We start from the raw sequence: 42,111 nt of genomic DNA, 5'->3' as shown, positions 1-42,111 counted from the left end.
AGCAGGGCGTCCAGGTCATTCGTCACAGATCGATCTTGGACGCCCTGTCTGCGTTCCCAAACGCACCGTCAGCATTCGGAATGACTCGTCTAGGGCTTCCGTCGGCGCAGCAGCGCCACGTCGTGCCAGCTCCAGGTGAACCCGGGTTTCCGCAGGAGCTTGCGGAACACGACGTCCGCCGCCTCCGGGTGAGCGACGGCCGGACGGCGGATCGGCAGTGGTCCGATCGACTCCTCGCGCAGGTACCTGCGCAGCCCGCAAGCCCGCGTCTCGTGGGGGGCATGCGTCTGAGCACCGTGATCCTCCTCATCCACCGGTGGAGCGAGGGACAGAAGACCTGGCGACGGGCCGAAGACCTCGGGTGAAGACCTCGGGTTCCACGCCGCGTACACCTACGACCACCTGTCCTGGCGGTCGTTCCGGGACGGGCCGTGGTTCGGGGCCCTGCCCACTCTCACCGCCGCGGCGACCATCACCGAGCGGATGCGCCGTGGCACCCTCGTCACCTCGGTCGAGCCTCGTTCGCCCATCGCGGCCTGAACTGGGAAGACGTGCGTCGGGGGCGTGTGGTCTCGACCGAAGCGGATCAGATCGCGATGAGTCGCACGCGGTTAGCGCACAGCTTGGCCATGTCGTCGACGTCCGACGTGAGCATGGCCACCGGGCCTGGCTGGCGGAGCGCGAGCTCGGCGACGGTGGCATCGATCGGGTACCTGTGGCCGTGCAGGCCGGCCTCTTTCAGCAGCCCGGCGGCGTCCCTGGCCGCCTGCTCTGTCACCGCTTCCACCTTGACCTGGGAAAGCACCCAGTTCAGTCGGGGTGTGTTCACCCGGGCGTGCATGACCTCCACGATGGTGTTGGCGCAGACGACGAGATCGGCAGCCATCGAATGGAAGGAGCGGATCATCGCGAGCACGGCCCGATCCTGCGAGATCCAGGCGGACAACCCGTGGGAATCCAGTACGACGGTCTCAAGGCGATTGTTCACGCGGCGCTCGCCGACTCCTCGTGCTCGCCCGTGCCGAAGATTCTGGTCTGGGCCGCAGCCAGCTCCTCGTCAGTGAACGCGCCGTGTTCCTCCTCATAGCGGCGCAGTTCCTCACCGAGCAGCTGGTGTCTGATCTGGCGGGCAACCGCCTCCGCGACGTAGCCGGAGACGTTGTCCGTGAGCCTTTTCAGCTCCGCCACCTGCTCGGTGGGCAGAGTGACCGTGATGCGGGTCGTATCAGCCATGGAGTCAGCATACTGCGGTATGCGCGCTGCCTGCCGGGCTTCTCCGCGTACGAGCTCAGCGCCGTCCCGCGCCCAGCAGCTCACTCAGACGGTCGCCGATGACGGACACCCCGGGGCGCGGATCGCTTTCGTAGTACCAGAGCTTGCGCCGGCGCAGCAGCGCCTCGCCATGCTCGCTCCAGGTGAATCCGGGCTTCCGCAGGAGCTTGCGGAACACGCCGTCCGCTGTCTCCGGATGAGCGGCGGCCAGACGGCGGATCGGCAGCGGTGTGATCGACTCCTCGCGCAGGTACGTGCGCAACAGGTCCTGGTGCTGTCTGCGGCCCGCGAGGGCCGGATCGGCGAAGAGGTCCCTCAGCATCCCGTAGTCGGCGTAGAAGTTGAGCCCGTCGACCTGGTCGTAGATGACTCCGACAGTGTCCGAACCCGCCAGTTCTGACGGCAGCTCGAAGGAGGGCACGTCCGGGCCGGGGCGCCGCCGGTTTCGGGCGGAGCCGGACCGTCCCGCGACGGTGATCTCCCGGCGGCGGCGGTAGTAGGCGTTGAGGAGGTCCTCGGCCTCGGCAGGAGGAAGGACCAGTTCGTCGCCACCGCAGAACTCGATGAACGCAGCCCGGTCCTCCCGCATCCGCTGCCAGCCCTGCTCGGTCTTCTCGGCATTGCGGAAGACCAGCTCGGGGTGGTGCGTGGCCAGTTGCAGAGCTGCCTGGGCGATCTCGGTGGCGCTGGACCTGGGGTAGCTCGTCATCGCCCCGGACACCAACCACGCCCCGCCTGCCGAGCGGACGGGTACCAGGCAGGTGTGGAGGAATCCTCCCGTGGACACTCCGCGAAATGCCGCCCGCCCGACGTTCGAGTAGGTGCGGTACTCCAGGTCGTCGACCAGGTTGAGCAGGACGACGGCATCCCCTTCCTTACGCCGGATCTCGAAGATGCCCTCGACCGGGTCACGCCAGCCGAGCAGCATCTCCCGGTCGGTCGCGGTCAAGTCCTTCCGACCGGCGACGAACCGGTCCACCAGGGTCGAACCATCCGGCAAGCGGTACCGCAGGATGAAGTGATCGGTGATCCGGATCGCCTCACCTTCGTCCAGCTGCCCTGCGGGCCCTGCGGCCTCCAGCAGGAGGGGCGTCAGCCACCGGTCGAAGCGGGCACTCTGAGCGAAGGCGACGAGGTCACCCTTCAACTCGGCGCTGTGATCGATGAGATCGTCCAGTGATGGTTCACCGGCACCCTGATGCGCGCCCTGTGCGGCCTCAGCCAACGTTCAGCCCTTTCGTAGAAGACGGTTTCGGCGTGGACGGGAGACATCCCGCCTCAGCCGACCCAATGGCGGTACGCCTCGATCCACTCCGACCCCTCGGGCGGCGGGCTGGGCAACGGCAGATCCAGGATCCCGATCGGCTGCCGGACGCGACCGCGAGAGCACAAGGCGACGATCCTGCCGTCGGGCGTGAGGTCGAAGCCGCACACCGTCACCTCGACACCGAGAACCGTGGTGGTGAAGGGCAGAGCGAGGTGTTCCTCAAGCATGGTGAACAGACCGGTCCGTTGCTCGTCCTCGCCGTAGGCGTCCACCGTGGCCTCGTCGATCATGGCCTCAAGCTCGGCCCTGTCCAGCATGCCCATGACGCCACGGTAGCGGCCCGCATCGCGACGTCAGCGTGGCTGCCCGAAGCTGCTCCACCGGCATTCCCATGGCGGTGGCAAGCCCGCGTATCGTCGGGGTCATGCGTCTGAGCACCGTGATCCTCCCCATCCACCGGTGGAGCGAGGGACAGAAGACCTGGCGACGGGCCGAAGACCTCGGGTTCCACGCCGCGTACACCTACGACCACCTGTCCTGGCGGTCGTTCCGGGACGGGCCGTGGTTCGGGGCCCTGCCCACTCTCACCGCCGCGGCGACCGTCACCGAGCGGATGCGCCTTGGCACCCTCGTGACCTCACCGAACTTCCGGCATCCGGTGACGCTCGCCAAGGAGCTGATCTCCTTGGACGACGTCTCCGGGGGGCGGGTCACCTTGGGGATCGGCGCCGGCGGCAATGGGTTCGACGCCACGGTGCTGGGCCAGGAAGCCTGGACACCGCGCGAGCGTGCCGACCGCTTCGGAGAGTTCCTCCCCCTCCTCGACCGCCTGCTCACCGAGGACGCGGTGACGTACACGGGCGCGCACTACCGCGCCGACGAGGCACGCAACATCCCCGGCTGTGTCCAGCGTCCCCGACTGCCCTTCGCAGTTGCCGCTACCGGTCCGCGCGGGTTCAAGCTGGCTGCGCGGTACGGGCAGGCCTGGGTGACCACCGGAGACCCGAAGCTCTTCGAGGAGGGCACCGCCGAGCAGTCGGTGGAGGCGCTCCGGGGCCAGGTGGCGAAGCTCGGCAAGGCATGTGCGGAAGCCGGCAGGGACGTGGCCTCGATCGACAAGGTTCTGCTCACCGGATTCACCCCGGAGCGCAGCGAACTGCTGGGTTCGGTGGATGCCTTCGTGGACTTCGCCGGCAGGCACGTTGAGCTCGGTTTCACGGAGCTCGTCCTCCACTGGCCCATCCCCGAATCCGATTTCGCGGCGGACCAGAGCGTGTTCGAGAAGATCGCCACGGAGGCGCTTTCGCAGCTGCGGTGATCGGTGGGGCATCGGGCGTGGTCGTGTTTCTGTGCTGCCCGATGCCCCTTGCCCGGGCTGGCTCTTCACGCTCTGGCGTCCCCGATCGTCTGTACGGCTGTGGCCCTGGTGGCTGGATGTTGCCCCTGGGTTCTCTCTGACCAGCGACTCCTGTTCGCCGCGCCGCTGGATCCGGCACCCAGTTGTCCGGAATCCCGGCGGTTGGGGGCGATGGCTCCCTAGGCTGGGGGGATGGAGCAGGTGGTGGCGGCCCTGCGGGCCGAGGCTGGGCGCTTGTACGAGCGGGTGAGCGGGTTGCCGGAGGGAGAGTGGGAGCGGCCCACCCTGTGTGCTCCTTGGACGGTGCGCGAGGTCCTCGCGCATGTGACCTTGGCCGTGGAGCAGCTGGACAGGATGCTCCAGGAGCCCGAACCCCGAGGTCCGGCTCTACCCTCGCCCTTTGGGTGCCACGGCGCCGGGGGCCACTGTTCCCCGGCGGTCAGCGCGGCCCGTGAGGACGCTGTCGAACGGGCCGCGGGCGCGTTCAGCAGTGGTCAGGAGCTGGCGGATCACTTCGATGCTGCCTGGCGTGCGGCCATCACCCGGTGTGACGGACAGTCGACCGGCCGACTGGTGTCCACCCGGCTTGGTGAGGCCGTCCGGAGGGAGGACTGCCTCACTGCCACGGTCGTGGAGGTGTGCGTACACGGACTGGACGTGGCCCACGGCCTGGATCACGAGCCGTGGTCGACGGATGAGGCCGCCGAACTGGTAGCGGGCCTGCTGTTGGGCAATACCGGTGCTCCGTATGTTCCGGTGCTCGGCTGGGACCGCATGACCTTCCTGCGCAAGGGTACGGGTCGCCTCCCCTTGAGCCCCTCGGAGCGTTCAGCGCTGGGACGCCGTGGAGTGCCCGTGCTAGTTCTGAGCTGAGCCGACCCGTTCGCCGCTTGTCATACCACCAGCGACCGGACCGTGAACAGGGCGCGTACGGGCGGTGGTTGAGCGGAGATCAGCGCGCGAACTTCGGCCCATGGTCCTTCTGGGCGTGAGCGTGAACTCCTAGCGTCGTTTCACGTGAAACGGTCCGCCCCCAGGAGAACGAAATGACCGAAGTCCCTTTGCGCGTACGACCTGCTCGTCGCCTTCTCCAGCCCGTTCTTGAGCGGATCGACCGTCGCATCGATCGGCGGGTTCGTACCGCCGATCGTGAGATCGAGCAACTGCGTCAGGAGTTGCGGGCAACTCAGGACCAACTGGCTTCCCATCAGCAGCAGCCCTTCGCTCTTGAGCTCCTCTACGGGAAGGACGGCCGCCTCAACGACCGGATGCCCAGTCGACAGGCGTTCAAGAAGCTTGCCGACGAGATCGCCGCCGTCGCCGGGCGCCCGGGCGCTTGGAACGAGACCGCGCAGGCATTTCGCACCTTGGTGGAGGTGGAGTCTCGCGGGGTGGGCCGGATCGCCGGTTCCACGGCGAACATCCTCGGGAAGCTCGCCACTACCCCGCTACTCGGCCCGCCGCAGGGCGAGATCCTTGAAATCGGCACGCTGTACGGGCTCTTCGCGGGCGGACTGGTCCGCCAGCTGCTGCGCCGGGGGCTGGACTACCAGCTCACGATCGTGGACCCTCTCGCTCCGGTACAGCTCCAGCCGGGTATGGAGATCACTCGGGACCCTTCGGGTACCCCGATCACCGAAGCGGTGGTACGGGCCAATCTGCGCTATGCCGGTGTGGAGTCGCAGCGGATCCGTCTGCACCGCGGCTTCTCGGAGGATCCGACCGTGCGGGAGGCCCTTTCCGACCGCCTGTACGGAGTGATCGTCATTGATGGTGATCACACGCGGGACGGCGTGGCCCGGGACCTGGAGTGGGCCGAGCAGATCGCGGCGACCGGGGCGATCGTGGTCCTCGACGACTACGGCGACGCCCGCTGGCCGGGGGTCCGGGAAGCCGCCGACGCCCATCTGGCGGACAAGACCCGGATGAAGTGGGTCGGACGGGTTTCCACCAGCGCTTTTCTGCGGGCGGGGTGAGCACCCCCGTGGCTTCCGGGGTGAGGCAGCCGGGTGTCGGCTCGCGCTCGGGTTCGTGGTGGCGTCGGCTCTCTACGGGCGCGGCCATCCGCGAGCGGTGGCGCGCCCGGTGCCGGTTGAGGTCGCCGAGGGAGCCAAGGGGGTTTACCGCAAGGCGAGTTGACTGATCCACAGATCCGGCAGCTTGCCCACAGCCCATTCGAAGGTAAATGCCGGAATTGCTCGGCGTGGCTGTGGGTAACTCCGGGCAGTCTCCAGGGTCTACGCAGGACCGGCCGATGATCCTACTCCGTGCTTCTGCGCGCCAGCTCGTTCATGGTGCGGGCCTGCAACTCGCGTTCCGTGGCGGCGGTCACGAAGGCGGCGACCTGCTCGACCCCCACCAGAGAGCGTACGGCGCGGACCGTCTCCGCCGGCAGCGCCACCGGAGTGGGCGGTTGCCGCGCTGGCAACGGAGCCGAAGACAGATGTTGTTGGAGGTGGCGGGTGGCGAACTGCTGCATCGCGCGGGCCAGTTCCGCGTCCACAGTCTGCTGCGCCAGCGGCCTCAGCCGCCGCACCAGCGCAGCCGCCTCACCTGCGTCCGCGTCCGTCGGGGGTCGCTGGCCGAGGTAGCGCGCGAAGACGTACTCGGTGGTGAATTCCAAGAACCGCGTCGCGATGTGCTCCACCTGCGTCCGCAACTCCCGCAGGTGCCCGGTGATCGCGGGTAGCGGAACCCCGGCGGCGTACAGCTCGGCCGCAACTGCCAGTTGCTGCGGGCTCGGGACGAGGAACTCGTCCTCAAACCCGGGAACCGGCTCCAGCACACCCAGCGCGCAGGCCTCCTCGACTGCCGCGTCGTCCGGATCCCCACCGAAGCGTTCATCCAGCTCGGACCGGCTGACCCGGACCGCTTCCTCGTCCGACCACGGCCCGTGCACTTCGGCTACCAGGCCCAGCACGCCGCCCAACCCGCGTCCCGCGTCCCAGGCCTCCAGGAGCTCCTTTATGGAGGCCAGGGTGTAGCCGCGGTCGAGGAGGTCGGCGATCTGGCGAAGCCGGGCCAGGTGGGTGTCGCGGTACACGTTGGACCGCCCGCGCCGCTCCGGTCGTGGCAGCAGCCCACGGTCCTGGTAGGCGCGGATGGTCCGCACGGTGGCCCCACTGTGGTGCGCCAGATCCTCGATTCGGTACTCCGCCACTGCTGACTGCCCGGACAAGACCGAACCCCCTCACGTGTGCTACGAAAGACCCGAGGCGGTGTGCGCCGAGCCCTCCTGCGAGGGATGGTACGTCCGGTGAGTACAACCGGAAACGGCCGTGGCGGGCTCCTTCCGGGCCCGCTCGCCCCTCATAGCTTCGGTTCCTTCCGGGCGATCAGCCGCAGGGCCCGGGGGGTGAAGCGCGACATCCAGTGCACGCCACGGGCCTCGGGTGTCACCGGCACCACGGCCTCGTTGCGGACCACCGCCCGCAAGATCGCCTCGGCCACCTTCTCGGGAGGGAAGTTGCGCAGGCCGTAGAGCCGGGAGGACTTCTGCTGCCTCCGCTGCTGCTCCGCCTCGTCTACTCCGGCGAAGCGGGTGGTGGCGGTGATGTTGGTGTTGACGATGCCGGGGCAGATCGCGGAGACTCCGATGCCCTGGCCGGCGAGCTCGGCGCGCAGGCACTCGCTGAGCATCAGCACGGCCGCCTTGGAAGTGCTGTACGCCGGTAGCGCTCTAGACGGCAGGAAGGCCGCGGCGGAAGCGGTGTTGACGATGTGCCCGCCCTGCCCGCGGTCTGCCATCTGCTTGCCGAAGGCCCGGCAGCCGTGGATGACCCCCCACAGGTTCACATCCAGGACCTTCTTCCAGTCCTCGGTCGAGGTGTCGAAGAAGGATCCCGACAGCCCGATCCCGGCGTTGTTGACCAGGACGTCCACGACCCCGTACTCCGCGGCCACCTTCGCAGCGAGCTTCTCCATCGCCGCCTCGTCGCTGACGTCGACTGCCTCGCCCCAGGCCTGCGGCGCCCCGATCAAGTGGGCGAGCTCAGCGGTCCGGGTAGCGCCCTGTCCGTCCCGGTCCACCGCGACCACCCGGGCACCCGCTTCGGCGAAGGCGAATGCGGTGGCCCGGCCGATGCCGCTGGCCGCGCCGGTGACCAGTACCAGCTGACCGCCGAACCGGTCGGCGTACCGGCCCGCCGGAGCCGGGGCGCCGGCCGGGCCGGGACGTTCCTGGGCCGTGACGAACTCGGTGATCCAGGCGGCCAACTGGTCGGGCCGGGTCCGGGGCATCCAGTGTCGGGCGGGCAGAGTGCGTCGCAGGAGGGAAGGTGCCCACAGTTCCAGGTCGTCGTAGAGCCGCTCGGAGAGGAAGGCGTCCCCGGTAGGGGTGATCAGTTGCACCGGTGCATGGGCGTATGCGTCGGCCCGGGGCTGGCGGAGCCGGGCCCGGACGTTGTCGCGGTACAGCCAGGCTCCGTGGGCGGCGTCCGAGGGCAGGGACGCGGTGGGGTACCCGGTGTCGCTGATCCGCTCCGCTCGGCGCAGCAGCCCGGGCCACCGTTTGCCGAGCGGTCCTCGCCAGGCCATTTCGGGCAGGGCGGGGGTGTGCAGCAGGTACACGTACCAGGACTTCGCGCCCTGGCCGAGCAGTTGGGCGGTCCGGCGCGGGGTAGGCCGGGCCAGTCGCTTCTTTATCCAGTGACCGAAGTGGTCGAGGGACGGCCCGCACATCGAGGTGAAGGACGCGATCCGCCCCTCGGCCTGTCGCACCGTGGTGAACTCCCAGCCCTGGACCGATCCCCAGTCATGTCCGACGAGGTGAACCGAACGGTCCGGGCTGACGGCGTCGACGACGGCCAGGAAGTCCTCGGTGAGCTTGGCCAGGGTGAACCCGCCCCGCAGCGGCGCGGGGGCGGTGGACCGGCCGTGTCCGCGGACGTCGTACAGCACCACGTGGAAGCGGGTCGCCAGTTGCGGCGCGATCTCGGACCACACCTCCTTGGTGTCCGGGTAGCCGTGCAGGAGCAGCACCACGGGTCGTCCCGCCTCGCCGAGCTCGGCGACGCAGAGCTCCACCTCGCCGGAGCGCACCCGGCGCTCACGCGCCCCTTCGATGCCCTGAAGCCGTGCCATCACAGACCCTCCGCCCAGCGCCGCACGTGCGGCAGATCGTCGTCCAGCCAGAACGCGCTCTCCTCGGGGTCCGCGGAGTCGGTGACCACGAGGATCTCCTCGAACTTCGCTCCGGTCCCGCGGAATCCCAGGTGCGGTTCCACCGCCCACAGCCCCGGCCGGGGTGGGTGGTCGGAGAAACGGTACGGGCTCCACAACGGCGACCAGCCCTCGCGGTGCCCGTGCAGAGCATCGCTGAGCAGGCCCTTCAGGGCTTGGGTGCCGAAGCCGAAGGCGGTCGGGGACCAACGTCGTTCACGGACCCGTCCGATCTTGTGCGCGATGACTCCGAAGGGGTAGGCGCGGTGCCGGTTCGTGTGGCCCTGCTCGACCATCAGCCGCTCGACGTTCTCGTAGATCTCGCGCAGCGAACGTCGTTCGCGGACCTCGGCGAGGATCAGCTCCCGGTGGGCCCTTAGGTCGGCGAGCAGCCGGTCGTGCACGGGGTTGAGGCCGAGGCAGCCCGAGTACCCGATGTCGGCGGTGTAGCCCCGGTAGACCGGTGCCATGTCGAGGATGAAGGGCATCCCCGCCTCCAACTTGCGGTCGGTGGGGAAGAACTGCAGCGGTATTCGGAAGCCCGCGAAGGCCGTCCGGTCCCCGAACCAGGCGAACGGAAGGTGGAACCAGTCCCGTACGCCCCGTTCGCGCAGCCAGTCGCGCTGCATCCGGGCCGCCTCCCGTTCGGTCACTCCCGGACGCAGTTGCGCGGCGACCGCCTCGGCGCACTCGTAGGCGAGCCGTTGGACCTCTCTGAAACCTCTGAGCTCCGCGGAGAGCTCCCGTACGGGGGCCTCCCGCACGTCCTGCGAGGTGCTTGCGGCCATGCCAACCGTCCGTCCATGTCGCCCTACGCGCCCGTAACTTGACACCGATGAATGTGACAATGCTTGGAGATCACGTCAAGGGGGCGTGCACGGACCGTTCCGAGGATCCGCCGCGACCTCAGGGCGGATGCCCGTAGGGGCTCCGTACGCCTGAAGTCGGAGGCAGGTACAGGCACCAGGTCTGATGCCGAGCAGGGGCCCGCGGCACTACGTTCGGAACGTGACAGTCATCGCGACCGAAGGTCTGAGCAAGCGGTACCCCCGAGTGACCGCCCTGGACCGGCTCTCCCTCGACATCGGCCCGGGAGTGACCGGCCTGGTGGGCGCCAACGGAGCCGGCAAATCAACCCTGATCAAGATCCTGCTCGGGCTGTCCCCGGCCACCGAGGGACACGCCACCGTCCTCGGACTCGACGTCGCCACGCACGGCAGCGCCATCCGCGAGAGGGTCGGCTACATGCCCGAGCACGACTGCCTCCCGCCAGACGTCTCGGCCACCGAGTTCGTGGTGCACATGGCACGGATGTCGGGGCTCCCTCCGACCGCCGCCCGGGAACGCACGGCGGACACCCTGCGCCACGTCGGTCTGTACGAGGAGCGCTACCGTCCCATCGGCGGCTACTCCACCGGCATGAAGCAGCGCGTCAAGCTCGCCCAGGCTCTGGTCCACGATCCGAAACTGGTACTCCTCGACGAGCCCACCAACGGTCTGGACCCGGTCGGCCGGGGCGAGATGCTCGGCCTGATCCGCCGCATCCACACCGACTTCGGCATCTCGGTCCTGGTCACCTCGCACCTGCTCGGCGAGCTCGAACGCACCTGTGACCACGTGGTGGTCGTCGACGGCGGCAAGCTGCTGCGCTCCAGCTCCACCAGCGACTTCACCGCCACGACCACCACCCTGGCCGTCGAGGTCACCGACTCCGACACCCACCCCGACGGCACCGCGGCGCTCCGTGAAGCACTGACCGCCGCCGGAGCCAGCCTCCACGCGGGCGAGGAGCAGGGCCTGCCCGGCGCCGGGCACATCCTGCTGATCGAAGCCACCGGCGAAGAGACCTACGACCTGGTCCGCGACACCGTCGCCGGACTCGGTCTGGGGCTGGTGCGGATGGAGCAACGCCGCCACCACATCGCGGAGGTCTTCCAGGGCGCCCCGAGCACGGCCGACACGAACCCCGCCCCGCAGTTCGCCCACCAGGGCACGCACGAGAAGGGAGCCGGCCGCGATGGCGCCTGAGACCTCCACCCAGATCCACAACATCGGCTACCGCTCCTACGACGGGGCCCGTCTGGGCCGGGCCTACGCCCGTCGCTCCCTCTTCTCGCAGTCGCTGCGCTCCGCATACGGGCTGGGCCGCTCGGCCAAGTCCAAGGTGCTGCCGATGCTGCTCTTCGGAGTGATGGTGCTGCCCGCAGCGATCGTCGTCGCCGTCGCGGTGGCGAACCCGCTCGCCACGGACCTGCCGATGAAGTACACCGCGTACGCCCTCTTCCTCCAGATGGTCATCGCCCTGTACCTGGCCGCACAGGCCCCCCAGGCGGTCTCCTTGGACCTGCGCTTCAAGACGGTGCCGCTGTACTTCTCCCGGCCCATCGAGCGGGTCGACTACGTCCTCGCCAAGTTCGCGGCGATGACCACGGCGCTGTTCCTCCTCACCGCCACGCCGCTGGTGGTCCTGTACATCGGCGCGCTGCTCGCCAAGTTCGATTTCGCGGACCAGACCAAGGGGTTCGCTCAGGGACTGGTCTCCGTGCTCCTCCTCTCCGTCCTCCTCGCGGGGATCGGCCTGGTGATGGCCGCGTTGACGCCGCGCCGCGGCTTCGGTGTCGCCGCCGTGATCGCCCTCATGGTGATCCCGTACGGCGCCGTCTCCACCGTCCGGGCCATCGCCCATCAGACGGGCTCCACCGACGTGGTCCCCTGGCTTGGACTCTTCTCGCCCATCACCCTCATCGACGGCGTGCAGACCGCCTTCCTGGGCGCGGACTCCGCGTTCCCGGGCGGCACCGGACCGGGTGCCGGCATGGGCATGGTCTACCTGCTGGCCGTCATCGCCGTCATCGCCGGCTGCTACGGCGTCCTGATGGCTCGCTACCGGAAGGCCGGACTGTGACCACCATCGACATCGACCACGTCTCGCGGTGGTTCGGGAACGTCGTCGCCGTCAACGACGTGAGCATGCGGATCGCCCCCGGGGTCACCGGGCTCCTCGGCCCCAACGGCGCCGGCAAGTCCACCCTGATCAACATGATGGGCGGCTTCCTCGCCCCGTCCACCGGCTCCGTCACCCTGGACGGGCAGCCGATCTGGCGCAACGAGGGCATTTACCAGCACATCGGCGTGGTGCCCGAGCGGGAGTCGATGTACGACTTCCTGACGGGTCGGGAGTTCGTCGTCGCCAACGCCGAACTGCACGGGCTCGACGAACGGGCGGCGCAGCGGGCGCTGGCCACGGTCGAGATGGAGTACGCGCAGGACCGAAAGATCGCCACGTACTCCAAGGGCATGCGCCAGCGCGTGAAGATGGCCTCCGCCCTCGTCCACGATCCTTCGGTGCTGCTCCTCGACGAGCCCTTCAACGGGATGGACCCCCGCCAGCGCATGCAGCTGATGGACCTGCTGCGGCGGATGGGCGACAGCGGCCGGACCGTATTGTTCTCCTCGCACATCCTGGAGGAGGTCGAGCAGCTCGCCTCCCACATCGAGGTGGTCGTCGCGGGCCGGCACGCCGCTTCGGGCGACTTCCGCCGGATTCGTCGACTGATGACCGACCGTCCGCACCGCTATCTCGTCCGTTCCTCCGACGACCGGGCGCTGGCCGCGGCCCTGATCGCCGACCCGTCCACCGCGGGCATCGAGGTCGACCACGCCGAGGGCGCACTGCGCGTGCAGGCCGTCGACTTCGGTCGGTTCACCGAACTGCTTCCGCAGGTCGCGCGGGAACACGACATCCGGCTGCTGACGGTCTCGCCCTCGGACGAGTCCCTAGAGTCGGTCTTCTCCTACCTCGTCACGGCCTGAAGGAGCTGGCAACGATGTACAACCCCACGGTTGCCCGGCTCACCTACAAGGCCCTCCTCGGCCGCCGCCGGGCCCTGATCCTGTTCGCCCTGCCCGCCCTGCTGCTGCTCATCGCCGTGGCGGTACGGACCCTCGCCGGCGTCGACGACGAGGTGGCGGCGAACCTGTTGGGCGGGTTCGCGCTGGCCACCATGGTTCCGCTGATCGGCGTCATCGCCGGCACCGGCGCCATCGGCCCGGAGATCGACGACGGCTCGATCGTCTACCTGCTGGCCAAGCCGGTGAAGCGGCCCACGATCATCTTGACCAAGCTGACCGTCGCCGTCGCCGTCACCATGGTCTTCTCCGCCGTCCCCACCCTGATCGCCGGCTTCATCCTCAACGACAACGGCCAGCAGATCGCCGTCGCCTACACCATCGCCGCGCTCGTCGCCTCCATCGCGTACAGCTCCATCTTCCTGCTCCTCGGCACGGTCAGCAGGCATGCCGTGGTCTTCGGCCTGGTCTACGCACTGGTGTGGGAGACGCTGTTCGGCTCGCTGGTCGACGGGGCGAAGACGCTGAGCGTCCAGCAGTGGTCTCTGGCCCTGGCCGAGAAGGTGAGCGGGCAGGGCTACATCGACTCCTCGGTGGGCCTGCCGACCGCCGTGGTGCTGCTCGCCGCGGTGACCGCCGGAGCCACCTGGTACGCCGGCCAGAAGCTGCGCACCCTCACCCTGGCGGGCGAGGAGTAGCCCCGGCCGCCCCGTGCCGGGCGAGGGCCCCCGACCCTGTGCGCGGTCGGGGGCCCTCGCGCGCCTGGCGGCGGGCTGGGTCATCATCGGGGGATGACCCAGCAGCCGCCCGTGGAACCGGAGCCGTCAAGGCCGGTGCGTTCCTGGGTGTGCTCAAGCCCGGGCACCCACATCTGGTTCCTGATCATCGCCCTGACGAGCCTGGTCGTGCTCCTCGCACCCAGCCACCTCGACCATCTGCTGCTGCACCGCAACAGCAGCAACCTCCACCAGTTGCTCCAGCATCCGGTGCAGTCGCTGGTCAGCAGTGCCTTCTGGATCGAGGACCCGATGTCCTTGCCGCTCTACCTGGTCCTGTTCGAGGTGTTCCTGGCGCCGGTGGAGAGGTGGTTGGGCACCTTGCGCTGGTTGGTGATCGTGGTGATGGCGCACGTCACCGCCACTTTGATCAGCCAGCGGCTGGTGCTGGAATCCATCGAGACCCACCGGGCCCCGGCGGCCATGGCCCACGTTCTGGACATCGGGGTCAGCTACGGGATCGCGGGGGCCGTCGGAGTGCTCGCCTACCGACTCCTCGGCCCGTGGCGCTGGCTCTACCTCGTGAGCGTGCTCGCCGTCTTCGGCGTTCCGCTGGCCAACGACGGTAGCTTCACCGACCTCGGGCATGTCATCGCTCTCGGGGTGGGCCTCACCGCCCTGCCGCTGACCCGCGGCCTTCCGGGAGAGCGTCCGGGTGCCGGCGGTCCGGACCGGACCAGAACGGGCGCGGCGGGCGAAAATCGCTGGTAACCGCCCTTGGCGCGCGGCACAGTGGACAGCGGGGAGACCCAGGGGCTGGGGTAGCCGCTTCGAGCGCGCCGGACGGCGCGGGCTGTCCCGGCCCCGCCCCAGCGCCCCACGGGGTGGAGCCGGCGGGGGTGGAGCCGGCCCGCTTCAGGCAGCGCCGAGCAGGCGCTCCAGGACGACCGCGATGCCGTCGGTGTCGTTGGAGGTCGTGACCTCGTTCGCCACGTTCTTGAGTTCCAGGTGCGCATTGGCCATCGCCACGCCATGAGCCGCCCAAGCGAACATGGGGATGTCGTTGGGCATGTCGCCGAAGGCGATGGTCTGTGCGGCCCGCACCCGCAGCCGACGGGCAGCCAGCGACAGGCCGGTGGCCTTACTCAGCCCCAACGGGAGGATCTCCACCACGCCGGGGCCGGCCATCACCACGTCCACGAGTGAGCCGACGAGCTGACGGGCGGTCTGCGCCAGTGCGTCGTCGTCCAGGCCGGGGTGCTGGATGTACAGCTTGTTCAGCGGGGCGGTCCACAGCTCGGCGGTGTCCTTGACGGAGACCGAGGGCAAGGGGCCGTCCTGTACCCGGTAGCCCGGCCCCACCAGGACCTCACCGTCGAGCCCGTCCCGGCTCGCCGCCAGCGCCAGTGGACCCACCTCGGCCTCGATCTTGGAGAGCGCCAGACCGGCCAGCTGCCGGTCCAGCGTCACCGAGGTGAGCAGTTTGTGCGCGCCGGCGTCGTACAGCTGGGCACCCTGCCCGCAGACCGCTATTCCCCGGTACCCCAGGTCTTCGAGGATGTGCCGGGTCCAGGCCACGCCGCGGCCGGTGACCACGATGTGGGCCGCTCCGGCCGCGGTGGCGGCGGTGAGGGCTTCACGGGTGCGCTCCGAGACCGTGTCGTCGGAGCGCAGCAGCGTGCCGTCGAGGTCGGTCGCGACCATGCTGTAGGGGAAGGTCACTTGGCTACCGGCTCCAGGACCTCGCGGCCACCGAGGTACGGGCGCAGGACCTGCGGGACCCGCACGGAACCGTCCGCCTGCTGGTGGTTCTCCAGCAGCGCCACGATGGTGCGCGGCACCGCGCACAGGGTGCCGTTGAGCGTCGCCAGCGGCTGGACGCTGCTCTTGCCCTCGTGGGTCTCGCGCATGCGCACCGACAGGCGGCGGGCCTGGAAGCCGTCGCAGTTCGAGGCGGAGGTCAGCTCGCGGTACTTGCCCTGGGTGGGGATCCAGGCCTCGCAGTCGAACTTGCGTGAGGCGGAGGACCCGAGGTCGCCGGTGGCGACGTCGATGACCTGGAAGGGAAGTTCGAGGGCGGTGAGCCACTGCTTCTCCCAGTCCAGGAGACGCTGGTGCTCGGCTGCGGCCTCCTGCGGTGCCACGTAGGAGAACATCTCCACCTTGTCGAACTGGTGGACCCGGAAGATGCCTCGGGTGTCCTTGCCGTACGTCCCGGCCTCGCGGCGGAAGCAGGGCGAGAAACCGGCGTAGCGCAGCGGCAGCTTGTCGGCCTCGATGATCTCGTCCATGTGGTAGGCGGCGAGCGGGACCTCGGAGGTGCCGACCAGGTAGTAGTCGTCCTTCTCCAGGTGGTACACGTTCTCGGCGGCCTGCCCGAGGAAGCCGGTGCCCTCCATGGCGCGCGGGCGGACCAGCGCGGGCGTGAGCATCGGGATGAAGCCGGCCTCGGTGGCCTGCGCGATCGCCGCGTTCACCAGGGCGAGTTCCAGCAGGGCGCCGACGCCGGTGAGGTAGTAGAAGCGCGAGCCGGAGACCTTGGCGCCGCGTTCGACGTCGATGGCGCCGAGGGACTCGCCGAGCTCCAGGTGGTCCTTGGGCTCGAAGCCTTCTGCTGCGAAGTCCCGGATGGTGCCGTGCGTTTCGAGGACGAGGAAGTCCTCTTCGCCGCCGACCGGTACGTCCGGGTGCACGATGTTGCCCAGGCGCAGGGCCAGCGTCTTGGCGGTCTCGGCGGCCTCGGCCTGCTCGGCGTCGGCGGCCTTGACGGCTGCGGAGAGTTCGCCCGCCTTCTTCAGCAGCGCGGCCTTCTCCTCGCCGCTGGCCTTGGGGATGAGCTTGCCCAGGTTCTTCTGCTCGTTGCGCAGTTCGTCGAAGCGGACGCCGGAGGACCTGCGCCGCTCATCGGCGGAGAGCACGGAGTCGACAAGCTCGACGTCCTCTCCACGGGCGCGCTGCGAGGCGCGGACACGGTCGGGGTCTTCACGGAGCAGGCGGAGGTCAATCACCCCTCCAGGCTACCGGGCTGGGGTTCGGTCGATCGCATCGATATCACGCTGCGTGTCACTATGTACCAATTGTGGGTAATGGGAAACTGGCTGGAAGATGCCGGTTCGGACCGTAGCCCCTGGGAAATCGGTATTGCCCGAGCATTCCTCGAAAAGGGGCACCCGGGACATCGGTGTCGGCTCGGATCCCTTGTTTTGGGCGGGCGGATGAGTTCCGAAGGCGAGTTCGTCCACAGGCTGTGCGAGGCCTGCATTAATTATCCACAGGCTGTGCGCGAGGGCTGTGGATGTAGAAAAGATGGCCCTTCCAGGGCCCCAGGACGGCTGAAGTAGGGGGTCAAACCCCCCTCACACACTCATTCGGGTGGGAATATCTCGCCCCAAAGGGTTGATCGATGCCGGAAGAGTGACATGGCCCGCAGGGGGTGTTGATGATCAAGAGTGCGCCATAGGGCCGATATGTCGACTTGAGGGGTTCTTGAAGTCGACTTGTTCACAGGTCGCCCCGCCAGCCTGTGGATAACTCGGGTCAAGGGTCAGCTCCGGCCGTCGAGGCAACGAGTCAGCCAGTCCGCAGCCTCCACGAAGTCACTGTCCGAGGTCCCCGGCCGGGCTGCCCCGACCTCTCCGGGAGCCACCCCCGCCCGCGGATAGGACCCCAGGAACCGCACCTTCGGGCAGATCCGCTTCAGGCCCATCAGCGCCTCACCCACCCGGCGGTCCGAGATGTGGCCTTCCGCGTCGACCGCGAAACAGTAGTTCCCGATGCCCGCCCCGGTCGGCCGGGACTGGATGAGCATCAGGTTGACGCCCCGCACCGCGAACTCCTGGAGCAGTTCCAGCAACGCTCCGGGGTGGTCGTCACCCAACCACGCCACCAGCGAGGTCTTGTCGGCCCCGGTGCGGGCGGCCGGCCGGGCCGGCCGCCCGACCAGGACGAACCGGGTCTCCGCGTTGTCGGCGTCATGAATCTCGGTGACCAGTGGCACCAGTCCGTAGGTGGCCGCCGCGAACTCGCCCGCGAATGCCGCGTCATAGCGCCCCTCCTGCACCAGGCGGGCACCGTCGGCGTTGGAAGCCGCCGACTCCCAGGCCGCTTCCGGCAGATGGGCCCGCAGCCAGTTGCGGACCTGGGGCTGGGCCACCGGATGCCCGGTGACGGTCTTGACGTCGCTCAGGGCGGTTCCGGGTCGCACCAGCAGAGCGAAACTGATCGGCAGCAGCACCTCGCGGTAGATCATCAGCGGCTCGCCCGAAGCCAGCTCGTCCAGGGTGGCGGTGACACCACCCTCCACCGAGTTCTCGATGGGGACGAGCGCCGCCGCCGCCTCCGCGTTGCGCACCGCGTCCAACGCGGCCGGCACGGAGACCATCGGGACGAGCTCGCGGGTCGCGGCTTCCGGGAGGGTGCGCAGGGCGGCTTCCGTGAAGGTGCCCTCGGGACCGAGATAGGTGAAGCGAGTGGCCGACATGCGGTCAGCCTAAGGGCTCGTGCGCGGCGGAGGACGGCCGTGGGCTCACCCGGTCGGCTCACCCCGGTGGGTGGGCGGTGCAACGCGCACCGGGACCGTTCACGATTCGAGCAGCCGCTGTCCCACGTACTCGCCGTGCCGTGGTCCTCGGGGCACCGCGTACAGGCCGCTGCTCTCGTGCCGGATGAACGCCGAGAGGGCGTCGCCGCGGTCGAGCTTGCGCTGTACCGGTACGAAACCGTGCTGGGGGTCCGCCTGCCAGCAGACGAACAGCAGTCCCGCGTCCGGGGTGCCGTCGACGTCGATACCGTCGTGGTAGGAGAAGGGGCGCCGCAGCATGGCGGCACCGCCGTTCTGCTCGGGAGCGGAGATGCGGGCGTGCGCGTTGGCGGGAATGACGGGCCTCCCGTCTGGTCCGAGGGTGGTGAGGTTCGGTTCGGTGGTCTCGGTGCCGCCGGTGAGCGGGGCGCCGTCCGACTTGCGGCGTCCGATGACTCGCTCCTGATGGTCGAGCCCCAGCTTCTCCCAGTCGTCCAACATCATTCGGATGCGCCGGACCACGGCGTACGAGCCGCCGCCCATCCATGCGTGCGCGGCAGGGCCCGGGCCGGCGTCCGGGACGAAGATCCGCTGGTCGAAGTCCGCATCGGAGGGCTTGGGATTCTTGGTGCCGTCGACCTGGCCCATCAGGTTGCGGGCGGTCATGGGGCGGGCGGTGGCTCCAGGCGAACGGTTGAAACCGTTCATCTGCCAACGCACCCGGGCTGCCTCCGCGGCGTCCTGCTGGAGGGCGCGCAGGGCGTGGAAGGCCACGAGGGCGTCGTCGGCGCCGATCTGCACCCACAGGTCACCGTTGCTGCGGGCCTTGTCGATGCGGTCGGCTGAGAACTCGGGCAGCGCCTTGAGCTGGGCTGGCCGGCGGTCCGCGAGGCCGGTGCGGTCGAAGAAGGAGTGGCCGAAGCCGAAGGTGACGGTCAGCGAGCTCGGCCCGGCGTCCAGTGCGATCCCCGTGTCGTGGCCGCCCGCGGTATCACTGGGCTCGCCCGCCATCAGCCGACCGGCGGTGGCGGACCAGCGGCGCAGCAGCGCCGCGGCCTCGCGTCGACCGGCGCCCGGCACGAGATCGAAGGCGAGCAGGTGCCCCTTGGCCTGCACCGGGGTCAGGATGCCGGCCTGCCGGTCCCCGTGGAAGGCGACGCCGGTAGCGCCCAGCGCGCCGGGCGCACTGTCGGAGACGGCCGGTTCGCCGCCCCCGGTGACGAGGGCGCCACCTACCGCGCCCAGCGCGATACCGGTCGCACCGGCCGCGCCGACGGTGCCCAGCAGGCTGCGGCGGGAGATCTCCACGTGAGGCACGGGGTTGGGGGCGGAAGGGTTCTCGGTCACGCGGGTCAGCCGATCTTGACGGTCTTGTTGACGGTGGTCTGGTCGATGTCGGAGGTGCGCACGGTCAGGTCGATGCGCCATTCCCCCGCCAGTGGGAGCTGGATGCCGCCGGCCAGCCAGTGGCCGGTGCCGGCGTGGTCGGGCTCCGCCGACAGCGGGCCGATGTCCTTGGCGGGGAGGGTGAAGGAGACCTTGACCTCCGGGGCGTCCAACGGTTTGCCGTTGGTCCGCTCCAGCCACAGGTGCAGGGTGTTCCCTCCGGTGCGACCGGGGTCGAGCTCGATGCGGGCGGTGCCCCGGCCGTCCTCGCCGCCGGTGTCGAAGGGCAGGGTGAACTTCACCGGCCGATCGGGTACCGCGGGGGCGGCGCTCCCGGCGCGGGAGGCTTCCTGCTCGGCTGCACGTCCCGGCTCGGTACCGGTGAGCAAGGTGGCGACGCCGAGGAGGACGGAGGCGATGGCGACCTCGGTGAGTACCGAGCGCCGCAGTGCGCTGCGGCCGGGGTCGGCGTCGCGGCGTTGCCTTTCGCGGGCGTTCTCGCGGGCCGCCTGCTGTCGGGCGAGCTGGGCGGCTCGCGCCGGGTCCACCTCACGCCCGGCTTCCGGCTCCGCGCCGGGTTCCGTGGGCGATCCCGGGGCGAGGTCCACACCGGGGCCGGTGTGACCGCCCGCCGAAGAGGAACCGGCGGGCACCGGCTCCCGGTCGGTGGCGTCGACGGCGACCACCTGGAGGTCGAGCTCCGCGAGCCGTCCGGTCCAGCGTCGGGACCCCGACGCCACCGCGACCAGGACCACGACCAGGCCCGCCTTGACGAGGAAGAGCTGCCCGTAGCCGGTGCCGGTGAGCGCCGACCAACTGCCCACCTGGCGCCAGGCCTGGTACAGGCCGGTGGCGACCAGTACGCAGACGCAGCCGAATGCGATGCGGGAGAAGGCCCGCACCGCGGACCGCTCCAGATCGGGCACCTGGCGCAGTGCGACCAGCAGCGTGACGAGCCCACCGAACCAGGTGGCGACGGCCAGCAGGTGCGCGATGTCCAGCGGCATGGCCAGTTGGGGCTGGACGCCGGTGGACGCGTGCTCGGACAGCGCCCAGGTGGCAGCGATGCCGCCCGCCACGATGGCACCGCCCACGCCCAGTCCGAGGCGCAGTTCACGCAGTTCGGAGCGGGCCGTGGGGTCTTCCTCCGCCGAGCCGTCCGCCTCCTGCTGCCCCGGGGTCCCCAGGGCGGCGACCCGTCGTGCATAGGCACCGAAGAGTACGGCGATGAAGAGTGCCGCAGCGCCCAGCAGGAGCAGACGGGAGGAGAGCGCGGCGCCGCTCTTGGTGTCCAGCACCGCTTTGAGCCCCGACAGGTCGAAAGCGTCGGAGAAGTTCCCCGAGGTGGTGTAGGGGTGGCGCAGCGCCAGCATGCCGAGGGTGGCCGCGGTCAGGGTGACCCAGCCGACCACCACGAGCTTTTGCACCGCGCGCAGGCCCGCGCCGCGCTGCCAGCACAGCAGGACGAAGGCGGCGGCGCCGGTGAGCAGGATGAACCCGGCGTAGGCGGCGTAGCGCGCGATGTCGTAGGCCACCCCCACCGGGCCGCCACCCGCCGTCTGTTCGGGAAGGTCGACGGAGGTGGCGGAGGGTGCTCCGACGGAGAAGATGAAGGCGCCTGAGACCGGGTGGCTGTCAGCGGAGACCGCCTGCCAGGCGACGGTGTAGGTGCCGTTCGCCAACCCGTCGCGCAGCGGGGTCCCGTAGCGGATGACGTTTCCGTCGCACAGGTTGACCAGTTCACCGGTGTCCACCCGGCTGCCGCCCGGGTCCATGACACGGATGGAGTCCGCGTCCAGGGCCACCCCTTCCGAGAAGGTCAGGGTGACCTGGGTGGGCGCGGTGGCGACCACCGCCCCGTCGCCCGGGTCGCTGGCGGTGATGACCGCGTGCGCGGAAGCCGGTGCGGCTCCGACGAACAGCGCCAGCACGGTGCCGAGCAGGACCAGGACCGCGTGGCGGAGTGCCAACGGCACGGTGCTCGGCGGTCGGAGGGGCGAGGGGGCGGGGGCGGTGGCCGTCATGGAGTGTCAGTCCCTCTTCGGATCGTCAGTCGTCAGTGGTGCTGGCTCTGCTGGTTCTGCGGGTTGTGCGTGCGGTCGGTGACGGGGAGTTCGACCTTGATCGGGTCGCCCTTGGCGAAGTGGAGTTCCACGGACACCTTGTCGCCGATCTTCGGCTTCTCCTTCAGTCCCATGAACATCAGGTGGTCGCCCCCGCGCTGGAGCTTCAGCTCACCGTTCGCCGGCACGTCCAGGCTCTGGACGTGCCGCATCTTCTGGTTCTTGGTCTCGTGGATCTGCACGTCGTCGGAGAGCGGGCTGGTCACCGAGGTGAGGGAATCGGCGGTGCCGGTGCTGTTCTTGATCACGAGGAAGCCGCCGGCCATCTTGTCGTCGATCGGCTCGGGCATGAAGGCGCCCTCGGCGGTGAGCTGAGGCGTGCCGTCGTCGGCGGGGTCCGAGGACCCGCATCCCGATATGACGAGCGTTGCGGTCAGCGCGAGTGCGGCGGTGAGGGTGGTGCGGCGGTTCACGGGTTCTCCCCCTTGATGATCTTCGGAAGGTCTTCGGTGTAGTCCTCGGGAGTGGCTTGTTCGCCGTAGACGACGTACCCCTCGTCGGACTTGGGGGAGAACGCGATGACTTGGGCGCCGTGCATGGACACGATGCTGCCGTCCTTCTCCTTCTTCGGCGGCTCGATCGCGATACCGAGGGCCCGGGCGCCGGCCTGGATGGTCTTGAAGTCGCCGGTGAGACCGATGAAGGCCGGATCCTGGACCTTGAGCCAGGAACCGAGGGACTGCGGCGTGTCCCGCTCGGGGTCGGTGGTGATGAAGACGACCTGGAGTTCGTTGCGCTCGGCCTCGGACAGTGCGGCCCTGGCCACGGCGATGTTCCCCATGGTCAGTGGGCACACGTCTGGGCAGTGGGTGTATCCGAAGTAGATGAGCGTGGGTTTGCCGGCCGTCCGCTCACGCAGGTCGAAGGCTTTGCCGGTGGTGTCGGTGAGCACCAGATCGGGCTTGGGGAAGGGACGGTCGAGGACCGTCGAGGCCCGCCTCTGGGTCGGGGCGGTCATTTCCAGGCCGGTCTTCTCCGGCGCCGAACTGCTCCCGCAGGCGGTCAGGGTGAGGGCGGCCGTCGCCGCGAGGGCAACGGCCGTCACACGGGTAGTGCGCATGAAGGATGTCCAAAAAGTCTGGTGTGTGGGAGTGCGCTGCGGCGGTCAGGAACTGCGGCGGCGCGCGAGCAGCCCGAAGGCGACGCCAGCGGCCCCGGCCAGGATGCCGAGGATGCCCAGGGTGCGGGCCGTGGTGTCACTGGCGTCGGCGGCGTGGGTGTCGTGTTCGCCCTCCGCCTCGGCCTTGGTGTCCTTCTCGTCGGCGGGACCACCGTGGTGCCCCCCACCGGTCGCCGCTGTCAGGGTCAGCACAGGTGCCGGGTGCTGCGGCTCCTCGGCGCCTTCCTCGGCCTCCTCGATCCAACGTACGACCTCGTTGTTGTCGTAGGTCTGGAGGGCCTTGAAGACCATCTGGTCCGCGTCCTCGGGGAGCTGGCCCACGGAGACCGGGAACTGCTGGAAGAAGCCGGGCTTGATGGTGCCGCCGGTCCAGGTGACCTTGCTGACGGCCTCGGTGATCTGCTTGCCGTGCAGGGTCAGCGGCTTGGCCAGCTTGGTCTTGGTGACTGTGGCCGTCCAGCCGGGGACCTCCTGGGGCATGACCGAGGCCAACGGGTGGTCGGTGGGGAAATTGACTTCCAGCTTGTTGGTGGAGGCCTGGTCCCGCTCGTTGGGGACCTTGAAGCTGATGGTCGCGTAGCCGCCCTTCTCGGCCTGGCCGGGCTGCACGGACACGTGCGCGAAGGCGGTGCCGGAGAACAACAGCACCGAGCCGGCGGTGAGGGCGGTGAGGGTCGACAGACGCAAGGTCTTCATGGTGGGAACACTCCACGGGGCAGGTGATCGTTTCGGTCCGCGCGCGGGTGCGCGCGGACGTCGCGGCACCAGACCCCGGGAGGGGCGGGCCGCGTCAGGCAGCGAGGGCGAGTCCGCCGGGCGGACCGCGCCTGATCACGATGTGCTGGAGTTCGGCTGTCCCGGTGGGGAGCGTCGCGGCCGGTGCGGAGCCGGTGCGGACCGGGCCCGGCCGGGAGCCGGTCGGAAGTCCGGTGTGCAGCGCCCGCAGCAGGGCGAAGGCGGTGCGCAGTTCTCCCACTGCGGCGGTGTGCGCGAGCTCACCGGCACCGTGCGCGGACAGGTGCAGGAGGCGGAAGAGTGCGGATTCGCCCCGGCTGAGGAGCAGACCGACGAGGAGTGCGGTCAACAGGTGGGCGAGCAGCATGGGCAGCGAGAGCAGGCCCGTGACTTCCACCATCGAGGTTGGCGGGCCGCTGGCCAGGTGGCCGCTGCCGGTGGCGACGGCCGGATTGATCCCGGCATCGTCGATGAGCCGCCAAGCCGCCGTCGGTGAGAGCGTGGCAGGGCCACCGCAGACCAGGCTGGCCGCGAACGCGGAGAGCGAGGCATTGGCGGAGCGGACTTCGGCGGCGTGTTGACCGAAGCCGAACAGGCCGTGCAGCGCGAGCTGTCCGCCGGCCAGGGTGGCGGCGATGGCGGGCAGGGAGCGCCGGCGGCCGGCGAGGGCGGCGGCCCAACCGAAGACGGCGAGGAACCCCGCCCCGAGGATCCACCAGGGCACGGTGGAGCGGGAGGCCAGTACATGTCCCGACGCGGACAGCACGACACAGACCGCGGCGAACACCGCGGCCCTCAGCAGCCGCAGGGCGGCTCCGGCGCGTGCGACGGGTGTCGCGGGGGGCTTGGGCATGGCGGGCTCATCATCGCATTGGGCTTAGCTCCTCCCTACAGCAGGTCCAAAACGTCCGTTCCGTACCGCAGGTGGTGCGGAACGGACGGTCGCTTCCGGGGCGAGTGGACGGTGGCGGGGTGCGGCGCGGAGGTCGGTTCCGGGTGGGGTGCCGAGGCGGGGGCACGGTGCGCGGTCGCCTTGCCGGGGGCTTCTTGCAGGGCTGTGAACAGCCCTCCGTTGTGCCCGTGGGCCGCTTCAAGTCGACATTCGAGAGAGATTGCAAACCAGGCAGTCGGTTTAATATTCTCTCTTCCTGAGCCTGAGGAGGAGTGATGCAGAGGCAGCAGAGGGGCGAGCGAACCCGTCGCGCGATCATCGAAGCGGCGGCGCTCGCCTTCGAGCGTGACGGTTTCCACGGCGCGAACCTCGCCGAGATCAGCACTCGGGCAGCAGTCACCAAAGGCGCGCTCTACTTCCACTTCTCCTCCAAGGAGGACTTGGCCCAGGCGGTTCAGCAAGAGGCCCTAGCCGCCTTCTCCGAGGTGCTCAGGGGGCTGCTCCGGTGTGATCCGGGAGGGCTGAACGCATTGGTCGGGGCTACCTGCGAGCTGGCCGGCACGCTGACCAACAGCCAGGTGGCGCGGGCTGGTTTGGCCGTGGCCGATGGTCCGGGGGCGCCCGATTCGGTCCTCGACCCCTGGCCGCTGTGGTCCTCCACGCTGCGCCGGCTGCTCACCCGTGCGCATCGGGCCGGCGAGCTTGGCGGGCATCTCGACCCCGAGGTGGTGGCGGGGTTCCTGACGGCTGTGTCGATGGGGATAGAGACGCTCTCCCGGCGGGAACGTCTCTGGCTGGACCGCGGGATGCTGGCCGATTTCTGGGCGCTCCTGTTGCCTCAGCTGGAGTCAGGCGGTGGTGAGGTCTCGACCGATTCAACCCATCATGATAACAAACCGACGAGTTCGTTTGTTTCTCTTCCCGGTGTTGCCGGACAGCGCGTACTGAAGGCGCAGAGTGAGCCACCCACGGGTGGGTGAGGGCGGGGTGGTCGCCCCGCGTCAGCCACGCCCCGCTCGTATCGCGGACTCCCCCTCGGGGGGTGGGGGTGGTGCTCGTGACTGGCGGCCCTGAGGATTCCCGCGGGCGCCTGATGGCAAGGATGCGCTGGTCAGTTTCCTGGTTCTGGTGCCAGCCGGGCGGGGGTGCGGTGAACTGCTCGGGGTTGGTCGGGTGGAGTGGGGGCCCGGGCGGTCCTTGGCGTTCGGCGCCGGCGCCGCACTGAGGGCCGCCTTGCGGAAAGAGCCACCTGGGTCTGGTATGGCCTGAACGGCTCTTCCGGGCGTTTTGGTTGACCAGAAAAAGCGGACCGAAGAGTCATCATGAATGATTTCAGCCGTCAGAGGCGAGGCCTCGCAGCCGTCCCGGCGGCTCTCCTCGGGCGGGGCCGGGGGCCTTGGTCGGCGCAGGGCCCCTTGGGGCCGCTCTGGTCGGGCGCGCCACGTATCGGGGTGCGATACGCATCAGAGGTGGGTGAGGGATGGCTCTGGTCGGGGGCTGGTGTCGATGTTCCGTGCCGGAACCGTCCGTGCGGAGGGCGCGGGCTTCCTGTGGGCGCCCCACGGTGCGAACGTGATGGGTGGCCGGCTCGGAGGCAGTCCGCATTCGAGGGCTGTTCTGCTCCCGGGAGGGGCGCCGAGTTCTCGGCCCGGGAGCGCTTCAACAACATGAAACCAACTGTGCGGTTTTATAACTCTCTAGAGATCTTCAGCTAGGCCTGAGGATGGGTTGCCTTCCAGCCCTTCGGTCGTCCTGCGCCCTGGGCTCAACACGGCCTGACGGAGGACAACACCGCGCTGAAGACCTCCTCGCCTGCCTGCCGGGCGATCACCTCCACCGATGTCAGCTGCGGGAGCTCCTGCTCGACCAGGCGGGCCGAGACGTAGCACGGCTCGTCGAACTCCACGTAGCGGCGGAAGGAGCTGCGCATCGTGGTGGGGACGAACGGCGACGGCTGGGTGAGGCTGGCCGAGGCCTGGCGGGCGGCCTCCAGGAGCAGCATGCCGGGCACGTGGTCATTGCGGCGCTGGAAGAGCGTCGGGTGGCTGGTGTCCACCCGCAGCAGCCAGCGCCCGTCCTCGGGAAGGGGGGAGATCACGACGTCCTTGGCGCTCCGTCGGCCCGTGAGCGCAGCGGGAGCCGGCGCGGGCAGGGCCACCAGGTCGGGGAGCGGGGCCGCGATCCGCTCGGCGCGCAGCCGCTCGTACACCCTGGGGGCGGTGACCGACCAGTGCGCGGTGGCGACCGCGACGATGCGGCGCTCCCGCTTGATGACCACGTCGGTGCGGGCCTTCTTCAGCGCGCCCCCCCGCAGCACGATCTCTGACAGTTCCACCTCCACCTGTACGTCGCCCGAGCCGCGCGCGCCGAGCATGAGCGGATTGGCTGCGTAGTCGATGCTCTCGATCAGGAAGTGGTACCCGACCGGCACGTCGTAGGCGGCGTGTGCGACCAGGATTCCGGATTGGCGCAAGGTCTCGGCCACGAGGAGCGGATCGTGGAGTCCGCCCGCGACCGGGGTGAAGAAGGGGTGGTTGCGCGACCAGTGGGCGCTGACGAGGAAGCGGTCCGCCCCGGTCCGCCGCCAGCCGGTCGGTATGACGTCCACGTCGGTCGCGCGGTGGGTCAGTTCCCGCAGCGTGTGGTTCAGTCCGGGCTCCTCGCAGGTGGAACCCTGCGCGCCGGACGTGTGGATGCTGCGGACCTCCGCTGGGCTGTTCACTAGTCCCCCTATACCCGTGCTCTACTCTTCTGGGCCGAACAGTTGATAACATACGTACCTGCCGGTTTGTTTTCAATGGTCTAAGCGAAACGGCTACATGAACAAGACCCGTACCAGGAGGCGCAGTGGCGAAGCAGGACCGGGGGGTGCGGACCCGCCTCACGATCCTTGAGGCGGCAGCGCTCGTCTTCGACAAGAAGGGTTTCCAGGCGGCGACCATCAACGACATCCTCGGACAGGCGGGGGTGACGAAGGGGGCCTTCTACTTCCACTTCGAGTCGAAGGACGCGGTCGCCCTGGCGATCCTGGATGCCCAGCTGCCGGTGACGGAACTCGTGCCGGACCGAACCATCGCGCTCCAGAAGATCGCGGACGTCGGTTTCCTGCACGGAGCGCTCATCACTCACGACCCGCTGGTGCGCGGCAGCGTCCGGCTGGCGATGAGCCCCATGCCCGGACCGGTCGACCAGCGGCAGCCGTTCCGCGGCTGGCACGACTTCACCACCCGGGTGCTCAACCAGGCCAGGGAAGAGGGTGAGCTGCTGCCCCATGTGGTGATCGAGGACGTCGCGGACCTGGTCGTCGGCACCTTCGCCGGCGTGCAGATGACCTCGTCGATCATGTCGGACTACCGCGACCTGCCGCACCGCCTCGTGGTTCTGATGCAGCACGTGATGTCATCGGTCGCCGTGCCCGCGGTGCTGGCCCGACTGGACCTGACCGACGACCGAGGCGAACGCCTCTACGCGGAGGTCATGGCCACGCTCGCCGCCCGCGAATGCGTGGCTGCCCATACATGAGGACACCGACGGGCGGGCACCTTCCTGAGGCGCCCGCCCGTCGGCGTCTCCGCGTGGACTCAGCCCTTCAGCTGAGCCATCCACGCCTCGACCTCGTCAGAACGCCTCGGCAGGGCAGCTGACAGGTTCCGGTTGCCGTCCTCGGTGACCAGGATGTCGTCCTCGATCCGGACGCCGATGCCGCGGTACTCCTCGGGCACCGTCAGATCGTCGGCCTGGAAGTACAGGCCCGGCTCCACCGTCAGGCACACGCCCGGCTCCAAAGTGCCGTCGACGTACGCCTCGGTGCGCGCCGCGGCGCAGTCGTGGACGTCCATGCCCAGCATGTGGCCCGTCCCGTGGAGCGTCCAGCGGCGCTGTAGCCCCAGTTCCAGAACGCGCTCGACGGGCCCCTGGAGCAGTCCCCACTCCACCAGCTTCTCGGCCAGGACGCGCTGTGAGGCGTCGTGGAAGTCGCGGAACTTGGCGCCCGGCTTCACCGCGGCGATGCCGGCCTCCTGGGACTCGTACACCGCGTCGTAGATCTTGCGCTGGATCTCGCTGTAGGTGCCGTTGATCGGCAGGGTGCGGGTGACGTCCGCGGTGTAGAGGGAGTGGGTTTCCACGCCGGCGTCCAGCAGCAGCAGGTCGCCGGAGCGGACCGCGCCGTCGTTGCGGACCCAGTGCAGGGTGCAGGCGTGGGCGCCGGCGGCGCAGATCGAGCCGTAGCCGACGTCGTTGCCCTCGACTCGGGCGCGAAGGAAGAACGTGCCCTCGATGTAGCGCTCGGAGGTGGCCTGCGCCTTGTCGAGCACCTTCACGACGTCCTCGAAGCCGCGGACGGTGGAGTCCACGGCCTTCTGGAGCTCGCCGACCTCGAAGGCGTCCTTCACCGCGCGGGCTTCGGAGAGGTAGACGCGCAACTCCTCGTCGCGCTCCTTGGTGACCTTGTCCGTCAGCGCGGCCTCGATCACCGTGTCGTGGCCACGCACCACCCGCACCGGGCCGGTCGCCTCCGCCAGTTCCTCGGCGAGCCGCCGCACGTCCCGGGCGGGGACGCCCAGCAGTTGCTCGGCTTCGGCGAGCGAATGGCGCCGGCCGACCCACAGCTCGCCCTGGCCGGACAGCCAGAACTCGCCGTTCTCCCGGTCGGAGCGCGGCAGCAGGTAAACCGTCGCGGTGTGTCCGGAGGCGGTGGGCTCCAGGACCAGGACGCCGTTCTCGGTCTGGTCGCCGGTGAGGTAGGCGTACTCCGTCGACGCCCGGAAGGGGTACTCGGTGTCGTTCGAGCGGGTCTTCAGGCGGCCCGATGGAACCACCAGGCGTTCACCGGGGAAGCGGGCGGAGAGCGCGGCCCGCCGGTCCGCGGTGTGGGCGGCCTGTGCGATCGGCTCCAGTCCGCGCAGTTCGGTATCGGCCCAACCACTGCGCATGGACTCGGCGAGCTCGTCGGACACTCCCGGGTACAGACCGTTCTTGCGCTGTTTGACCGGCGCCGTTCCCTCGGCCGTCTCTTCGACTGCCTCGATGGTCTCGTCCGCTTCCGGGGTCTCCGGCTCGGTGAGCTCTTCGGCCACGGGTCCGCCTCCTTCTGGTACGACTCTGAACCACTCCCATCGTACGGTCGTACGGAAGGGGCCCCAGAGTCGCAAGGCCCGAGTGCGCGGTGCGCCGCGGCGCCTCACTCGAAGCGCGCCGCCAACAGGACCACGTCCTCGTCGTCCGGCACCTCACCCAGCCCGTCCGCGAGGACGCTCTTGAGGACGTGGTCGGCGATGGCGCCCGGGTCCTCGCGATGGGACCGCGGCACGCTCGCAGCGGCGGCGTGCAGGCGTGCGAAGGCCCGGTCCATGGCGTCGCCGGTGCGTTGCAGGAGCCCATCGGTGTACAGCAATACCGTTTCTCCCGGTGCTGGCTCCACCTCCACGCAGGGCGCCTCCCAACAGGAGAGCATCCCCAGCGGCGCGGACAGCGAGGTCTCCACGAACTCGGTTCGCCCCGCCCCGATCAGCAACGGCGGGGTGTGCCCGGCCCCGGCGAGGGTGATCCTACGCAAGGCAGGCTCACAGAAGGCGAAGAGCGCGGTGGCCGAGCGCGCGGGTTCCGTCACCCGCAGCAGCAACTCCAGGTCGGAGAGGACCGCGACCGGGTCCTCGCCCTCCATCACGGCGTACGCGCGTAGCGAGGCCCGCAGCCGTCCCATGGCGGCGACCGCGCTGGGCCCGGAGCCGCTGACCGAGCCGACGGCGAGGCCGAGCGCTCCTTCCGGCAGCGGCAGCGCGTCGTACCAGTCCCCGCCGCCCCTCGCGCTGGTGCGGTGTCGGGCGGCGAGCTGGACCCCGGCGACGCGGGGCAGTCTGCTGGGCAGCAGTTCCTCGGCGAAGGCGGTCAGCCGTGAACGGGCCCGCTCCACTTCCAGGACCTGGGTCAGGTGCTCGGCGGCGTATTGGCAGTACAGACCGACCAGGTGACGCTGGCGCTCGGTGGGTTCGGCGCTTTCGTCGTAGAACCAGACGACCACTCCGAGCCGACCGGCGGCGCTGGGGTTCAGCGGCAGCGCGAAGCTGGCGGCGTAGCCGAGGCGTGAGGCGACCTCGCGATGGCGCGGGTCGACGGGAGGCCCGTAGCGGCCTTCACCGGCGTCCGGATCGGCTGTGGGCAGCAGTTCGCTGCCGCCCTCGGCTCCGGGGAGTCCGGCGAGGACGCGGCCGTAGACGGTGGCCTCGCGCGGAACCGTTTCGATGCTGCCGAGGTCGGCCCGGGTCAGTCCCAGCCCCACGGTGTGGGCCGGGCCCAGCCCGTCCGCGGGTTCGAGCACGACCAGACCGCGGCGGGCCCCCACCAGAGCTGCCCCCGCGCGCAGCACCTCGTCCAGGGATTCGGTGAGTTGCCCGGTCCGCGCGAGGCGCTCGGTGAGTTCGTGCAGTGTGGTCAGGTCGGAGACCCAGCCGGCCAGGCGGTCTTGAATGACCGTGCCAGGTGCGGGAGATGTGGTCGGGCGCTGCCCCACGTGCGCGGGCGCGACAGTGTGCGTGGGTGTAGGAGCTGCTGGGTCGATTCCAGCCACTTTCGGGGGGTGCGGGGCGCTCATGGCTGCCGCCTTTCCGCCTGGTGCGATTCGCTGAATAGCATCGCAAAACCCCCAGATCATTCTGCGCCGCCATCAATGCTCCACATCTACACGCCGAGGTGGGGTGTGTCCAGCACTGTCCCCGTGGGAATCTGGGGTGTCCATGGGGCGGCAACTCGCCATAGGATCGGGGCTGAAACTTGGCTGAAAAATACCCCGAGTGGACCTCTTTTGCGGTCGACTGAAGCTGCCGGGCAGAGCGTCATATCGTGCGTGATGGGTACGTAATCGGTGGTGGCCAGGGGCAGTTGAGTCGCCCCCGCTATCCGGCGCCGCTCACGCGCCCACTTCGCCTGGCGTTTGATGGATCACCGTACGAACCGCTTGAACCCATCCCAAGTCGGACTAAACGGACAGTGGCGCAAAAACATGCACGTGTGGTGAAGCACCCCATACATGGTGTGATGTGGCCCCCGGCGTTCAACGGAAAGGACGAGCGCTCATGCGCGAGATCCTCGGAAGGCGACGCAGGCTCCTGGACCGCTTCGGCCTACGGTCGCGGCAGGCGTTCCGGCGCAGCGGTCCCGCTGTTCTCCTCGACGCGGCCTTGAACTGCGCGACCAACTGGCGGTGGCCGGTGGTTCCGGGCGTCGGGCCGGCTCCAGGGGCCGCAGACGACTGTGGCTGCCCCGACCCCGATTGCGTGGTCCCGCAGGCGCACCCCTTCGACCCGGGTCTCCTCGCCGCCACCACCGACGGCCGCATGGTGCGCTGGTGGTGGACCAACCGCCCCACCGCGCCCCTGATCCTGGCCACCGGCGGGACCGCCCCCTGCGCCGTCAGCCTGCCGGCCGCCGCAGGAGCGCACGCACTGGTTCATCTCGACGCCGTGGGTGTACGCCTCGGCCCGGTCATCACCACGGCCACGCGCTGTTCGTTCCTCGTCGCGCCCTATTCACTCGAACGGCTCGGCGAACTCCTCTATGCCAAGGACTGGGTTCCGCCCTCCCTCAGGTTCCACGGCGAGGGCGGCTACCTGCTGCTGCCGCCGTCGGCTCCGGCCGCGAACGCGGCCCGCTGGGTGCGGGCTCCTCTGCCTGGATCCTCCCGCCCCTGGCTGCCCGATGTGGAAGCGGTGGTGGATGCGCTCGTCGAGGCCAGCACCGGGGCCCCCGGCGGCGGTAGTCGCCTCGCCTACTGAGGCCGCCCGAGGTATCCGGCGTGGCCAAGCCGTCCGCGCGAGCTCACTCGAACGGGTGCGAGCGGGGCGGAGATGTACGGGAATCGGGCGCACCGGCCCGCCGGAGCAGGCGACCCGTCGCTATCTTCGGCGCACCGCAGTGTTTTCTCCGGACCGCCGGCGGATCGACAGATGGAACACGCCATGAACCTCCGCATGATCGGCATCGGCGCCGGCGTGCTGCTCGCTGTCCTGCTGCCCTTCGCGGTGGCCTCGGCCGGTCCGTCCGCGCCGACCTCTTCGGGCGCGCCCGGAGTCCGGCCGGCGGTTCCGGCCGCGTTGGGGGGTGTCGCGCCGGAGGCTCCGTCGACGTCGGTGCCGTCCGTGCCGTCCCACGGTCTGGGTTCGGCTGCCTCGGTCGCCGACGAGCCTGCGGGGAAGCGGCGAACGCTCCTGGGCGAGTTGGGTCTTGCCGGAACCGGCCCCGAGGACGGGTCCCCGTCCGTGGGCGGGAACCCCGCTGGGAGGACCGCGGCGCGCTGCGGTCCGGCGCTGTCTTCGCCGGAAGGAGTTGAGGCGCAGACGTGCGTACTCGTCGGTGGAGGGGAGACCTGGGCGCGAACGTACTACCGCAACGCCACCGGTGATGCCTTGCGTGCGGTGCTGACCCTGATGGGGCCGCGGGGCAGGACGGTGCAGATCCACTGTGCGGTGGCTGCCGGGGACGAGCCGGGCGTCTGTCAGACCCCGCACGAAGCCTCGGTGGGAGGGGCCGACGAGTACACGGCGGTAGCGGAATTCGCCGTACCGGAAGAAGAGAGTCCGCTATTGCTGCGGGCGGGTAGCAACGCACCCACTGTGGGCGGAAGTTGAAGTTCCGCTGCGCTGGCCTCGATCTTTATCCAGCTTTCGAGGGGAAAGGAAACGCCCGATCGCTGGCGACGGGGGATGCACCAGCGACCGGGCTACTAGAACGGTAACAAGAGATCGCGTGTTCGCAAATTCGATCTCGGGTATTTGGACAGGGATTTCCCTGCCAATAGCCGGAGTTGTGACAGGAGTCACCAAACTGGCCGGTCGGTGCGTAAGGGGCCGTCGTCCGACGGCGAACGACGGCCCCCAACTCCCGCTCGTGTGAAGCTCGATGATCAGCTGAGTGTCACTTGACGGTTGGTCAGGCCGCCTCGGGCCCGACGCTCCTCGGCGGTCAACGGCTCCTGCGCGGCCAATGCGCGCGCCAGTCGTTCGGCGAACTCCACGGCAGGCTTCTCGATGTCCGACGCGGCCATCGAGGTGGGCAGGTCCCAGACCGGGACCATCAACCCGTGCGCCCGGAAAGAGCCCACCAGACGGGTGCCCTCGCCCAGTGAGGACTCGCCCGCGGCATGCAGCCGGGCGAGTGCGTCCAGCAACCTCTCCTCGGCGTGCGGCATCACCCAGCGCAGGTGGTTCTTCTCCGGGGTCTCGCACCAGTAGGCGGCTTCGACGCCGGACAGCTTGACCGTCGCGATCGCGGCTGCGTTGGCCCGCTCCAGGGAAGCGGCGATCTCCGGAGTGGAAGCCGAATCGTCGTTCGCGATCCAGAACTCGAAGCCGGTGTGCACCACCGGTTCGAACGCGCCGTCAGCATCCAGCAGGTCCTGGAGACGGGGCCCCTCGCCGGTCACCCGCTCGGCGGCCACCGCGGTGCCGGGCTCGGCGGCCAACGCCCGGCGCAACGTGTCGGCGAGATCGCGGCTGAGGTCACCGGAGGAGGTGTCGTTCTGCAGGCCGAGCAGTACCGACCCGTCGTCGCGGCGCAGCGCCGGCCAGGCCATCGGCAGCACCGTCGCCAGTGTCACCGAGGGCACGCCCTGCGGCAGTCCGCCCTTGAGCGGCAGCTCCACCGTCGCGGCCGGCACCAGTTCACGCAGCGCGACCCAGTCGCACTCGTTCGGCAGGCCCTCGAAGGGGCGCTGCACCAGCTCGGTGACGGCGTGGGCCGCCTCCCGTCCGTGGCAGGCCTTGTACCGGCGGCCCGAACCACACGGGCACGGCTCCCGCGCACCGACGACGGGGATCTCCCCACTCGTACGCTGCGCCTGAGCGTGCGGCTTGCCCTTGGTCTGAGGGCGCTTCTTGGCCATGGTGGGTGCTCCCGTTGTGCGGCGTGCGGTGCTGACCCGCGCGAGCCTAGTACCCGGGCGCCGCCCGGGTCGGTCTCCTCGGGCCGCGGTGCCGCTCGTCCTTGGGGGAGGGCCCGGGCCGGACCGACGGAGGCTTAAAGGCTCAGGTCCTCGTAGCCCCCGCAGAGATCGAGCACCGGCGTTGCGGCGGGTGCAACGCGCGTAGCGAAATCGGTGGCCCGATGCCCGTCCGTGATGAGGGCCCAGACGGTGACCTCTCCGCCCGCCCCGTCCCGGACCCCCCAGTCCTGGGCGAGCGCGCTGATGATGTTCAGACCGCGCCCGCCTCGCGCGGACACCGAGGGGGTGGCCGGAAGCGGGCGGGTGGGCCCACCCCCGTCCGTCACCTCGACGGTCAGTCGCCCCGAGAGGTCCACCCGCCAGGCGGCGCGGACGTCGCCGTCGCCCCGCTCGGCTCTTCCCAGGGGCCTGCCGTGCCGGCAGGCATTGCTCAACAGCTCGGAAAGGATCAGTACGGCATCGTCGACCATCGCTTCGGGCATCCCGTTGACGCGCAATTCCGCACGCATCCGGTGCCTCGCCTCGCCCACGCCCGCAGGACCATGGGGTACGGCCATGCTCGACGACGTGGGCACTTCCTGTGCCACCACCAACGCCACCCCCGGAACCTCCTTAGCCCCACGCCATGGTCTGGATGCCCCATTGGCCTGGACCGGAAACCGCCCCGATCGGGGCCTGTGACGCAGTGGTGACGCACTCGTCACCCAGAGATACGGAGCGGATGCGCCGGGGCACTCCCCGTTACAGCGGCAAACAGGGCAAAGTGCACTACGGGCGACCAAGTTGGGTCAGAACCTGGCGTGGCCGATTAGTGATGATCGCTTCTACACCCAGATCCGCGCAGAGCTGAACATCCTCTGGTTCGTTCACCGTCCACACGTGGACCGCGTTGCCGGCCTCCTGGAGCCGTCTGATGAAACCAGGCTGATTGCGTACGATCCGCATCCCCGGACCCGCGATCCTCACCCCCGCCGGTAGCCGCCCGTCCCATATCCGTGGCGAGACGAACTGCATCAGATACACCGTCGGGATCGTCGGCGCCGCCGCCCGTACCCGGTGCAGGGACCGGGCCGAGAAGCTCATGATCCGCACCGGTGACTCCTGGGGGGCCGCCGGCGCGTCCAGCCCGAACCGCTTCAACAGGAGCAGCAGCCGCTCCTCCACCTGGCCCGCCCAGCGAGTGGGGTGCTTGGTCTCGATGGCCAGCTCAACCGGCCGCCCCGCGTCGGCGACCAGCTCCAACAGCCGCTCCAAGGTCAGCACCGACCGTTCCGGATCCACCGGGCCCGCCAGAGCGCCCAGATCCCCATCCCAATCGGAGTCGGGGGACTCCGCCGAGTCCTTCCAGGAGCCGAAGTCCAGCGCCGCGAGTTCGGCCAGCTCCAGGGCGGAGACCGCCCCGCGGCCGTTGGACGTGCGGTTCACCCGCCGGTCGTGCACGCAGACCAGATGACCGTCCGCAGTCAACCGGACATCGCATTCGAGGGCGTCCGCGCCGTCCTCGATGGCCTTGCGGTATGCGGCGAGCGTGTGTTCGGGCGCGTCCTCTGACGCGCCGCGGTGCGCCACCACCTGGATCGGCCTGCTGGCCGGGTGAAGGGAATGCTGTCGTGCTTGGGTCACTGCGTCATCGTGCCACCGACCCGGGGTGCCGTGCGCCGCACCGATACACAGGTCCGGCTTACAGTGCTCTGACGGGACATGGGAAAAGCTTTTGCCAGACCGTCCCCGCACACACGAGTACTCATGGGAACGAGGAGTGAGCTTTGAACACCGAGAACGAGGGCACCGCGGCAGCCACGCCCCCCGCGGCCCCCTCCGCACCCCCTGCGCCGGTGGCCGCTCCCGCACCTGAGAACACCGCTCCCGGACCTACTCCCGGGCCGCAGCCCGCGCCCGCCGAAGCCACTGCGCCGCTGCCGCCGGTGCCGGGCACCCCGGGACCGCCCACGGGTACGCCGTACGCACAGGACGCCCCGCCGCCGCACCCGCAGCAGGGCCAGCCCGGCGAACACCCCACCCAGGCTCCTCCCGCGCAACACCCCCAGGACGCCTCCTGGCCGCCGCCCCCGCCGGTGCAGCCGGGCTACGGCGCCGGTGGTGGCGGCTGGCACGACCCCTGGGCCGTTCCCACCCCTCCCGCGCCGAGGCCCAAGGGGCGCGGCGGGTTCGTGGCCGCTGTCCTGGCCGCCGCGCTGCTGGCCGGCGGGGTCGGCGGCGGAATCGGCTACGTGGCCGCCAAGAACGTGGACGACAGCACCGGATCCACCACGGTGAGCGCGACCGCGCCGCGCGACCTCAAGCGCGAAGCCGGATCAGTCGCGGACCTCGCGGCCAAGGCACTGCCCAGCGTGGTCACGATCAACGCCGAAGGCGGCAACGGCGAAGGCGGCACCGGCACCGGCTTCGTCTACGACCAGCAGGGCCACATCCTCACCAACAACCACGTGGTCGCCTCCGCGGCCAACGGCGGCAAGCTCTCCGCCACCTTCTCCGACGGCCGCCGCTTCGACGCCGAGGTCATCGGCCGCGCCGAGGGCTACGACGTGGCCGTCCTCAAGCTCAAGAACGCCAGCGGACTGACCCCGCTGCCGCTCGGCGACTCCGACAAGGTCGCGGTGGGCGACTCCACCATTGCCATCGGGGCGCCGTTCGGCCTGTCCAACACGGTCACCACGGGCATCGTCAGTGCCAAGAAGCGTCCCGTCGCCTCCGGCGACGGCAGTGGCAACGGCAAGAACTCCTACATGAGTGCCCTCCAGACCGACGCCTCGATCAACCCGGGCAACTCCGGCGGCCCCCTGATCGACTCCAGTGGCGCGGTGATCGGGATCAACTCCGCGATCCAGTCCGCGGGAAGCGGCGGCTTCGGAGCCTCCCAGGCCGGATCCATCGGCCTCGGCTTCGCCATCCCGATCAACCAGGCAAAGAACGTGGCCGAGCAGCTCATCAAGGACGGCCGACCGGTCTACCCCAAGATCGGCGCCTTCGTGGACCTCGCCAACAAGGGTGAAGGTGCCAAGATCTCCGGCTCCGACGGCGTGGGCGGCAGCGCACCGATCGAACCGTCCGGTCCGGCCGCCAAAGCCGGACTGCGGCCCGGCGACGTGATCACCAAGCTGGACAACACCGTCATCGACAGCGGGCCGACCCTCATCAGCGAGATCTGGACCCACAAGCCCGGCGACCAGGTGAAGATCACCTACCTCCGGGACGGGAAGCAGGCCACCGTCGACCTCGTCCTGGGCAGCCGGGTCGGAGACGACGGCTGACCCCCCCTCGCTGACCCGAACTCCCGCGATGACCTGAAGGGGTGGGGCGCGGGGCGCGAAAGCGCCTGTGACCCACCCCAAGGTCCGCTTATGATTCCGGCGTGTTCGATTCTCGGCACATCCGGACCTTCCACGAGGTGGTCACCTCGGGGTCCTACTCGGCAGCCGCCCGAGCCCTCGGCTACACCCAGCCGGCGATCACCCAGCAGATGAAGGCCCTCGAACGGGCCGTCGGCACGCCGCTGTTCACCCGCGTGGGCCGGCAGATGCGGCTGACCGAGGCGGGGCGGTCCCTCGCCCGCCACTGCGAGGTCATCCTCGACAGCCTCACCGCCGCCCAAGCCCAGATGCAGGCGTACACCCGGCTGCGGGCCGGCACCGTACGGGTCTGCGCCTTCCCCAGCGCCAGCGCCACCCTGCTCCCCGAAGCCCTCGCCGGACTCAGCGCCGTGCACCCCGACATCCGTGTCGAGCTCATCGAAGACGAGCCGCCCGGATCGCTCCACCGACTCACCCGCGGCGAATGCGACATCACCCTCGCCTTCACCTACCCCGGCCTCCACGAAGACGTTCCGGACGAGGTCACCGAGGTCGCGCTGTTGGAAGACCAACTGACCGTGCTGCTGCCCACCGGCCACGCGCTGGCCCGAAGACGCGCGGTCAAACTGGCCGACCTCGCACAAGAGCGCTGGATCGCCGGCTGCCTGCGCTGCCGGGCCAACCTGCTGCACGCATGCGCCGAACTCGGCTTCGTACCCGACATCGCCTTCGCCACCGACGACTTCCTCGTGGTGCAGAGCCTCGTGGCCGAAGGACTCGGCGTGGCCCTCATGCCCGCGCTGGTGCTGCCCTTCCTCGCGCCTGGCCGGGTCACCGGCCGAGCGCTCCAGCCCGCCGCCCGCCGACAGGTCTCGGCCTACGCCTTCCGCGACCACCTGCGCATACCCGCAACCGCGTTGGTGCTCGCGGAACTCAAACGGGCCGCAGACCGCCGCGTCGGCTGCTGACCCCACCAGGAGCGGCCCGCCTACCGGAGCGGCCACCACCTATAAGCGGAACTGAGGGAGTCCCCTCAGAACTCTCGTTGGACGTGTGGGCCGGCCGGCCCCGACGCTGCACCCATGACGGCCCCCACCACCTCCCGGCCCACGATCCGGGTGACCCCCCGGATGACGCGGCTGATCGCCCACATCACCGCGGTCGTCGCGCGCGGGCTGCCGCCCGAGCACACCGTCCACCTGATCGGCGAACGCCTCGCCTTGCACCTCGGCGCCGCCGACCTGCTCACGCCCGAACAGCGCGAGGGGGACCCCGCGCACTACCGCCAGCACCTCCTGCACGCCGAAGAGGACGGCAGCTTCTCCGTCGTGGCCCTGGTCTGGCTCCCCGGCCAGCAGACCGCCATCCACGACCACGTGTCCTGGTGCGTCACGGGGGTGCACCAGGGCCAGGAGAGCGAACGCCGCTACCGGCTTGAGGCGGACCCCGCCGGCGGTCCCGCACGCCTGGTCGCCACCGAGGACCTGACCAACGCCCTCGGCGACGTGTGCGGCTTCGCACCGCCCGGCGACATCCACCGGGTGTGCAACTCCGGTGCCGGCACGGCGATATCGCTCCACGTCTACGGAGCGGACATCGCCCGACTGGGCAGCAGCGTCCGGCGCGTCTACCCGCTGCCGGGCCAGTGATGGCCCTACTGCACCGGCCGGGAGCCACCGCCCGGCAGGCGAAGACGGGCGCCCCTCGAACACCATCTGCCCGGCCTGGACTGGCGTTGGCCGCAGCGGGCACCGCCGCGGCCTGGGGCGTGCACCGCGCCGCGGCCGACGTTCCGATGCTGACCGCCGCCGTGGTCCTCGGAGTCATCGGCGCCCACCTGCCCCGACTACGCGTCTTCGTACGAGGAAACGGACGTCCGGGACTCTCGCTCGCCGGACGCCGTCTGATGCGGGTCGGCATCGTCCTGCTCGGCCTCGATCTGGGCCTCGGCCAGGTGCTCGAACTCGGCTGGGCCACCGTCGTCATGGTGCTCGCCGTGGTGGCTGCCACCTTCGCCGGGACTTGCTGGCTGGGACGCCGGCTCGCGCTCCCCGGGGACCAACCGCTCCTGATCGCCACCGGCTACTCCATCTGCGGGGCCTCGGCCATCGGCGCGGTGAGCGAGGCCCACGGCAGCAAAGAGGAGGACACCGCCGCCTCGATCGCCCTGGTCACCCTGTGCGGGACGCTCGCCATCGCGGTGCTGCCCCTGCTCCAGGGGCCGCTGGGGCTTTCGGACGCCGAATTCGGCCGATGGGTCGGAGCCAGTGTCCACGACGTGGGCCAGGTGGTCGCCACCGCACAGACCGCCGGGCCAGCGGCCCTGGGCGATGCCGTGCTGGTGAAGCTGATGCGGGTGGCACTGCTCGCCCCCCTGGTTGCCGCCGTGGCCATGACCGTTCGGGCCCGTCGCACCGCGACCCCCGCCACCAACCGCCGGCCTCCGCTGGTCCCGCTGTTCGTCCTGGGCTTCCTGCTGACGGCGGCCGTGCGCGCCACCGGCCACGTCCCCGGGACGGTCCTCCAACACACCGGCCAGATCCGAGAACTCCTCCTCGCTGCCGCCCTCTTCGCCCTCGGCAGCGCAGTCCACCTGCCCACGCTCGCACGAACCGGGGGTCGGGCGGCGGTGCTGGGACTCGGCGCCTGGCTGGTGGTGGCCGGAGCCTCCTACGGCGGCGTGCTGCTGACCACCTGATCCAGCCAGAATCCCGCTCTCCACGCCACAGATCTGACGAGCCATCATTTTTCGTGGCACGCTGCCAGAGAACCCCGTAAAGCCGCACGCCGATCCGCACCGCTCTCTCTTCATCCCCCACCCTGCCCGCGCTCCAGGCAGCCGCGGGCACGGACCGAAGGAGTCCTGCGTGAGAAGCCACCGCAAGACCACCACCCTCCTGCTCGCCGCCGGCACCCTCCTGGTGGGCGCCCTCGGCGCCACCCCCGCAGGCGCCGCCGAGGACACCACGGCCACCCGCAACACCTCCACCCCGGGCCACACCAAGGGCTTTTGGACGGCCGATCGGATGCGCGCCGCCCGACCGCTCGACCTCAACCGCGCCCCGACAGCAGTCAAACCCCGACCAGCAGCGGGCCGTACCACCACCATCCCCCCGACCCGCGCCACGGACGGCGCACCGGCTTCGGCCCCCACCGCCTTCCCCCAGTCCGGCGGCGCCTGGACCGGCGGCGGGGCGGTGGTCAAGACCTCCGGCCGGGTGTTCTTCACCATGGGCGACCGCACGGCCTCCTGCTCCGGTGACTCCATCACCAGCCAGAACGGCAGCACCGTGATCACCGCGGGTCACTGCGTGAAGTACCAGGGGGCCTGGCACACCAACTGGGTCTTCGTACCCGCCTACCACGACGGCAGCGCGCCCTACGGACAGTGGACCGCCACCAAGACCTCCGCCACCGACCAGTGGGCGGCCAGTGAGGACATGAACCACGACGTGGGCTTCGCCGTCGTCGCCCCGCAGAACGGGCGGACCCTGACCGAGGCCGTCGGCGCCCAGGGAATCCAGTTCAACGGCGGCTACAACAAGCGCATGTACTCCTTCGGCTTCCCCGCGGCAACGCCCTACGACGGCAGCAAGCTGATCTACTGCAGTGGCAACAGCAGCCGCGACTTCCTTTTCACCCGCGACCACAGCCTGGGCTGCAACATGACCGGCGGATCCAGCGGAGGCCCCTGGTTCACCAACTTCGACGAAGCCACCGGGCTCGGGCTTCAGGTGTCTGTCAACTCCTTCGGATACGTCTTCCTGCCCAACCGGATGTTCGGCCCGTACTTCGGCAACGAGGCGAAGGCCGCCTACGACAAGGCCCAGCTCGGATAGGGCGCCCGGCCGGACCGCCCCGCTCCTCGGCAGGAGCGATGGGCGGCACACCAGTCCCACGCGGCTGCGCGTGACCAGCCGATGAATCCGAGGTGGGCAACCGCGCTGGTGCGGGCCCCGCTGGTGCTGACCAATCGGGAGTTCGCTCGCTGATGGCCGAGGGTCCTCCCGCTGGACTACCGCTCCCGGACCTGGCTGAGCGGCCCGATACCTGCGCAGACCAGCCCACCTGACGTGCAGTCTTCACGATGCCCACGGCTCACTCGGCTACGCGGATCGCTGCGTACACACATCGGAGAGACCGGCACGAGCCTGCGCGGAGCTGGTTGGCGGGCCACTGAGCTCACTCGGGATCAGTGAGCTCACCCCGCCCCATGTCCATACCAACGGCTCGACGGCGAGGAGGGAACACAGATCCGAGTTCCGCCGTACGGAGGGAATCTGGCCGTCAAGGAAGAATCGGCGGTGTTGCGGCGCCATGATCGTGAAGCTTCGCGCAGCCGAGCGCGTTGGACCAAGTTCTCGATCATGGAGTCCTACCTTCTTGATGTGGGTCTGAGCTGGTCATTCGTAAGATCGGCGGGCCCAGGGGTTCCGGGTATGGCTGTCATGGAGTCGCCGCTGGATG

Annotated in this window: 40 protein-coding genes and 1 pseudogene; 18 read left to right on the top strand and 23 right to left on the bottom strand. The window is 69.7% G+C overall.

Annotation, left to right across the window (positions count from 1 at the left end):
- Positions 1–89: 89 nt before the first annotated feature.
- Positions 90–314, bottom strand: coding sequence for a hypothetical protein (locus ACFYMC_RS25665; RefSeq protein WP_388529296.1), 225 nt, complete (start codon positions 312–314; stop codon positions 90–92).
- Between ACFYMC_RS25665 and ACFYMC_RS25660 the strand changes: the two are divergent.
- Positions 282–531: pseudogene (locus tag ACFYMC_RS25660) on the top strand (LLM class flavin-dependent oxidoreductase); the annotation flags it as partial. The gene ACFYMC_RS25665 and the pseudogene ACFYMC_RS25660 overlap by 33 nt on opposite strands.
- A gap of 55 nt (positions 532–586) precedes the next feature.
- On the opposite strand, the gene ACFYMC_RS25655 reads toward ACFYMC_RS25660, so the two are convergent.
- The 4 genes from ACFYMC_RS25655 to ACFYMC_RS25640 are packed head-to-tail and all read right to left on the bottom strand — an operon-like array spanning position 587 to position 2,862.
- A complete protein-coding gene (locus ACFYMC_RS25655) occupies positions 587–988 on the bottom strand; it encodes a DNA-binding protein (RefSeq protein ID WP_388529292.1) in 402 nt (133 codons plus the stop codon).
- The gene (locus tag ACFYMC_RS25650) at positions 985–1,233 is read right to left on the bottom strand and encodes a hypothetical protein (protein WP_388529291.1); all 249 of its coding nucleotides are present in this window, start codon (positions 1,231–1,233) and stop codon (positions 985–987) included. The genes ACFYMC_RS25655 and ACFYMC_RS25650 overlap by 4 nt, the downstream gene beginning before the upstream one ends.
- Before the next feature lie 55 nt (positions 1,234–1,288).
- Positions 1,289–2,497, bottom strand: a complete 1,209-nt coding sequence (locus tag ACFYMC_RS25645; protein WP_388529289.1) for a hypothetical protein — start codon at positions 2,495–2,497, stop codon at positions 1,289–1,291.
- 53 nt (positions 2,498–2,550) lie between these two features.
- A complete protein-coding gene (locus ACFYMC_RS25640) occupies positions 2,551–2,862 on the bottom strand; it encodes a hypothetical protein (RefSeq protein WP_388529287.1) in 312 nt (103 codons plus the stop codon).
- Positions 2,863–2,963: 101 nt separating this feature from the next.
- On the opposite strand from ACFYMC_RS25640, the gene ACFYMC_RS25635 reads away from it, so the two are divergent.
- The 3 genes from ACFYMC_RS25635 to ACFYMC_RS25625 all read left to right on the top strand — a co-directional run bounded on the left by ACFYMC_RS25635 (position 2,964) and on the right by ACFYMC_RS25625 (position 5,872).
- The gene (locus ACFYMC_RS25635) at positions 2,964–3,857 is read left to right on the top strand and encodes an LLM class flavin-dependent oxidoreductase (RefSeq protein WP_388529286.1); all 894 of its coding nucleotides are present in this window, start codon (positions 2,964–2,966) and stop codon (positions 3,855–3,857) included.
- A gap of 231 nt (positions 3,858–4,088) precedes the next feature.
- Entirely contained in the window at positions 4,089–4,769 is a 681-nt protein-coding gene (locus ACFYMC_RS25630) for a maleylpyruvate isomerase family mycothiol-dependent enzyme (RefSeq protein ID WP_388529284.1), read from the top strand.
- A 173-nt stretch (positions 4,770–4,942) separates the two neighbouring features.
- Complete coding sequence (locus ACFYMC_RS25625; RefSeq protein WP_388529283.1) at positions 4,943–5,872, top strand: class I SAM-dependent methyltransferase; 930 nt, start codon at positions 4,943–4,945, stop codon at positions 5,870–5,872.
- Between the two features lie 284 nt (positions 5,873–6,156).
- Here ACFYMC_RS25625 and ACFYMC_RS25620 read toward each other — a convergent pair whose 3' ends face one another.
- The 3 genes from ACFYMC_RS25620 to ACFYMC_RS25610 all read right to left on the bottom strand — a co-directional run bounded on the left by ACFYMC_RS25620 (position 6,157) and on the right by ACFYMC_RS25610 (position 9,844).
- A complete protein-coding gene (locus ACFYMC_RS25620) occupies positions 6,157–7,074 on the bottom strand; it encodes a MerR family transcriptional regulator (RefSeq protein ID WP_388529281.1) in 918 nt (305 codons plus the stop codon).
- A gap of 131 nt (positions 7,075–7,205) precedes the next feature.
- Positions 7,206–8,978, bottom strand: a complete 1,773-nt coding sequence (locus ACFYMC_RS25615; protein ID WP_388529279.1) for an SDR family oxidoreductase — start codon at positions 8,976–8,978, stop codon at positions 7,206–7,208.
- Positions 8,978–9,844 (bottom strand): M24 family metallopeptidase, encoded by an 867-nt coding sequence (locus tag ACFYMC_RS25610; protein WP_388529277.1) that lies wholly within the window; start codon positions 9,842–9,844, stop codon positions 8,978–8,980. Before ACFYMC_RS25610 ends, ACFYMC_RS25615 begins: the two co-directional genes overlap by 1 nt.
- Before the next feature lie 184 nt (positions 9,845–10,028).
- Here ACFYMC_RS25610 and ACFYMC_RS25605 point away from each other — a divergent pair, with 184 nt between their 5' ends.
- The 5 genes from ACFYMC_RS25605 to ACFYMC_RS25585 all read left to right on the top strand — a co-directional run bounded on the left by ACFYMC_RS25605 (position 10,029) and on the right by ACFYMC_RS25585 (position 14,392).
- Entirely contained in the window at positions 10,029–11,084 is a 1,056-nt protein-coding gene (locus tag ACFYMC_RS25605; protein WP_388529275.1) for an ABC transporter ATP-binding protein, read from the top strand.
- Positions 11,074–11,961 (top strand): ABC transporter permease, encoded by an 888-nt coding sequence (locus ACFYMC_RS25600; protein ID WP_388529273.1) that lies wholly within the window; start codon positions 11,074–11,076, stop codon positions 11,959–11,961. The genes ACFYMC_RS25605 and ACFYMC_RS25600 overlap by 11 nt, the downstream gene beginning before the upstream one ends.
- Positions 11,958–12,869, top strand: coding sequence for an ABC transporter ATP-binding protein (locus ACFYMC_RS25595; protein ID WP_388529271.1), 912 nt, complete (start codon positions 11,958–11,960; stop codon positions 12,867–12,869). The genes ACFYMC_RS25600 and ACFYMC_RS25595 overlap by 4 nt, the downstream gene beginning before the upstream one ends.
- A 14-nt stretch (positions 12,870–12,883) precedes the next feature.
- Positions 12,884–13,603: an ABC transporter permease subunit gene (locus tag ACFYMC_RS25590; RefSeq protein ID WP_388529270.1), complete on the top strand. Its 720-nt coding sequence runs from the start codon at positions 12,884–12,886 to the stop codon at positions 13,601–13,603.
- A gap of 93 nt (positions 13,604–13,696) precedes the next feature.
- Positions 13,697–14,392 (top strand): rhomboid-like protein, encoded by a 696-nt coding sequence (locus tag ACFYMC_RS25585; RefSeq protein WP_388529268.1) that lies wholly within the window; start codon positions 13,697–13,699, stop codon positions 14,390–14,392.
- A 144-nt stretch (positions 14,393–14,536) separates the two neighbouring features.
- On the opposite strand, the gene ACFYMC_RS25580 is transcribed toward ACFYMC_RS25585, so the two are convergent.
- From ACFYMC_RS25580 to ACFYMC_RS25540, 9 genes are all read right to left on the bottom strand, one after another.
- Positions 14,537–15,343, bottom strand: coding sequence for an HAD-IIB family hydrolase (locus ACFYMC_RS25580; RefSeq protein ID WP_388529266.1), 807 nt, complete (start codon positions 15,341–15,343; stop codon positions 14,537–14,539).
- Complete coding sequence (gene serS / locus ACFYMC_RS25575; RefSeq protein ID WP_388529264.1) at positions 15,340–16,629, bottom strand: serine--tRNA ligase; 1,290 nt, start codon at positions 16,627–16,629, stop codon at positions 15,340–15,342. Before serS ends, ACFYMC_RS25580 begins: the two co-directional genes overlap by 4 nt.
- 536 nt (positions 16,630–17,165) lie before the next feature.
- Positions 17,166–18,101 (bottom strand): prephenate dehydratase, encoded by a 936-nt coding sequence (gene pheA, locus ACFYMC_RS25570; RefSeq protein WP_388529262.1) that lies wholly within the window; start codon positions 18,099–18,101, stop codon positions 17,166–17,168.
- A 99-nt stretch (positions 18,102–18,200) separates the two neighbouring features.
- A complete protein-coding gene (gene efeB / locus ACFYMC_RS25565; protein ID WP_388529260.1) occupies positions 18,201–19,568 on the bottom strand; it encodes an iron uptake transporter deferrochelatase/peroxidase subunit in 1,368 nt (455 codons plus the stop codon).
- Positions 19,493–21,550, bottom strand: coding sequence for a copper resistance CopC/CopD family protein (locus ACFYMC_RS25560; RefSeq protein WP_388529258.1), 2,058 nt, complete (start codon positions 21,548–21,550; stop codon positions 19,493–19,495). Before ACFYMC_RS25560 ends, efeB begins: the two co-directional genes overlap by 76 nt.
- A 32-nt stretch (positions 21,551–21,582) precedes the next feature.
- Positions 21,583–22,062 (bottom strand): copper chaperone PCu(A)C, encoded by a 480-nt coding sequence (locus tag ACFYMC_RS25555; protein ID WP_388529256.1) that lies wholly within the window; start codon positions 22,060–22,062, stop codon positions 21,583–21,585.
- Complete coding sequence (locus ACFYMC_RS25550) at positions 22,059–22,709, bottom strand: SCO family protein (RefSeq protein WP_388529254.1); 651 nt, start codon at positions 22,707–22,709, stop codon at positions 22,059–22,061. The genes ACFYMC_RS25555 and ACFYMC_RS25550 overlap by 4 nt, the downstream gene beginning before the upstream one ends.
- A gap of 45 nt (positions 22,710–22,754) precedes the next feature.
- Positions 22,755–23,465 carry a YcnI family protein gene (locus ACFYMC_RS25545; RefSeq protein WP_388529252.1) on the bottom strand — a complete coding sequence of 237 codons (711 nt, stop codon included), beginning with the start codon at positions 23,463–23,465 and terminating at the stop codon, positions 22,755–22,757.
- 94 nt (positions 23,466–23,559) lie between these two features.
- Positions 23,560–24,357 (bottom strand): hypothetical protein, encoded by a 798-nt coding sequence (locus ACFYMC_RS25540; protein ID WP_388529250.1) that lies wholly within the window; start codon positions 24,355–24,357, stop codon positions 23,560–23,562.
- 314 nt (positions 24,358–24,671) lie between these two features.
- Here ACFYMC_RS25540 and ACFYMC_RS25535 point away from each other — a divergent pair, with 314 nt between their 5' ends.
- A complete protein-coding gene (locus ACFYMC_RS25535; RefSeq protein WP_388529248.1) occupies positions 24,672–25,376 on the top strand; it encodes a ScbR family autoregulator-binding transcription factor in 705 nt (234 codons plus the stop codon).
- A gap of 785 nt (positions 25,377–26,161) precedes the next feature.
- Here ACFYMC_RS25535 and ACFYMC_RS25530 read toward each other — a convergent pair.
- Entirely contained in the window at positions 26,162–27,118 is a 957-nt protein-coding gene (locus ACFYMC_RS25530) for a ScbA/BarX family gamma-butyrolactone biosynthesis protein (protein ID WP_388529247.1), read from the bottom strand.
- A 125-nt stretch (positions 27,119–27,243) separates the two neighbouring features.
- On the opposite strand from ACFYMC_RS25530, the gene ACFYMC_RS25525 reads away from it, so the two are divergent.
- Positions 27,244–27,918, top strand: a complete 675-nt coding sequence (locus tag ACFYMC_RS25525; RefSeq protein ID WP_388529245.1) for a ScbR family autoregulator-binding transcription factor — start codon at positions 27,244–27,246, stop codon at positions 27,916–27,918.
- A gap of 59 nt (positions 27,919–27,977) precedes the next feature.
- On the opposite strand, the gene ACFYMC_RS25520 is transcribed toward ACFYMC_RS25525, so the two are convergent.
- A complete protein-coding gene (locus ACFYMC_RS25520) occupies positions 27,978–29,474 on the bottom strand; it encodes an aminopeptidase P family protein (protein WP_388529243.1) in 1,497 nt (498 codons plus the stop codon).
- Positions 29,475–29,578: 104 nt separating this feature from the next.
- Positions 29,579–30,907 carry a PP2C family protein-serine/threonine phosphatase gene (locus tag ACFYMC_RS25515; RefSeq protein WP_388529241.1) on the bottom strand — a complete coding sequence of 443 codons (1,329 nt, stop codon included), beginning with the start codon at positions 30,905–30,907 and terminating at the stop codon, positions 29,579–29,581.
- A 562-nt stretch (positions 30,908–31,469) separates the two neighbouring features.
- Here ACFYMC_RS25515 and ACFYMC_RS25510 point away from each other — a divergent pair.
- Both ACFYMC_RS25510 and ACFYMC_RS25505 read left to right on the top strand, forming a co-directional pair.
- Positions 31,470–32,168, top strand: a complete 699-nt coding sequence (locus ACFYMC_RS25510) for a bifunctional DNA primase/polymerase (protein ID WP_388529239.1) — start codon at positions 31,470–31,472, stop codon at positions 32,166–32,168.
- A 183-nt stretch (positions 32,169–32,351) separates the two neighbouring features.
- Positions 32,352–33,020, top strand: a complete 669-nt coding sequence (locus ACFYMC_RS25505; protein WP_388529237.1) for a hypothetical protein — start codon at positions 32,352–32,354, stop codon at positions 33,018–33,020.
- Positions 33,021–33,295: 275 nt separating this feature from the next.
- Here ACFYMC_RS25505 and ACFYMC_RS25500 read toward each other — a convergent pair whose 3' ends face one another.
- From ACFYMC_RS25500 to ACFYMC_RS25490, 3 genes are all read right to left on the bottom strand, one after another.
- Entirely contained in the window at positions 33,296–34,273 is a 978-nt protein-coding gene (locus tag ACFYMC_RS25500; protein WP_388529235.1) for a DUF5926 family protein, read from the bottom strand.
- Positions 34,274–34,407: 134 nt separating this feature from the next.
- Positions 34,408–35,019 carry an ATP-binding protein gene (locus ACFYMC_RS25495; protein WP_388529294.1) on the bottom strand — a complete coding sequence of 204 codons (612 nt, stop codon included), beginning with the start codon at positions 35,017–35,019 and terminating at the stop codon, positions 34,408–34,410.
- An 82-nt stretch (positions 35,020–35,101) separates the two neighbouring features.
- Positions 35,102–35,956, bottom strand: coding sequence for a glycerophosphodiester phosphodiesterase (locus tag ACFYMC_RS25490; protein ID WP_388529233.1), 855 nt, complete (start codon positions 35,954–35,956; stop codon positions 35,102–35,104).
- 143 nt (positions 35,957–36,099) lie between these two features.
- Between ACFYMC_RS25490 and ACFYMC_RS25485 the strand changes: the two genes are divergently transcribed.
- The 5 genes from ACFYMC_RS25485 (at position 36,100) to ACFYMC_RS25465 (ending at position 41,483) form a co-directional block, all read left to right on the top strand.
- Positions 36,100–37,605: a S1C family serine protease gene (locus ACFYMC_RS25485; RefSeq protein ID WP_388529231.1), complete on the top strand. Its 1,506-nt coding sequence runs from the start codon at positions 36,100–36,102 to the stop codon at positions 37,603–37,605.
- A gap of 101 nt (positions 37,606–37,706) precedes the next feature.
- A complete protein-coding gene (locus tag ACFYMC_RS25480; protein WP_388529229.1) occupies positions 37,707–38,612 on the top strand; it encodes a LysR substrate-binding domain-containing protein in 906 nt (301 codons plus the stop codon).
- Positions 38,613–38,726: 114 nt separating this feature from the next.
- A complete protein-coding gene (locus ACFYMC_RS25475; RefSeq protein WP_388529228.1) occupies positions 38,727–39,293 on the top strand; it encodes a cysteine dioxygenase in 567 nt (188 codons plus the stop codon).
- Positions 39,293–40,342 (top strand): YeiH family protein, encoded by a 1,050-nt coding sequence (locus ACFYMC_RS25470; RefSeq protein ID WP_388529226.1) that lies wholly within the window; start codon positions 39,293–39,295, stop codon positions 40,340–40,342. Before ACFYMC_RS25475 ends, ACFYMC_RS25470 begins: the two co-directional genes overlap by 1 nt.
- Positions 40,343–40,511: 169 nt before the next feature.
- Complete coding sequence (locus ACFYMC_RS25465) at positions 40,512–41,483, top strand: trypsin-like serine peptidase (protein ID WP_388529224.1); 972 nt, start codon at positions 40,512–40,514, stop codon at positions 41,481–41,483.
- Positions 41,484–42,111 lie beyond the last annotated feature (628 nt).

Source organism: Streptomyces sp. NPDC006879 (assembly GCF_042869595.1).
Classification (GTDB): domain Bacteria; phylum Actinomycetota; class Actinomycetes; order Streptomycetales; family Streptomycetaceae; genus Streptomyces.
This window is presented reverse-complemented; position numbering and strand designations above follow the sequence as displayed.

Coding starts and splice junctions, on each gene's coding strand:
- ACFYMC_RS25650 (WP_388529291.1), bottom strand. CDS start 1,233: ATGGCTGATACGACCCGCATCACGGTCACTCTGCCCACCGAGCAGGTG.
- ACFYMC_RS25640 (WP_388529287.1), bottom strand. CDS start 2,862: ATGGGCATGCTGGACAGGGCCGAGCTTGAGGCCATGATCGACGAGGCC.
- ACFYMC_RS25635 (WP_388529286.1), top strand. CDS start 2,964: ATGCGTCTGAGCACCGTGATCCTCCCCATCCACCGGTGGAGCGAGGGA.
- ACFYMC_RS25630 (WP_388529284.1), top strand. CDS start 4,089: ATGGAGCAGGTGGTGGCGGCCCTGCGGGCCGAGGCTGGGCGCTTGTAC.
- ACFYMC_RS25625 (WP_388529283.1), top strand. CDS start 4,943: ATGACCGAAGTCCCTTTGCGCGTACGACCTGCTCGTCGCCTTCTCCAG.
- ACFYMC_RS25615 (WP_388529279.1), bottom strand. CDS start 8,978: ATGGCACGGCTTCAGGGCATCGAAGGGGCGCGTGAGCGCCGGGTGCGC.
- ACFYMC_RS25610 (WP_388529277.1), bottom strand. CDS start 9,844: ATGGCCGCAAGCACCTCGCAGGACGTGCGGGAGGCCCCCGTACGGGAG.
- ACFYMC_RS25605 (WP_388529275.1), top strand. CDS start 10,029: ATGCCGAGCAGGGGCCCGCGGCACTACGTTCGGAACGTGACAGTCATC.
- ACFYMC_RS25600 (WP_388529273.1), top strand. CDS start 11,074: ATGGCGCCTGAGACCTCCACCCAGATCCACAACATCGGCTACCGCTCC.
- ACFYMC_RS25590 (WP_388529270.1), top strand. CDS start 12,884: ATGTACAACCCCACGGTTGCCCGGCTCACCTACAAGGCCCTCCTCGGC.
- ACFYMC_RS25585 (WP_388529268.1), top strand. CDS start 13,697: ATGACCCAGCAGCCGCCCGTGGAACCGGAGCCGTCAAGGCCGGTGCGT.
- pheA (WP_388529262.1), bottom strand. CDS start 18,101: ATGTCGGCCACTCGCTTCACCTATCTCGGTCCCGAGGGCACCTTCACG.
- efeB (WP_388529260.1), bottom strand. CDS start 19,568: ATGGCGCATCGACCTGACCGTGCGCACCTCCGACATCGACCAGACCAC.
- ACFYMC_RS25560 (WP_388529258.1), bottom strand. CDS start 21,550: ATGACGGCCACCGCCCCCGCCCCCTCGCCCCTCCGACCGCCGAGCACC.
- ACFYMC_RS25550 (WP_388529254.1), bottom strand. CDS start 22,709: ATGCGCACTACCCGTGTGACGGCCGTTGCCCTCGCGGCGACGGCCGCC.
- ACFYMC_RS25545 (WP_388529252.1), bottom strand. CDS start 23,465: ATGAAGACCTTGCGTCTGTCGACCCTCACCGCCCTCACCGCCGGCTCG.
- ACFYMC_RS25540 (WP_388529250.1), bottom strand. CDS start 24,357: ATGCCCAAGCCCCCCGCGACACCCGTCGCACGCGCCGGAGCCGCCCTG.
- ACFYMC_RS25535 (WP_388529248.1), top strand. CDS start 24,672: ATGCAGAGGCAGCAGAGGGGCGAGCGAACCCGTCGCGCGATCATCGAA.
- ACFYMC_RS25510 (WP_388529239.1), top strand. CDS start 31,470: ATGCGCGAGATCCTCGGAAGGCGACGCAGGCTCCTGGACCGCTTCGGC.
- ACFYMC_RS25505 (WP_388529237.1), top strand. CDS start 32,352: ATGAACCTCCGCATGATCGGCATCGGCGCCGGCGTGCTGCTCGCTGTC.
- ACFYMC_RS25500 (WP_388529235.1), bottom strand. CDS start 34,273: ATGGCCAAGAAGCGCCCTCAGACCAAGGGCAAGCCGCACGCTCAGGCG.
- ACFYMC_RS25475 (WP_388529228.1), top strand. CDS start 38,727: ATGACGGCCCCCACCACCTCCCGGCCCACGATCCGGGTGACCCCCCGG.
- ACFYMC_RS25470 (WP_388529226.1), top strand. CDS start 39,293: ATGGCCCTACTGCACCGGCCGGGAGCCACCGCCCGGCAGGCGAAGACG.